The sequence below is a fragment of the Pseudomonas sp. MWU15-20650 genome, from assembly GCF_023242475.1.
Lineage (GTDB): Bacteria > Pseudomonadota > Gammaproteobacteria > Pseudomonadales > Pseudomonadaceae > Aquipseudomonas.
In genome coordinates, this window is the sequence record NZ_JALJFG010000046.1 from 1 (window position 1) to 41,109 (window position 41,109).

At 58.0% G+C, this 41,109-nt stretch carries 32 protein-coding genes, 4 tRNA genes, 2 pseudogenes and 1 riboswitch; of the genes and pseudogenes, 13 read left to right on the top strand and 25 right to left on the bottom strand.

Annotated features, from left to right (window positions below; genetic code table 11):
* Both M5B43_RS24875 and M5B43_RS24880 read left to right on the top strand, forming a co-directional pair.
* A pseudogene (locus M5B43_RS24875) lies at nt 1–293 on the top strand (hypothetical protein); the annotation flags it as partial.
* An 81-nt stretch (nt 294–374) separates the two neighbouring features.
* Nucleotides 375–798, top strand: a pseudogene (locus M5B43_RS24880) (recombinase family protein); the annotation flags it as partial.
* A gap of 521 nt (nt 799–1,319) precedes the next feature.
* Here the strand turns inward: M5B43_RS24880 and M5B43_RS24885 are convergent.
* Entirely contained in the window at nt 1,320–1,910 is a 591-nt protein-coding gene (locus M5B43_RS24885) for a TetR/AcrR family transcriptional regulator (RefSeq protein WP_248752554.1), read from the bottom strand.
* A 99-nt stretch (nt 1,911–2,009) separates the two neighbouring features.
* Here M5B43_RS24885 and M5B43_RS24890 point away from each other — a divergent pair, with 99 nt between their 5' ends.
* Nucleotides 2,010–2,777 carry an SDR family oxidoreductase gene (locus M5B43_RS24890; protein ID WP_248752555.1) on the top strand — a complete coding sequence of 256 codons (768 nt, stop codon included), beginning with the start codon at nt 2,010–2,012 and terminating at the stop codon, nt 2,775–2,777.
* A 123-nt stretch (nt 2,778–2,900) separates the two neighbouring features.
* Nucleotides 2,901–3,149, top strand: coding sequence for a hypothetical protein (locus tag M5B43_RS24895; protein WP_248752556.1), 249 nt, complete (start codon nt 2,901–2,903; stop codon nt 3,147–3,149).
* Nucleotides 3,150–3,219: 70 nt separating this feature from the next.
* On the opposite strand, the gene M5B43_RS24900 is transcribed toward M5B43_RS24895, so the two are convergent.
* Nucleotides 3,220–3,939 carry a hypothetical protein gene (locus M5B43_RS24900; protein ID WP_248752557.1) on the bottom strand — a complete coding sequence of 240 codons (720 nt, stop codon included), beginning with the start codon at nt 3,937–3,939 and terminating at the stop codon, nt 3,220–3,222.
* A 245-nt stretch (nt 3,940–4,184) separates the two neighbouring features.
* Here M5B43_RS24900 and M5B43_RS24905 point away from each other — a divergent pair, with 245 nt between their 5' ends.
* Together M5B43_RS24905 and M5B43_RS24910 are read left to right on the top strand one after the other, a co-directional pair.
* Nucleotides 4,185–4,802 carry a recombinase family protein gene (locus M5B43_RS24905; protein ID WP_248752558.1) on the top strand — a complete coding sequence of 206 codons (618 nt, stop codon included), beginning with the start codon at nt 4,185–4,187 and terminating at the stop codon, nt 4,800–4,802.
* 29 nt (nt 4,803–4,831) lie between these two features.
* Complete coding sequence (locus M5B43_RS24910; protein ID WP_248752559.1) at nt 4,832–5,476, top strand: HNH endonuclease; 645 nt, start codon at nt 4,832–4,834, stop codon at nt 5,474–5,476.
* Nucleotides 5,477–5,642: 166 nt separating this feature from the next.
* On the opposite strand, the gene M5B43_RS24915 is transcribed toward M5B43_RS24910, so the two are convergent.
* A tRNA-Arg gene (locus M5B43_RS24915) sits at nt 5,643–5,719 on the bottom strand.
* Between the two features lie 324 nt (nt 5,720–6,043).
* Here M5B43_RS24915 and M5B43_RS24920 point away from each other — a divergent pair.
* The 3 genes from M5B43_RS24920 (at nt 6,044) to M5B43_RS24930 (ending at nt 7,172) form a co-directional block, all read left to right on the top strand.
* Nucleotides 6,044–6,271, top strand: a complete 228-nt coding sequence (locus M5B43_RS24920; protein WP_248752560.1) for a hypothetical protein — start codon at nt 6,044–6,046, stop codon at nt 6,269–6,271.
* Nucleotides 6,272–6,282: 11 nt separating this feature from the next.
* The gene (locus M5B43_RS24925) at nt 6,283–6,462 is read left to right on the top strand and encodes a PA3371 family protein (RefSeq protein ID WP_248752561.1); all 180 of its coding nucleotides are present in this window, start codon (nt 6,283–6,285) and stop codon (nt 6,460–6,462) included.
* Between the two features lie 383 nt (nt 6,463–6,845).
* On the top strand, nt 6,846–7,172 hold the full coding sequence (locus tag M5B43_RS24930) for an Arc family DNA-binding protein (RefSeq protein WP_003193592.1): 327 nt from the start codon (nt 6,846–6,848) through the stop codon (nt 7,170–7,172).
* Nucleotides 7,173–7,276: 104 nt separating this feature from the next.
* Here the strand turns inward: M5B43_RS24930 and mgtE are convergent, their stop codons facing one another.
* From mgtE to ltaE, 8 genes are all read right to left on the bottom strand, one after another.
* The gene (gene mgtE / locus M5B43_RS24935; RefSeq protein WP_248752562.1) at nt 7,277–8,719 is read right to left on the bottom strand and encodes a magnesium transporter; all 1,443 of its coding nucleotides are present in this window, start codon (nt 8,717–8,719) and stop codon (nt 7,277–7,279) included.
* A 349-nt stretch (nt 8,720–9,068) separates the two neighbouring features.
* Nucleotides 9,069–9,145, bottom strand: a tRNA-Arg gene (locus M5B43_RS24940).
* 72 nt (nt 9,146–9,217) lie between these two features.
* Nucleotides 9,218–9,294: transfer RNA gene (locus M5B43_RS24945), tRNA-Arg, on the bottom strand.
* A gap of 108 nt (nt 9,295–9,402) precedes the next feature.
* Nucleotides 9,403–9,493: transfer RNA gene (locus M5B43_RS24950), tRNA-Ser, on the bottom strand.
* Nucleotides 9,494–9,555: 62 nt separating this feature from the next.
* Entirely contained in the window at nt 9,556–9,744 is a 189-nt protein-coding gene (gene csrA / locus M5B43_RS24955) for a carbon storage regulator CsrA (RefSeq protein WP_003175645.1), read from the bottom strand.
* Nucleotides 9,745–9,919: 175 nt separating this feature from the next.
* On the bottom strand, nt 9,920–11,161 hold the full coding sequence (locus M5B43_RS24960) for an aspartate kinase (RefSeq protein WP_248752563.1): 1,242 nt from the start codon (nt 11,159–11,161) through the stop codon (nt 9,920–9,922).
* A gap of 98 nt (nt 11,162–11,259) precedes the next feature.
* Nucleotides 11,260–13,878 carry an alanine--tRNA ligase gene (alaS, locus tag M5B43_RS24965; protein ID WP_248752564.1) on the bottom strand — a complete coding sequence of 873 codons (2,619 nt, stop codon included), beginning with the start codon at nt 13,876–13,878 and terminating at the stop codon, nt 11,260–11,262.
* A 146-nt stretch (nt 13,879–14,024) separates the two neighbouring features.
* A complete protein-coding gene (ltaE, locus tag M5B43_RS24970) occupies nt 14,025–15,029 on the bottom strand; it encodes a low-specificity L-threonine aldolase (RefSeq protein ID WP_248752565.1) in 1,005 nt (334 codons plus the stop codon).
* Between the two features lie 190 nt (nt 15,030–15,219).
* Nucleotides 15,220–15,389: riboswitch (FMN riboswitch) on the top strand.
* A 113-nt stretch (nt 15,390–15,502) separates the two neighbouring features.
* Between ltaE and M5B43_RS24975 the strand changes: the two genes are divergently transcribed.
* Both M5B43_RS24975 and M5B43_RS24980 read left to right on the top strand, forming a co-directional pair.
* A complete protein-coding gene (locus M5B43_RS24975) occupies nt 15,503–16,015 on the top strand; it encodes a 6,7-dimethyl-8-ribityllumazine synthase (protein WP_248752566.1) in 513 nt (170 codons plus the stop codon).
* Between the two features lie 205 nt (nt 16,016–16,220).
* Complete coding sequence (locus tag M5B43_RS24980) at nt 16,221–17,840, top strand: M91 family zinc metallopeptidase (RefSeq protein ID WP_248752567.1); 1,620 nt, start codon at nt 16,221–16,223, stop codon at nt 17,838–17,840.
* Here the strand turns inward: M5B43_RS24980 and astE are convergent, their stop codons facing one another.
* From astE to M5B43_RS25015, 7 genes are all read right to left on the bottom strand, one after another.
* The gene (gene astE, locus M5B43_RS24985) at nt 17,841–18,845 is read right to left on the bottom strand and encodes a succinylglutamate desuccinylase (protein ID WP_005790619.1); all 1,005 of its coding nucleotides are present in this window, start codon (nt 18,843–18,845) and stop codon (nt 17,841–17,843) included.
* 11 nt (nt 18,846–18,856) lie between these two features.
* Entirely contained in the window at nt 18,857–19,147 is a 291-nt protein-coding gene (locus M5B43_RS24990) for a hypothetical protein (protein ID WP_060757326.1), read from the bottom strand.
* A gap of 24 nt (nt 19,148–19,171) precedes the next feature.
* Complete coding sequence (astB, locus tag M5B43_RS24995) at nt 19,172–20,518, bottom strand: N-succinylarginine dihydrolase (RefSeq protein WP_248752568.1); 1,347 nt, start codon at nt 20,516–20,518, stop codon at nt 19,172–19,174.
* Between the two features lie 157 nt (nt 20,519–20,675).
* Nucleotides 20,676–22,142 carry a succinylglutamate-semialdehyde dehydrogenase gene (astD, locus tag M5B43_RS25000; RefSeq protein ID WP_248752569.1) on the bottom strand — a complete coding sequence of 489 codons (1,467 nt, stop codon included), beginning with the start codon at nt 22,140–22,142 and terminating at the stop codon, nt 20,676–20,678.
* Nucleotides 22,142–23,167, bottom strand: a complete 1,026-nt coding sequence (gene astA, locus M5B43_RS25005) for an arginine N-succinyltransferase (RefSeq protein ID WP_248752570.1) — start codon at nt 23,165–23,167, stop codon at nt 22,142–22,144. Before astA ends, astD begins: the two co-directional genes overlap by 1 nt.
* A gap of 51 nt (nt 23,168–23,218) precedes the next feature.
* Entirely contained in the window at nt 23,219–24,238 is a 1,020-nt protein-coding gene (gene aruF / locus M5B43_RS25010) for an arginine/ornithine succinyltransferase subunit alpha (protein ID WP_005790628.1), read from the bottom strand.
* 192 nt (nt 24,239–24,430) lie between these two features.
* A complete protein-coding gene (locus M5B43_RS25015; protein WP_248752571.1) occupies nt 24,431–25,651 on the bottom strand; it encodes an aspartate aminotransferase family protein in 1,221 nt (406 codons plus the stop codon).
* Between the two features lie 297 nt (nt 25,652–25,948).
* Here M5B43_RS25015 and M5B43_RS25020 point away from each other — a divergent pair, with 297 nt between their 5' ends.
* Nucleotides 25,949–31,837: a DUF6543 domain-containing protein gene (locus M5B43_RS25020; RefSeq protein WP_248752572.1), complete on the top strand. Its 5,889-nt coding sequence runs from the start codon at nt 25,949–25,951 to the stop codon at nt 31,835–31,837.
* Nucleotides 31,838–31,845: 8 nt separating this feature from the next.
* Here M5B43_RS25020 and argR read toward each other — a convergent pair whose 3' ends face one another.
* The 7 genes from argR to acs all read right to left on the bottom strand — a co-directional run bounded on the left by argR (nt 31,846) and on the right by acs (nt 39,797).
* The gene (gene argR / locus M5B43_RS25025) at nt 31,846–32,826 is read right to left on the bottom strand and encodes a transcriptional regulator ArgR (protein ID WP_248752573.1); all 981 of its coding nucleotides are present in this window, start codon (nt 32,824–32,826) and stop codon (nt 31,846–31,848) included.
* A gap of 205 nt (nt 32,827–33,031) precedes the next feature.
* The gene (locus M5B43_RS25030; protein WP_248752574.1) at nt 33,032–33,796 is read right to left on the bottom strand and encodes an ATP-binding cassette domain-containing protein; all 765 of its coding nucleotides are present in this window, start codon (nt 33,794–33,796) and stop codon (nt 33,032–33,034) included.
* Between the two features lie 27 nt (nt 33,797–33,823).
* On the bottom strand, nt 33,824–34,936 hold the full coding sequence (locus tag M5B43_RS25035; protein ID WP_248752575.1) for a succinylglutamate desuccinylase/aspartoacylase family protein: 1,113 nt from the start codon (nt 34,934–34,936) through the stop codon (nt 33,824–33,826).
* A gap of 1 nt (nt 34,937) precedes the next feature.
* The gene (locus M5B43_RS25040) at nt 34,938–35,636 is read right to left on the bottom strand and encodes an ABC transporter permease (protein ID WP_248752576.1); all 699 of its coding nucleotides are present in this window, start codon (nt 35,634–35,636) and stop codon (nt 34,938–34,940) included.
* Nucleotides 35,633–36,322: an ABC transporter permease gene (locus M5B43_RS25045; RefSeq protein WP_248752577.1), complete on the bottom strand. Its 690-nt coding sequence runs from the start codon at nt 36,320–36,322 to the stop codon at nt 35,633–35,635. Before M5B43_RS25045 ends, M5B43_RS25040 begins: the two co-directional genes overlap by 4 nt.
* Before the next feature lie 92 nt (nt 36,323–36,414).
* Nucleotides 36,415–37,200, bottom strand: coding sequence for an ABC transporter substrate-binding protein (locus M5B43_RS25050; protein ID WP_248752578.1), 786 nt, complete (start codon nt 37,198–37,200; stop codon nt 36,415–36,417).
* A 641-nt stretch (nt 37,201–37,841) separates the two neighbouring features.
* On the bottom strand, nt 37,842–39,797 hold the full coding sequence (gene acs, locus M5B43_RS25055; RefSeq protein ID WP_248752579.1) for an acetate--CoA ligase: 1,956 nt from the start codon (nt 39,795–39,797) through the stop codon (nt 37,842–37,844).
* 397 nt (nt 39,798–40,194) lie between these two features.
* On the opposite strand from acs, the gene M5B43_RS25060 reads away from it, so the two are divergent.
* The gene (locus M5B43_RS25060) at nt 40,195–40,464 is read left to right on the top strand and encodes a DUF2790 domain-containing protein (RefSeq protein ID WP_248752580.1); all 270 of its coding nucleotides are present in this window, start codon (nt 40,195–40,197) and stop codon (nt 40,462–40,464) included.
* The last annotated feature ends 645 nt before the right edge of the window (nt 40,465–41,109 follow it).

A 41,109-nucleotide genomic window follows, 5' to 3' on the forward strand; every position in this document is an offset into this window, starting at 1 on the left:
CAACTTGTGATGCTGATAATCTTGTTGACTATCAGTCTGACCCCACAAGCACCCACACGAATTGCTTGATTCAGTTGTTAAAGAGCGGTTGGTTAAGAACTTTCGTCTCAACCGAGGCGCGCATTCTACAGCAGCCTCATTTACTGTCAAGTGATTATTTTCAGAAGCTTTCGAAGAATTCTTCAACAACTTCAACCACTTGCGCCTCCGATCTCTCGTTAGCGGGAGGCGAATTCTACAGACATCCATGGGAGCGTCAAGCACTTAAATCAAAAAAAATGAAATTTCCATGAGAGCCTTCAGCCCTTCGGGATTTGCCCCCCTTCTCTTCTATATAGCAATAGCCAGAAAACATGAGCACACAGCCCCAGGCACTGCTGGTGGAATCCATAGACCGCCTCACACCTCCCGGTAGAAGACTGGCAAAAGCTCAAGGCCGCTATCGACTCCAAGGGCCTGCGCATCGTCGCGCTTGACCTTCCGACAAGCCACCAGGGGATGCAGGACACCAAGGGCGACGAGTTCACCGGCCGGATGCTGGGGGCGATCAACTCAATGCTGATGGAGATGATGGCAGCGATTGCCCGCAAGGATTATGAGCAGCGCCGCGACCGGCAGGCCCAGGGCATCGAGAAGGCCAAGGCCACCGGCAGGTACCAGGGGCGCCCGGTGGACGCCGATCTGCACAAGCGTGTGACCAAGCTGCTCGGCGCCGGCCTTGGCATTCGCGCTACAGCTAGACACGCCAACTGCTCCACCACCACGGAGCTGAGGATCAGGGACTTGGCCACGGCCTGAATGGAGAATTAAAAAAGCCCCGCCCGAGCACTGCACGGCGGGGCTTTCTTTAAGTCTGGCAGAGCAGGTGGCAAGCCCACTTTAATGTTCGCCCACCAGAATTTTGATCAGTAGGTTTCGTAAAGATGGCTCACGCAAGTCCCGCATACCTTCCGGTCAAGTTTTGCGCTTTCCAGGCGGGTATCACCCTCGCTCAAACAAGCTTTAACTTGATTGGAGGTGTCAGCCTTGGCCATTTTCCTACAAATTGAATTCTGTCGAGATACGCAGCCCGTATCAGTCGAGCTGGCCAGAAAAATGTGAATTTCGTTCGTGTCGGCCTTCTTGCGAAGAGAGTAGAGGACTGTCACAAGGCTTATCTTGCGCGATGGCTGTTTCTATATAAGACGCCCGCCGCGCAGGGTGAATCGCGGCTTATAGGTTGGGGCGCCTACTCAAGCTTAAGCCGCTCTAAACAACATCGACTATTTGCCGATGCGCTCCGTTTCCTGTTCTCGCCGACGCTTGTCCTGATTTTGATGCTAAGCACTATTCTTTTTCAGGCTTTCGGGGCTGCCAGCGCACAGACCATCCATCACCAAATTCATCAACCTGGCGAGGCGAGAGCGCCATTCGCTCTGGGCATCCATTTGCCATATTCCCGCGATGGCTAGAAAAAAGTCGTCGTTTGTAATCCCGCTACGAATCGTTCCTGCCTTTTCATTTGCCCTCAAAAGCAACTCGGCAGCTCCTTGGACAGGAGCGTATCCCGACTTCCCTGGGAACTCGTAAACGGAAGCAGCTTGTTGGATCGCAGCAGCGAGTCCGGCCTTTGTCATTGCATATTCAGCGAGGCAGTCCATCCACTCTCGGAGGGCCTCCTTAGGTGGTTTGGTCGCCAGCAGCTCCTCTGCCAACGCGGCCACCTGCTGCATTTCGAACTGATAAACCTCGAATACCAGCTTCTCTCTGTTAGGGAAGTGGCGATAGAACGTGCCCTGCCCTACCCCTGCCTTCTTCGCAATCGTGCTCAAGGGAACCGCAGGATCGCTAGTCAGCTCTACCACCGCGACCTCCAGTATCCGTTCCCGGTTTTTTTTGGCGTCAGAACGCATCACCAACTCGTCAGTCATGAACAAAAATTTCCTTCACTGCATTGCTAAACGGACAATTGTCCGGTACGGTTTTAAAGTGGACACTTGTCCGCTTAGGCATCGTTTCTGGAGTTTACTATGAACAGCACTGGCAACACGATTCTGGTTACTGGCGGCACCTCAGGCATCGGCCTCGGTCTGGCGCTAAGACTTCACAAGGCGGGTAACAAAGTCATCATCGCTGGACGTCGCAAGGCTCTGCTCGAAAAGATCGTGTCGGAACACCCTGGTATTGAATCAGTATTGCTGGACGTCTCCGACGCCCAATCCATCCAGCGCAACAGCGAAGCGCTTGCGATCAGCCACCCTAATCTGAACGTTCTAATCAACAACGCTGGGATCATGCATTGGGAGGATCTGACTGATCCGGAAAGCCTGAGCACAGCCGAAGATATCGTGACGACGAACTTACTTGGCACGATTCGCATGGTGTACGCATTTACTCCCCACCTGATCAAGCAACCCAGTGCAACGATAGTGAATGTCAGCTCGGCGTTGGCCTTTGTACCGTTGCCAGCTACACCGACCTACAGCGCAACCAAAGCGGCAGTTCACTCATTCACTCAAAGTCTTCGAGTGCAACTTGAGGATTCGTCCGTCGAAGTGATCGAGCTTGCGCCGCCAGGGGTACGTACCGCATTGCTTGGATTGCTTGGACAGGAAAACGACGAAAACGCTATGCCCTTGGAGGAGTTTTTGGATGAAGTCTTCGAACTGCTCAAGATTTCTCCGACCCCGCCTGAACTCGTCGTCGAACGCGCGAAGCCTTTACGATTTGCAGAAGCGAGCGGATCACATGGTGATGTCTTGAAAATGCTCGCCGGATACAAACCGCCAGCAGAGTAACGTTTACCTTGTGGGCACAAGCGCGTGCCTGCCGATCGGGTCTATGCCTACCAGGCCGCCGTTCCGGGCGGCGCTACGTTGGTTGTAAGCCGGGATAACGGATTTTGGGCTTCGGGTGGCTGTATGGCGACCGTGCTCATTGACGGGAAAAAGGTCGCCCGCATCAACACTGGCGAAGTGGTGAAATTCCAGGTCAGGCCGGGCCGTCATATTGTCGGCATCGCTGGCGACGATGAGGGCAACGGCCTTTGCGCGATGCAGATCGGCCAGCCAGTCAAGGAGACGGCATCAGAGGTGGGCGCGGGCGAGGTTCAGAAGTACCGAATCTCTGGCACGCAGAACGGCACGGATATTCGCCCCAGTTCGCTTTGACCCGCCACAGTGTCGAAAACAACACGGTGTGTTGAAACCTACACACTGTGGCGTTATCTGAGCGCACATTTCATTGAGGTAACTCTTTCAAAATCATCCGCGCGAGATAATGAATTCGAGTCAATTTACCGTCCCTGCTCAGAACGCCATCAAAAAAAGTTGCATAAGCAGCTATGTACATATCGACCATATCATTCCTCACCTTGATCACAGGTGCACCACCGCCGTTAGCTCCACGCTCGATCACCATCAAATAGCAGCAAAGTACCGCTCGAAAGACAAGCGTATTAGGTAATTCTTTGAAAGTAGGAAGATTTACTGGGCCCGGCAATGATCTGTAAACTTGGGCGGAAATTTCCAAAACAGCGCCTATGATCTTGTTGATCAACTCCTGGCTGCCTATAGTCGAATTTCGAATTTCTGCTTTATTTTCATCTGAGAAATCTCTAACGAGAGGAGCAATCACGGCGGTGATTTCGGCAGCAGTGGTGAGCATATTTTCCATGTGCGCGGTGGCCGCCTTGCCGTTGTCCAGTATCTGCCGCTGAATTTCCAAATCCCCCCGCTGAGCAACCTTCAAAAATCTTGCAAATGTGGCAAACCCACGCGTTTGATGCTCGTCTATCATTCTGCTCTGTAAGCCCGCCAGTCGTCCGCTGAGTACACTTACGTCTCTTGTCCCCTTAAGTACAATGACTTGACCAGGGTAGTCGCTCACGATTTCCATCGATTCCGTTATCGTAATCAAGGCATTGCCCTTGTATGCCTCCATAGCTACGTAGTCAGTCATTACGGCAAAGCTTTGTCTCGATGCCTTGAGATACCTTCTCAAGCTTTCTGACCTAAGTTGGTTGCTATCTATTACTTTCCGCTGCATCGAAGGGCTCCCGGAGACATCTGCAAATTGATGTCAATTTAGACTCATGCCTATCCAGATACAGGCTTATTTTGCCTTTTTCGGGCTTTCCGCTTAATAAGTAACACCTAAAGTGCAACAGTATTAGTAGAACGCCCTAACTGATACAGGCACCCATCATGCTCATCCGCGCATACCTCCGAGCATCCACCGAAGAGCAAGACGCCGGCCGCGCCCGCGCCTCGCTCGAGCAGTTCGCCAGCGACCATAACAAGGTCATCGCCAGCGTATACCTGGAGAACGCCAGCGGCGCCACCGCCGACCGGCCGGAGCTGCTGCGCCTGCTGAAAGATGCGCGCAAGGGTGACGTGCTGCTGGTGGAGTCGATAGATCGCCTATCCCGCCTCCCGGTGGAGGAATGGCAAAAGCTCAAGACGGCTATCGACTCCAAGGGCCTGCGCATTGTCACGCTCGACTTGCCGACCAGCCACCAGGGAATGCAGGACACCAAGGGCGACGAGTTCACCGGCCGAATGCTGGGCGCCATCAACTCAATGCTGGTGGAAATGATGGCAACTATCGCCCGCAAGGATTACGAACAGCGCCGTGACCGGCAGGCCCAAGGCATCGAGAAGGCCAAGGCAGCCGGAAAGTACCAGGGGCGACCTGTAGACACGGATCTCCACAAGCGAGTGAGGGAACTGTTGGCCGCCGGCCTGGGCATCCGCGCGACAGCCCGGCACGCCGACTGCTCCACTACAACCGTTTTGCGTATCCGAGACACGCCAACGTGTTGAATGCCTCAATTTAACGGAAGGAACCAGAAATGAAGTTATGCGCAATTTGCGGCATCAGACCGGGAAAGACCTCAGATCACATTCCGCCTAAGGGGCTATACACGAAACCCTATCCTAAAAATATGCATACGGTTCCAGCCTGCGCGAAATGCAATCAAGGCGGCTCCACGGCAGATGAGATTGTAAAAATTATGATCGGCCTCAGCACTGGAGAGGCGAGGAAGGATTCTCCACTGGTGATCGAATCGATGCGCCGGACCTTAGGCGGGAACAAAAAGCTTTTTCGTAAGGTTTTGAAATCAGCCCAGCACACCTTTCACCCAATGGATGGAAGCGTCCTGCGCCCAGCCATAGCTGTGCGCTTTGACGGGAAGCCATACCGTGAAGTTGTGACGAGGATCGTTAGGGCGCTGTACTGGGTCGAAAAAGGGTCAGCTCTCGGGCTGGATGCAAACGTAACCGTGGAGGCATTCGACCAGATAAAAGACCCTGGACGGATAGCTTTGATACAAACCTTGATGGATAGCTTAGAACCTCGACATCTGAATGAATCAACATTCATCTACAAGGCTGCGTTCGATAAGTCCGGTAGCTCGGTTTGGGGTCTCATGTTTTTCGGAGCCCACCTCGCAATAGCCATGGCTGAGGCGCCAGCGGATTCTGTAGTTGCGTAAAAATAGGCCTGGGACCTGCCAAGGAATAATCAGGGCACATGAATTTAATACGAAAAAGCCCCGCCGGAGCATTGCCTGGCGGGGCTTTTCGTTGGCTTGCTGCTGTCACCCTGCTGTCACGTGAAAGTAAGCTAGCAGCGGATCGGCGCGAGAGGCCCTATTTATATGGTGTCCCAGGGCCGGTTCGAACGGCCAACCTTCCCCTTAGGAGGGGGATGCTCTATCCAATTGAGCTACTGGGACAAATGACAACCATCAGGCCCCGAGGGCAACGACGGACGGCGTGCATGTTAACGGCCGAGGCTGGTTTTGTCATGTCGTCCGTAGGCTTTTTGATTGTAGGCAGATCCCCACAAAGACATACAGCGCGCCAGCCGGCAGTCCTGGCGGTTTACGCGATCGTGCAAATTGCACTACCCCAAAATGCCACCGTTGCAAATTGCAACTCAAAAAGTCGCTTATTGCATCTTAATATATTGATTTTATTGACATAATTGGTTGGCACGGCATCTGCAACACTTCCCTGACAAAACCAATTGAACCAAGGTTCCCCTGGAGAAGATGACCATGAACAGCGCCCTTCTGATAGCCCTCAATACTGTGGCACTGGCCGTACTGGTAATGCTTCATTTTCAGTCGACCTATACCGAAGACGCTGCGCAGATCACCCAAGCGGCTCCTCATCACCTGCGACAACGCCCGCAATTGGCAGTGATGACCGCTAATCCGAAATCTGCTATCCGTCAGGCCCAAGACACCCAGCCGACCCCAGCGTCCGAGCACTGGATTTTCTAAGAGAACCTCTGATGTCCAAGACTGCCTGGTTATTTCTTTGCCTGACGCTCGTGGCGGCCCTGCTGGGCCTGAGTACAACCTCTCAAGATGAGCAAACCACAGCATTCATCGCCAGCGCCGTGTTTGGAAGCCTGCTGATGCTGGCACTCATTGCGGGGCGCCGAATCAAATTCGACCCCGTCCTTCGCTGAATTTCTCCCTCCTACCTTATGTCGCCTGACGCTAGTAAATTGGCAAACTGCCACTAGTCTTAAGATTGAGGGCAAATGGCCATATTGCTATAGGATGTGCGCCCTTCAACCAGGTTGCGGCCTTGGCATGCACGTAGATCAGAGCACATTAGATCCTGCGCATGAAGTTTTCCAACCAGTCCGCAAAAACGCAAATCAGTGCTGGCATAAAGCCTTTAGGCAGTTCAATATTTGTCACAGAATTGACGCCAAGGAACTGTCAAATCTGAGGCATGATGCGGCCTCTTTGCAATTCGGGTTGAACTTTGGTCGTGAGCCTTGTCTTAACACTCATCTTGCGGCCAATTCCAGAAACCGCTCCCCTGAACTAACCGGTTAAATATATGCGCCCATTGAAACAGGCAATTTATTCCAGCCGTACGGCTGACAAGTTCGTCGTACGTCTGCCAGACGGAATGCGGGAACGCATTGCCGAGGTGGCTCGCAATCATCACCGCAGCATGAACTCCGAAATCATCGCGCGCTTGGAACAGAGCCTTATTCAGGAAGGTGCGTTGGGCGAAGAGTTGAGCATGCGTCTGGACAGCCCAGAGCTGTCACTGCACGAACGCGAACTGCTGCAGCGTTTTCGTCAGCTCTCCCACCGCCAGCAAAATGCTCTCGTCTCGCTTATTGCGCACGACGTTGAGGCGGCCGCAGAAGCCAATTGATCCACACCTGAAAGCCGAAGCCAGCCATGTGCTGGCTTTTTTTTGTCTATGATTTGAGAGGAAGAGGCTGCAAGCGGGGGCAGAGTTGCCCCCGGGACGATAGGTTAAAGCAAGAAGATCGTTGCCAACCCCAGGAAGATAAAGAAACCACCGCTGTCGGTCATAGCGGTGATCATCACGCTGGCGCCCATGGCGGGGTCGCGCCCAAGGCGTGCGAGGGTCATCGGGATCAGCACTCCCATCAGAGCGGCCAGCAGCAGGTTAAGGGTCATGGCAGCCGTCATCACGACGCCCAGCGACCAACTGCCATACAGCAAGTAGGCCACCACCCCGATCACGCCCCCCCACACAAGACCATTGATCAAGCCCACAGCCAACTCTTTGCGCAACAGGCGCGAGGAGTTGGCTGTACTGACCTGGTCCAGCGCCATCGCGCGAACGATCATGGTGATGGTCTGGTTACCGGAGTTACCACCAATACCGGCCACAATCGGCATCAACGCTGCCAGAGCCACCAGTTTCTCGATGGAGCCCTCGAACAGCCCGATCACACGCGAAGCGATAAAGGCCGTGATCAGGTTGATCGCCAGCCAGGCCCAACGGTTATGCAGGGAACGCCAGACCGACGCGAAAATATCTTCCTCTTCACGCAAACCCGCCATGTTGAGGACTTCGGTTTCACTCTCTTCACGAATCAGGTCAACCATTTCATCGATGGTCAAACGGCCAATCAGCTTACCGTTTTTATCGACCACGGGCGCCGAGATCAAGTCGTAGCGCTCAAACGCCTGGGCCGCCTCATAGGCGTCTTCGTCCGGGTGAAAGCTCACCGTATCGCTGGCCATCAGATCCGCAACCTTCTTGTCCGGATCATTCACCAGCAGCCGCTTGATCGGCAGCACCCCCTTGAGAATACCCTCGTAGTCGACCACAAATAGTTTGTCGGTGTGGCCAGGCAACTCCTTGAGACGCCGCAAATAACGCAGCACGACCTCCAGGCTGACGTCTTCACGGATGGTGACCATCTCGAAGTCCATCAACGCGCCGACCTGATCCTCATCATAGGACAACGCGGAGCGCACACGCTCACGCTGCTGCCCATCGAGAGCCTCCATCAGCTCATGAACTACGTCGCGCGGCAACTCAGGGGCCAGGTCAGCAAGTTCATCCGCATCCATCTCCCTGGCCGCAGCCAGGAGCTCATGATCGTCCATGTCGGCGATCAGCGTTTCACGGACCGAGTCAGATACTTCGAGAAGGATGTCGCCGTCGCGATCGGCCTTGACCAACTGCCAGAGGGTCAGTCGATCATCCAGGGGCAAGGCTTCGAGGATGTAAGCAACGTCGGCAGAGTGCAGATCATCGAGCTTGCGTTGTAACTCGACGAGGTTTTGCCGATGGACCAGGTTTTCAACGCGGTCGTGGTTCGGACCTTCCTGGCGATGCGTAAGGTCTTCGACCACGCGTTGGCGCTGCAGCAGCTCGATAACTTGAGCCAGGCGATCCTGCAGGCTTTCCTGTGTTTTCTTTACTTCTACTTCTGTCATAGGCGAACTCCACTCCCAGCAGCGGGGCACGCCGGAAGGATCAATCAGTCAATTCATGATTGGTAAAGCGGGGTACTAAGTAACTACTGGGTAAGTCCATGGAGGTATTCCACAAGCCCCGGCGGGGCTGACGGGCGCATGATACACCGCCCAGACGCTTTAAACGTTAAAAAACTGGAAAGAACAAGCGCTTGCGAGCCAAAGCTCAGTATCGTCCGCACCTATGAAACTGCGACGACATAGCCAGAAAGGAAAACACATCAGAAGGAGAAAAAGATGAGGTTCAGGATAAAACCTACACAAACCCCAGACGGCAAAAAGCCCGCACTAGGCGGGCTTTTTGTTTGTATGGTGCACTCGACAGGATTCGAACCTGTGACCGCTCGGTTCGTAGCCGAGTACTCTATCCAGCTGAGCTACGAGTGCAGATTGTGTTTTTAGACCAGATCACAACTGGTTGGAGCCAAGCTACCTGCATTGCTGCAACTAACTCTTAAATGGTGCACTCGACAGGATTCGAACCTGTGACCGCTCGGTTCGTAGCCGAGTACTCTATCCAGCTGAGCTACGAGTGCATTTGTTGCCGCGCATTATAGGCCGTTCAATCTCTATGTAAAGCTATTTTTTCGAGTATTTTCAACAACTTACCGAAAAAACCAGATTGCAACGTACTAAGCAAATAATGGCGGAGAACGGGGGATTCGAACCCCCGACACCCTTTTGAGGTGTACTCCCTTAGCAGGGGAGCGCCTTCGGCCACTCGGCCAGCTCTCCGCAACACGGGGCGTATATTAACCACGTTCATCCCCGTTTGCAAACATAAAAAACGATAAAAATTAAAGGCTTGGTTCTTCGTCCTTCTCTTTCTTGATCCGCAGGTAGATTTCCTCGCGATGGACCGCTACCTCTTTCGGAGCGTTAACCCCGATACGCACTTGATTGCCTTTGACGCCGAGCACGGTCACGGTGATTTCGCCATCACCGATAATCAGGCTTTCTGCGCAACGACGAGTCAGAATTAGCATACCTTTCACCTCACGCATTTCAGTTCAGGAACAACAGTCTGCAAAAAAAAGGCATTCGACCTACAACCAAAAGGTCGTAGCCCTACCCGCCTAAGTATTGTCGAGCCCATGCAAAAGAACATGCGCCCCACAAAAAAATGAAAGGCGCGGTAAACCGCGCCCTCCTGGCATCGCATCACTCGCCCTGTCGGGCCGGAGCGTCCAGCTCAAAAGCGGTATGCAGTGCGCGCACAGCCAGTTCCAGGTACTTCTCTTCGATCACCACCGAGACCTTGATTTCCGAAGTGGAGATCATCTGGATGTTGATGCTTTCCTTGGCCAGCGCCTCGAACATACGGCTGGCAACACCCGCGTGGGAGCGCATACCCACACCCACGATCGACACCTTGGCGATTTTGGTATCACCGATCACTTCACGAGCGCCGATCTCACTTGCGGTGTTCTGCAGGATACGCTCTGCCGCATCGTACTCGTTGCGGTGCACAGTGAAGGTGAAATCGGTGGTGTTATCGTGCGAAACGTTCTGCACGATCATGTCGACTTCGATGTTGGCGCCGCTGATAGGGCCCAGGATCTTGAAGGCCACGCCTGGGGTATCTGGCACGCCACGGATCGTCAGCTTGGCTTCATCGCGATTGAAAGCGATGCCGGAAATGATCGGCTGTTCCATGGATTCCTCTTCATCAATAGTAATGAGGGTGCCCGGACCCTCTTTGAAGCTGTGCAATACGCGCAGCGGAACGTTGTACTTGCCGGCGAACTCCACCGCGCGAATCTGCAGCACCTTGGAACCGAGGCTGGCCATTTCCAGCATCTCTTCAAAGGTGATCTTGTCCAGGCGCTGGGCCACGGACACAACACGCGGGTCAGTGGTGTAGACGCCATCCACATCGGTATAGATCTGGCATTCGTCAGCCTTGAGGGCCGCCGCCAGCGCCACACCAGTGGTGTCCGAACCGCCACGCCCCAGGGTCGTGATATTGCCCAGCTCGTCCACGCCCTGAAAACCCGCTACAACTACCACGCGCCCTGCTTTCAGGTCAGTGCGAATTTTCTGATCATCGATCTGCAGGATGCGCGCCTTGGTGTGCGCACTGTCGGTGAGAATGCGCACCTGGCTACCAGTGTAGGACACTGCCGGAACACCGCGCTTGTTCAACGCCATGGCCAACAGCGCAATAGTCACCTGCTCACCGGTAGACACGATTACATCCAACTCGCGCGGCAGCGGCTGTTGATCACCACTGATGGCCTTGGCCAGGTCGATCAGGCGATTGGTCTCGCCGCTCATGGCCGACAGCACCACCACCAGGTCATCGCCGGCGTCGCGGAACTTCTTAACCTTGTCGGCGACCTGCTCGATTCTTTCGACAGAGCCGACCGAGGTGCCTCCAAATTTCTGTACGATCAAAGCCATTTCTAAGCCGCCTCAGCCCGTAAAGGGGCGCCCAATAAACAAATCTTTCAGCACCTAAGCGAGCCCAATGACTAGACCATGGGCTCATTAAAAGCGCCTTAAATACCTGCCTCGACAAACGGCACGGTCAGGGCCAAGGCCGCGTCCAGGGCACCGGCGTCTACACCACCACCTTGCGCCATGTCCGGACGACCACCGCCCTTCCCGCCCACTGCCGCAGCGGCCTGCTTCATCAAATCACCGGCCTTGAGTTGGCCAGTCAGGTCCTTGGTTACACCAGCAACCAGAACGACCTTATCCTCATGGACACTGCCGAGCAGGATCACTGCGCGGCCGAGCTTGTTCTTCAACTGATCAACCAAGGCCAACAACGCCTTGCCATCCTGACCGTCCAGGCGTGCAGCCAGGACTTTCACGTCCTTGACGTCAACGGCCGAGGCCGACAGATCGTCGCCCGCCGCACTGGCTGCCTTGGCTTGCAACTGCTCCAGCTGTTTCTCCAGCGCACGGTTGCGCTCCAGGACGGCCGACAGCTTGTCGATCAGGTTGTCGCGGCTACCCTTGACCAGGTTGGCCGCTTCCTTGAGTTGTTCTTCGGCCGCATTGAGGTAAGCCAGGGCCGCAGCACCGGTCACCGCTTCAATACGACGCACACCAGACGCCACACCGCCTTCGCTGATGATTTTCAGCAGGCCGATGTCGCCGGTGCGGTTGGCGTGGATACCGCCGCACAGTTCCACCGAAAAATTGCCGCCCATGCTCAGTACGCGCACGTTATCGCCGTACTTCTCACCGAACAGCGCCATGGCGCCCTTGGCCTTGGCGGTCTCGATATCGGTTTCCTCGGTTTCCACCGCAGTGTTCTGGCGCACTTGGGCGTTGACGATGTCTTCCAGAGCCTTGATCTGCTCAGGCTTGATCGCTTCAAAGTGGCTGAAGTCAAAACGCAGGCGCTGGCTATCGACCAACGAACCCTTTTGCTGAACGTGCTCGCCCAATACCTGGCGCAGGGCAGCGTGCAGCAAGTGAGTGGCCGAGTGATTCAGCGCGGTGGCATGACGCACGTCGGCATCGACCTGGGTGTCCACCGGCGCACCGACTGTCAGGTTGCCCAGCACCAACACACCGTGATGCAGGAATGCACCGCCGGTCTTGGTGGTGTCGCGCACCTCAAAACGACCGGACGTCGAGCTCAGGAAACCACAATCACCGATCTGGCCACCAGACTCAGCGTAGAACGGGGTCTGGTCCAGGACCACAACACCGGCGTCGCCTTCATTCAACACGTCGACCGACTGGCCGTCTTTGTACAGAGCAACCACCTTGGCCGAACCGTTGGTGGCCTTGTAACCGGTGAACTCGGTGGCCACGTCAACCTTGACCAGGCTGTTGTAGTCCATGCCGAAGGAGCTGGCGGAACGCGCACGTACACGCTGAGCTTCCATCTCGCGCTCGAAACCTTCCTCGTCGAGGGTCAGGTTGCGCTCACGGGCGATGTCGCCGGTCAGGTCCATCGGGAAGCCGTAGGTGTCGTAGAGTTTGAACACCACGTCACCCGGCACCACAGTGCCTTGCAGGTTGGCGAGGTCTTGTTCGAGGATCTTCAGGCCTTGTTCCAGGGTCTTGGCGAACTGCTCTTCTTCAGCCTTGAGCACACGCTCGATGTGCGCCTGGTTCTGCTTGAGTTCCGGGAAGGCTTCGCCCATCTCGGCGACCAGGGCCGCAACGATCTTGTAGAAGAAGCTGCCGTTGGCGCCCAGCTTGTTGCCGTGACGGCAGGCGCGACGAATGATGCGACGCAGCACGTAGCCACGACCTTCGTTGGACGGCAACACACCATCGGCGATCAGGAAGCCGCAAGAACGAATATGGTCAGCCACCACTTTCAGTGACGCCTGGTCTTCGTTGGTGCAGCCAATGGCCTGGGCCGCCGCGGCCAGCAGGCTCTGGAACAGGTCGATTTCGTAGTTGGAATGCACGTGCTGCATCACCGCACTGATCCGCTCCAGGCCCATGCCGGTATCTACCGACGGTGCTGGCAACGGATGCAACACGCCATCGGCGGTGCGGTTGAACTGCATGAACACGTTGTTCCAGATCTCGATGTAACGGTCGCCGTCTTCTTCCGGCGAGCCCGGAGGGCCACCCCAGATATCGGCACCGTGGTCATAGAAGATCTCGGTGCAAGGGCCGCAAGGGCCGGTATCGCCCATGGTCCAGAAGTTGTCAGAGGCGTACGGCGCGCCTTTGTTGTCGCCGATACGCACCATACGCTCAGCCGGCACGCCGACTTGCTTGGTCCAGATGTCGTAGGCTTCGTCATCGCTGGCATAGACGGTCACCCAGAGCTTGTCCTTCGGCAGTTTCAGCACGCCGGTGAGGAAGGTCCAGGCGAAGTTGATCGCGTCCTGCTTGAAATAATCGCCAAAGCTGAAGTTGCCGAGCATTTCGAAAAAGGTGTGGTGACGGGCGGTGTAACCCACGTTTTCCAGGTCGTTGTGCTTACCACCGGCGCGCACGCATTTCTGGCTACTGACCGCGCGGGTGTAGGCGCGCTTTTCCTGGCCCAGGAAGCAGTCTTTGAACTGGTTCATCCCCGCGTTGGTGAACAGCAGGGTTGGGTCATTGCCTGGGATCAAGGAGCTGGAGGCTACACGGGTGTGACCTTGCTCTTCGAAGAAGCGAAGGAAGGCTTCACGGATTTCTGCGCTTTTCATTAGGTTCTTCCACGGAGGCTGCGGCCAAAGGCCAGTGCGCAACATCATCAGACGGAGCGACGGCAAAGGGCCGCATTATATCGGCCCTTCGCCGGTGGTACAGCGTGTTTATGTGATAGAAACAGTCAATTAGACGGTCTGCACTGTCATTTCTGCGAAAATGCGACGAATGTCTGCACGACTTGCTCGATCTGTGCCCGGCTGACATCCAGATGCGTGACCATACGCAGGCGCGGCGCGGCACTCAACTTGATCCCGCGCTCTGCGGCAAAGGCTTTCAACGCCTGCGCCTGCTCGCCAATTTGCACATAGACCATGTTGGTCTGCACCGGCTCCACCGTGTAACCGACCTTGCGCAGTTCATCCCCCAGCCACTGCGCGTTGGCGTGGTCCTCGGCCAGGCGCTGTACCTGATGATCCAGGGCATACAGCCCCGCTGCCGCCAACGAACCAGCCTGGCGCATTGCGCCACCGACCATCTTGCGCAGGCGCCGGGCCTTGGCGATCAACGCCGTGGAACCGCACAGCACCGAGCCGACCGGTGCGCCAAGGCCCTTGGACAGGCACACCGACACCGAATCGAAATGCTTGGCGATGTCACGCGCATCCACCCCCAGCTTGACCGCTGCGTTGTAGATCCGCGCCCCGTCCAGGTGCAAGGCCAGGCCATGCTCACGGGTAAACGCACGCGCCTTGGCCAGGTACTCCATCGGCAGGACCTTGCCTTGCATGGTGTTTTCCAGCGCCAGCAAGCGCGTGCGGGCAAAGTGGAAATCGTCAGGCTTGATCGCCGCCAGCACGTGGTCAAGGTCCAGGGAACCGTCCGCTTGCACTTCCAGCGGCTGCGGCTGGATCGAACCCAGCACGGCCGCCCCGCCACCTTCGTATTTGTAGGTATGGGCCTGCTGGCCGACGATATATTCCTCGCCGCGCTCACAGTGGGCCATCAATGCCAGCAAATTGCTCATGGTGCCAGTGGGCACGAACAGCGCGGCGGCGAAGCCCAGACGCTGGGCCAGTTCTGCCTCCAGCTTGTTGACGCTGGGGTCTTCGCCATAGACGTCATCACCGCTGACGGCGCCGGCCATCGCGTCGAGCATACCGGGGGTGGGTTGGGTCACGGTGTCGCTGCGCAGGTCAATCACGGTCATGAAGGGGGCCTCTAACGGAATGGATAAGTCCTTTCGTGTGTGATTACTGCGGGCAAAGCCACGCAATATCAAGCCCCCACTGCATTCAATCGAATACCAACCAAACAAACCGATATAGGTTATCGATACGGCAACCGTGCAGTTTCTGAAAAACCATGTTAAAAACTGTCCGCCGCCAGGGTTCTGGTGGCAACGTTCTCAGGGCGGGGTGTAATTCCCCACCGGCGGTAATTGCACGCAATGTGCATAGCCCGCGAGCGCTTGGCGCCTCGAACCGCTCACGCGGGACGGCGACAAGGTCAGCAGACCCGGTGTGATCCCGGGGCCGACGGTCATAGTCCGGATGAAGAGAGAACGGGATTGGCACCTAAGGGCCGCACGCCGAGCGCATGTTTGCATGACGAGGCTGTCCGCACCCTTAAATCCCATTCGATTCATAACGCCCTGTTTTTTTCTTAAACAGGAGTCAGAACATGCAACCCACCGCAATTGACAGCAAAAGCAAAAACCACCACGGCGAGCGCGTCGCGTTTATCCAAGCCTGCTGGCACAAGGATATTGTCGACCAATCCCGTAAAGGCTTCCTTGCCGAAATGATCGCCCAGGGCTACCAGGAATCGGACATCGATTTCTTTGAGGTCGGCGGCGCCTTTGAAATGCCCCTGCACGCCAAGCTGCTGGCCAAGACCGGCCGTTACGCCGGCATCGTCGCCGCCGCGCTGGTGGTGGATGGCGGTATCTACCGTCACGAATTCGTCGCCCAATCGGTGGTCAGCGGCCTGATGCAGGTTCAGCTGGAAACCGAAGTGCCGGTGTTCTCGGTGTCCCTGACGCCGCATCACTTCCACGCCGGCAGCGAGCACACCACGTTCTTCTATGAGCACTTTGTGCACAAGGGTCAGGAAGCTGCGCGCACCTGCGCCGATACTCTGCATAAAGTACGGGCGATCCGTCGCAGTGAAGAGCAGCACAAACGAGCCGTTTAAGCGCAAGAAAATCTGCCCCGCCCATTTTCGATTGGCGGGGCATTTTTTTGCCTGAACAGATAGCATTTCAACATGTGAAAAAGCCTGCCCAAGGCGTCCTACTCCCTCCGTGCATATCTACCGTTTTGGCAACACGCGTATCTGGTTTAGTTAAAGCGCAGACCTCATTGGGTCTCTCTTAACCTAAACGATCAGGTATTGAATCATGACCAAAACGATAGAGAGTGAAGGCACTTCGGCCTCCACATTCCCGCGACCACGCTCACCCGACCTGGAGGCCAGTTCACAGGCATGGGATGCACAAGTTCACAAAGGCGTCGACGGCGAGCGACACTCGCAACATGTGCGCCAAGTCCCCTATGACAACCCCGCCGGTGACGGCGTAATCGAAATCCATCCGATCTTCAAGGACGAAAACGTCGTTATCGAACGGCAGATCTTTAGCCCCAGCCAACTCGATCAATTGTGGTTCACCACTTCCGACAAGCCTGACACTATCAGAATCAGGTCGCTCGCACATCTGCATAGCGCGTTGCATTCATCAGTGAACCAGCCGACGATTTTAAAACCTCGTCGACCTATCGAACTTCCGCGCTTACCGTCCCTGGCCATGCGTATCAACGAGACGGTTTACTTGATCCGTCTTGCCCCACTCCAGACACTGATGTTGATCACTCAGGGTGGCGATGACCGCATTCACATCGATGATGACGTGACAACCCATATCACTGTCCGCAGCGGTGATGGCAAGGATCGAATCCTCAGCGCAGGTCATTTCACACGCATAGATACCGGCCCAGGGGACGATTTAGTCACTATTCTCGACGGCAACAGTCATGTTGAGGCCGGCGATGGCGATGACGAGGTGCATGTTCACAAACGCAGTTACACCTTCATTTACGGAGGGCCTGGCAACGACATACTCAGTGGTGATGGCGATACGTTTATCGACGGTGGAGACGGCCAGGACCATATTATCGGCGGCGAAGGGCACAACATTCTCAGTGGTGCCGAGGACGGCGACCGAATTGAGGCAGGCCGCGGAACAAACGTTATCTATACCGGCCGCGGGCTTGACGACGTCACTCGGCTAAAGGCTAAAGACACCACTTACTACAGCCAGAACACCACACTCACCGCTGACTGTGCGGTGATGACGCACGCCGACACACCGCAAATACCCGCCGCTAATGAATTCGCCTCCCACATTGTCCACAGTGAGCCTGGCGGCTTGTTGCATACCGGAGTTGAGGTACAGGGTAGCCCTTCATTTATCAGCCGGGTGAATGACGATCTACGCCTGCTGCTCTGTTCGCCTACCGGCAAGCGACTCCTGGCTGAACTCACCCGCGCAGAGCGCAAAAGCGGGCGACCGATCATCATCCATGAGCTGATTGATCGTAACAACAGCGAGTTCATTCCAGACCCAGACACCGCCCCAGACGCCTTGATGAAGGGGGACAAACCGGGCACACCCTCTTACGGTGGAGATATCTGGTACAACACAGGCGTTCTATTTAAAGCAACCCCGAGCATCATTAGCCTGTTTCACGAGTTGTGCCACGCCTACTACTACGTTACTGGCATGGTGGAAAGCGGGCTCAGCGAAGAAAATTATCCACGCAGCCGCAATCGAAAAGTGTCCAATGCGGAGGTGCAAGCCACAGGCTTACCCATCGTGCCTGTAGCGACAACGTCTGCCGATGCGGATGACAATTCAGCGCCCTCGGCCCCGCCTGCGCCCTTCGAACCCCCGCTGTTCAGTGAAAACAGGTTACGCCAGGAGCTAGGATTTCCACTGCGCCAGCATTACAACCTGATGTAACTAGACCAGCTCCTTACCATCGCTCGGCACGACCAATATGCCTGCGCGCAATCCGTTCTTCACTTTCGGGTTGGGAAAGATAATGCGCGCCCCCTCTTCTTCGATCACCCAGCGTGTCTTGGCCACGTCTTCGGCAAGCAGGTACCCCTTGGGCAACGACGAGAAGTTTTCCACGTCCGCCGGCAGGTGCATCACGAAGGCGTCGCTGTGCTTGATCACTTCGCGTGCAACGGCGAAGAGTTGCAGGCCGTCCAGGCTGCCGGTCTCAGGCTCGTTGCCCTCGATGATCTGCTTCAAACGCGCTTCCAGGCGCGACACATCCACGCCCTCGTTCTGCCCGAACGGGCGCGCCTTGCCCAACTCCAGGGTGAAAGCCTCGGCGCCGAGTTGCTCGTAGGTGAACGCGGTGAAGGTAATCGAGGTTTTGTTCTGCAGAAGTACCGCCTGCATGCCGGCAGCGTTCAGGCGCTCCAGCTCTCGGCGTGAATGCTGTCGGTCTTCCTTCCACGGGTACAACGCAAACTGCTCGATTTTCGAACCACGAATCGCGGTATGCAGGTCGTAATGCAGGCGCGAGCGGCCAGGCAGGCTGAAAAAGCTGCGGGCCAATTGCTCAAGCTCGGCGGCGCGCATGGCCTCGGGGCCGATGTTTTGTTCATGCCGGCCGTTGAACAGCCGGTTGATGTCCAGTTCGAGATAACGCTCGCCGCGGCGCATGGCCTCGGGATTGCCGAACAGAAACAGAATACGGGAGCGGGGTTTGATTTCCCCACGGGCGATGCAATGCAACAGGCGGTCGAGCAGTTCGATCGGCGCGGTTTCGTTGCCATGGATGCCGGACGACAGCAGCAAGTCACTGCCGTTGTCCAAAGCTTCAGGAGGACGTACTTCAAGCGCGCCCTCGCTGAGCCAGCGCATCTGCACGCCGTCGACAGTCAGTTGAATTTTTTGCGCCGGTTCGCGACCGGCGAGGGTCAGTTCAAGCAGTTTGCCGAGGGCGAGCATAAGCAGCTTCCTTAGTGGTTGCAGCCTGGGCCATGGACGTGATCGTCGTCATCACCGTCTACGTCGGCCGGTTCCATTTCCAGTTGCAGGCTCATCAGGTTGGTGGCCAGTGGGCGCATCAGCAGGTTGGCGTACTCGGCGTCGCCTTCCTCCACATCCACACCGATCAGCAGTTGGCCACGGCCATCGTGCTGAATCCAGATCTCCTTGCCCTGCCAGACCACGGCGACGCGGGTGCAGGAGGTTTCCAGCTGGGTGCCGTCGGTGTCTTCAAGGATCAGTTTCAAGGTGTCGGTGGTCATAAAATAGTTCTCAGCCGTGCGGCGTTAATTGATCTGGAAAGGATAAACCGAGCCCAGTTTAAGGATTTGCGTCAGTTCATCCAGTGCCGTCCGGCACTCAAGCAACAATTGCGGGTCAGCCAGGTCGGTTTCACGCAGGCTGTCGCGGTAGTGCTTGCCAACCCATTGGGTCAGGGTTTCGTACAGCGGCGCGGTCATGATAACGCCTGGATTCACCGCCGCCAGTTCGGTTTCGTTCAAGGCAACGCGCAAACGCAGGCACGCCGGGCCGCCACCGTTCTGCATACTTTGCTTGAGGTCGAACACTTTCACTTCGCGGATCAGCCCACCGGAGCTGGTCAGGCCCTGCAGGTAGTGCCACACACGCTCGTTGGCACGGCATTCTTCCGGCACGATCAGCAGCATCGAGCCATCAGCGCGGGTCAGTAACTGACTGTTGAACAGGTAGGAACGCACCGCGTCTTCGACACTGACCTGGGCACGGGGCACACAGACGGACTGGAAGTTAGCGCCCAGCTTGCGCAACTTGCCGTGCAGTTCAGCGAGCATCTGTTCGGTATTGAGGAATGCATCCTCGTGATAGAACAGCACTTCACCGTTGCCCACTGCAATCACATCGTTGTGGAACACGCCTGCGTCGATCACCGCCGGGTTCTGCTGGGCGTAGACCACGCCGTCATCTTTCAAACCGTGCAGGCGCGCAACGGCCTGGGAGGCTTCGAGGGTCTGGCGTGCCGGGTACTTCTGCGGGGCTGGGTAACGGGGGTCGAAGGCACTGCGGCCAAACACGAAAAACTCGACGCCCGCCTCACCGTACTCACGGCAGAAACGCGTGTGGTTGGCCGCGCCTTCATCACCAAATTGCGCCACCGCCGGCAACGCGGCGTGGTGGGCGAAGTGCTTTGCATCGGCGAACATCGCGCCCAGCACGCGGCTGGTGGTGGGGTGTTCGATGCTGCGATGGTACTTGCAGTTGAGGTTGGCGGCGGTGAAATGCACGCGGCCGTCTGCGGTGTCGGCGCTTGGGCTGACAGTGGCCGCGTTGGCTACCCACATGCTGGAAGCCGAGCAACTCGCTACCAGCAACGGCATGGCCTGCTTGGCCGCCTGCTGGATCACCTGGGCATCGGTGCCGTTGAAACCCAAGTTGCGCAAAGCGGCCACATCCGGGCGCTCCTGGGGCGCCAATACACCTTGCACAAAGCCCATGTCCATCAGGGCTTTCATTTTCTGCAGGCCCTGCAACGCCGCTTCCTTCGGGTTGGAAGACTGCTGGCTGTTGCTTTGGGAGGCGACGTTGCCAAAGGACAAACCGCCGTAGTTATGGGTCGGCCCCACTAGACCGTCAAAATTGACTTCACAGGATTTCATCGGCGAGGCTCCACGAACATCTGTTTTTATAGGCATCAAATTACTTGAACACACCACAGTTCAAATGTGGGAGGGGGGCTTGCTCCCGATAGCAGGGTGTCAGTTGACTAATTAGGTGACTGACACACCGCCATCGGGAGCAAGCCCCCTCCCACATTCAGATCAGCGTTATGCCAGGGGTCAACGTGGCTGGCACCACCAGACTCGGCGTTTCCAGCGACGCCACCGGATACGCACAATAATCGGCCGCGTAATACGCACTGGCCCGATGGTTACCCGAGGCCCCTACCCCGCCAAACGGTGCGGTACTGGCGGCGCCGGTCAACTGCTTGTTCCAGTTGACGATACCGGCACGGCTTTCCAGCCAGAACTGCTGGTAACGCGCTTCGCTATCCGACAACAGGCCAGCGGCCAGGCCGTATTGGGTGTTGTTGGCCTCTGCGATTGCCTCGGCGAAATCCGCGTAGCGAATCACCTGCAACAGCGGGCCGAACAGTTCTTCGTCTTCGCGCTCGGTTACGCCGGTCACGTCGATGATGCCTGGGGTCAGCAATGCGGCCTGATCCTGTGGCTGGGTCATTTCCAGCAGCGCTACGGCGCCATTGGCCAACATCAATTCCTGGGCGTCCATCAAGGCTTTCGCCGCGCCAAGGGAGATTACCGAGCCCATGAACGGCGCCGGTTGCTGGTCGAACGCACCGACTTCAATCGTTGCGCTCACCGCCACCAGCCGCGCCAGCAATGCATCGCCCCAGGCGCCTTCCGGTACCAGCAAGCGACGGGCGCAGGTGCAACGCTGACCAGCCGAGATAAACGCAGACTGGATGATGGTGTAGACCGCCGCATCCACATCGGCCACTTCATCCACGACCAGCGGGTTGTTGCCGCCCATTTCCAGAGCGAGGATTTTGTCCGGGCGCCCCGAAAACTGCTGATGCAGATGATTGCCGGTGCGGCTGGAGCCGGTGAAGAACAAGCCGTCTATGCCGGGGTTGGCGGCCAGGGCGATGCCGGTTTCCCGCGCGCCTTGCAGCAGGTTCAACACGCCCGCCGGCAGGCCGGCTTCGATCCAGCATTGCACGGTCAGCTCGGCAACTTTCGGGGTCAGCTCGCTGGGTTTGAACAGCACGGTATTACCCGCCAGCAAGGCCGGGACGATATGGCCGTTGGGCAAATGCCCGGGGAAGTTGTACGGGCCGAACACCGCCACCACGCCGTGAGGCTTGTGACGCAATACCGCGGTGGCGTCACCCAATGGGCCGCTCTTTTCGCCAGTGCGCTCACGATAACTCTGCACCGAAATGGCGATCTTGTTGGCCATGCTGGTGACTTCGGTAGCCGATTCCCACAAGGGTTTACCGGTTTCCTCACCAATGCAGCGGGCGATTTCATCGGCACGGCTTTTCAGGGTGTTGGCAAAGGCTTCCAGCACGCTGATGCGTTCTTCCAACGGCAGACGAGCCCACGCAGGGAATGCCTGGCGTGCCGCCTGCACGGCGGACTCGACCTGCTCGGCGGTGGCGCCATTGCCGGCCCACAATACCTGCTGGGTCACCGGGTTGCGCGATTCGAACAACTCACCCTGGCCAGCCAGCCAGCTACCTGCGATATACAGCGAATTCATTACTTGGACTCCCGAGCAGCGGACAACGGTACGGCACGCACTTGATCACCCACCACCAGCTGCAGGCGCTTGGCGGTCTGCGGATCGACCACCAGGGTACCTGCCGCCAGCCGGGCCGGAGCAGCAGTGATACGGCACTCATCGCGCTTGCGGTTATGGATCAGGAACGGCGTGGCGTCGTCCCCCGGCGTGCCGATGGCCAACACCAGCGACTGGCTGTCGCGCACCGCACGGATTTTGCTGGTCTCACACTCCACCGCTGGGCCCGCATCGAAGATATCGACATAGCCCTGATAGCTGAACCCTTCGCTCTTGAGCATGCTCAGGGCCGGCTCGGTGTCCGGATGGACCTTGCCGATCACGTTGCGCGCATCCTCGGACAGGAAGCAGCTGTACAGCGGAAACTTCGGCATCAGCTCGGCGATAAACGCCTTGTTGCCCACACCGGTAAGGTAGTCGGCCTGGCTGAACTCCATTTTGAAGAAGTGTCGACCCAGGCTTTCCCAGAACGGCGAACGCCCGGCGTCGTTGGATACGCCGCGCATCTCGGCAATGATCTTGTTGCCGAACAATTGCGGGAACTCCGCGATAAACAACATGCGCGCCTTGGCCAACATGCGGCCGTTAAGACCGTTGCGATAATCGGCATGCAAAAACAACGAGCACAATTCGGAATTGCCGGTGAGGTCGTTGGCCAGAAACAGCGTCGGAATCTCGCGGTAGATATTCAGCTCCTGAGAGGCGCTGACGGTCAGCCCGACCCGGAAGTTGTACCAGGGCTCACGCAGGCCCACGGCACCGGCAATGGCAGAAATGCCGACCACGCGGCCTTCGTCGTTTTCCAGCACAAACAGGTAGTCGGCATCGCCGCGCCCGGCTTCGCCGCGAAAGGTTTTTTCCGCCCAGCCAACCCGGTGGGTCAGGCGCTCTTCGTTGGCCGGCAAGGTGGTCAGGCCGGTGCCGGTGCTGCGCGCCAGATCAATCAGGGCCGGTAAATCGCTGCTGCGTACGGGACGAACGATCATGCTATCTCCTCGAACGGGCCGCTGTTGTCAGCCACCCGCGAAACTCTGTTTTTATACCGCGACCAAACGCACGCTCGCGCCTTCGCCAACGCCCAGGGCTTCGGCGGCCGCCAGGTCCAGGGTTACTGGCTTGCCTGGCGCATAGTCCAGCTCCAGCATCACCGCGCGGTAATCCTGCAACTGCGCGTTACTCACCAGGTACTGGCGACCGACGCCCTTGACCATCTCGCCGATCTTCACCGGTACCACGCGGCTCTGGGCGATCGAGCGAATACCCGAAACCCGTGCGTGCAGCGTCGGGCCACCGTCGAAGATGTCGATGTAGTGGTCGGTCTCGAAACCTTCGCGCATCAGGATGTCGAAGGTGATCTGCGCACGCGGGTGCACCTGGCCCATGGCTTCCTGGGCCTCGTCCGGCAACAGCGGCACGTAGATCGGGTAATGCGGCATCAACTCGGCGAGGAAGGTGCGGCTTTTCAGCCCGCACAGGCGCTCGGCGGCGGCATAGTTGAGATCGAAGAAGTTGCGACCGATGGCGTCCCAGAACGGCGAATCACCGTTTTCGTCGCTGTAGCCGACAATCTCGGTTACCACCGAATCGGCAAAGCGCTCGGGGTGGCTGGCAACGAACAGCAGGCGGCCACGGGAGTTGAGTTCCGACCAGGGCGATCCGACCAATTCCGGCACCACGTAGAAACTGGTGAGCAGGCTGTTACCGGTCAGGTCATGGCACTGGGAAAGCACGTGGATCTTGTTATGGATCTTCAGCTCTCGGGAGGCGTGCACGAAGGTTTCGTTACGGAAACTGTAGAACGGTTCGGAGTAGCCGGCTGAAGCAACGATGGCCGAGCAACCGGCGAGCTTGCCGGTATCGGTGTCTTCGAGCACGAAGAAATAGCTTTCTTCACCGTTGAAACTCACCTCGGCCGCGAAGGAGGCTTCGCTGGCGGCGATCTTGTCGCTCAGGCGTTCCACATCATCCGGCAAGGAGGTGACACCAATCGGGCTGTCCGCAGCCAGACGCTGTACCTCGCCCAGATCAGCCATTTGCGCGGGGCGCATCACCAGCATGGTGTCACTCCTTAACTCGAAAAACTCATAAAGGGAAAAATGCCGGACAGGTCAGGAACAACACTGCTCCTAATGTGGGAGGGGGCTTGCTCCCGATGGCGGTGTACCAGTCACCAAATGTATCAACTGACAGACTGCTATCGGGGGCAAGCCCCCTCCCACATTGGATCCGGTCCGGCAGATAGATTTGTATCAGGCTTGCGTCAGCGTCTTCACAGCACGCTCAAAACGGTCCAGGCCTTCCTGGATGTCCGCCTCTTCCACCACCAGGCTCGGGGCGAAACGCACCACGTCGGGGCCGGCTTGCAGGATCATCAGGTTTTCTTTCTCGGCCGCGTTGAATACGTCCTTGGCCTTGCCTTTGAAGGCGTCGCTCAGTACGCAACCGAGCAGCAGGCCCATGCCGCGCACTTCGGTGAAAATGCCGTACTGCTTGCCGATCTGCTCCAGGCGCACCTTGAACAGGTCGTGCTTGGCGTTGACGCCCGCCAGTACCTCTGGCGTGTTGATCACGTCGATGACCGCCTCGGCCACCGCGCACGCCAGCGGGTTGCCGCCGTAGGTGGTGCCGTGGGTGCCGACCACCAAGTGCTTGGCCAGGTCTTCACGGGTGAGCATCGCGGCAATCGGGAAACCACCGCCCAGGCTCTTGGCGCTGGTGAGGATATCCGGCACAACGCCGTAGTGCTGGTAAGCGAACAGGTGCCCGCTGCGGCCCATGCCGGTTTGCACTTCGTCGAACACCAGCAGTGCATTGTTGGCGTCGCACAGTTCGCGGGCGACTTGCAGGTAAGCGAGTTCGGCCGGCAGCACGCCACCTTCGCCCTGGATCGGCTCCAGCACCACGGCGCAGGTCTTGTCGGACACGGCGGCTTTCAGTGCGGCCAGGTCGTTATAAGGCACATGGGTGATACCGGTGATTTTAGGCCCGAAACCGTCGGAGTACTTCGACTGGCCACCGACGTTAACGGTAAACAGGGTACGGCCGTGGAAGCTGTTCAGCGCGGCGATGATCTCGTACTTCTCGCTGCCGAAACGGTCGAACGCGACGCGACGGGCCAGCTTGAAGGCGGCCTCGTTGGCCTCGGCGCCGGAGTTGCAGAAGAACACACGCTCGGCAAAGGTGGCGTCGATCAGTTTATGGGCCAGGCGCAGGGCCGGCTCATTGGTGAAGACGTTGGAGACATGCCACAGCTTGTTGGCCTGTTCGGTCAGCGCGCCGACCAGCGCTGGATGGGCGTGGCCCAATACGTTAACCGCGATGCCGCCGGCAAAGTCGATCAGCTCTCGACCCGCCTGGTCCCATACGCGCGAACCTGCGCCACGCACGGGGATAAATGCGGCAGGTGCATAGTTGGGAACCATCACCTGGTCGAAATCGGCACGTTGCACCGGGGCTTGCTCAACGGACATCGGAGTCTCCTGAAGAGGAACGCCTGCCTGAAACTGGCGGGCGATGCAGAGATTGTAAGGACAGTTTTCAGTGCAGCCTTGTCGCCAAGCGACAACTTCTTATAGCGCCAACCCGCGATTTTCGTGGGTTTACGCCAATGCGACAAATAGCGTCGCAATGGCGCAGTTTAAACGCTGCGCCGCTTTCGCGTCAGGGTCATCAGGTGAAAGGAATGCGCCCCCCCTAATTATCTAAAGTCGCCTACCCGCGGCCGGCTGGTTTACTTCGAACCTTCATAACGTACCCGGACCCGCTCCATGACAAACATCGACCTCTCCGACACTCGCCTGCCCGACACCCACTATCAACTGCTGACCAACGCCCTGCCCTCCTGGCTGGGTAATGCCAGCGGCGACAAACGTCAAGCGCTGGCCAGGACCTCGCCGCAACCGCTGCTGCTGGGCAGCGCCGAGCAGCGGGCCGCACTCAAGCGCCTGACGGGCGCCCACTGGAATGCGCAAAATACGGTAGACCAGGCATTACAAAGCCTGCAGGACGTCAAGGCGTTCGCCACGCCTCTGCTTGAACAGGCCCTGAAAGCCAACTTCGGCCTGGAGCTGGATGTCGAGGCCACCTATGTGCGCCTGTACATCCCCCTCAACATCCCGTGGTTCCCGACACGTTCGGGCGCCACACGAACCTGGACGGTCTCGCTGCTTGACGCCGCCTTGCATAACTTCGAACACAAAGAAACGCTGGCCGACGCCTACGAGCCAACTTCGACCTTTATCACTCGCCCCTCGCCCAACGGGCAATTTGACACCTTGCCGCAAATCAAGCGTGTACTGTCAATCCCGGCGTTCACCGGTCTGTGCCGAGACTTGGATATCGGAGCCCGCTACGCCCGTTACCTCAACGATCAACTGGGAATGTCCAACCCGGTTGCCGCCGCGGTCTTACGCCTGAAGGTCGAGGCCAGCCATAAGGCCGCACTGCGCACAGCGCTGCAGTTGGCACGCATCCAGGGAGATATCAACGATGATTTCGCGGCCTTGATCGAAGGGCTGATCGAAGGTACCCCCCACCTCAGGCTCGATGGCCAACCTTTGCGCTGTCAGGATTTGAACCTGATGGACGTTCCGCTCACAGGCATCCACTTGTTTGCCCCAAACCTGGAAACCCCTCGGTCAGCCCAACGCCTGGTGGCGTACGTTCCAGATGATCCACAGCATCCACTTAAGGAATATGCCTCGCCGCTGGCCTTCAAGCAGGAACTGGTACGCCAACTGCGGGATCCCGACTACCAGACCTTCTTCAGCCGCTTTGTGCCCCACGTCCATCGCGGGGCGTTTTTTTCCGGCCTGGACCAGCGCCTGGCACGCATCACCTGGCATCCACCGGTCAAAGGCAGCAGCGAGGCTCCCTGGCGCAGGACACCTACGGATGACCCCAAATTGCAGTTTGATGCGCGGCCGATCTTGGGCGATCCCTGGTTACATCAGTACCAGAGCAAACTCGACAAAATTCTCAACGATGCCCGTACCCTTGCCGTCTCCACCGCCAGTGTCGATCGCGAGGCGCGCTGGCGGCTTTGGGACTCCTTCGTCAATGTTGCTTCCTCGATCCTCAATGCGGCATTGATGGTGGTGGCCCCGTTTGTCCCGGGGCTGGGCGAGCTGATGCTTGGCTACATGGCCTATCAACTGCTCGATGACGTATTCGAAGGGATTGTCGATTGGGCCGAAGGCCAGGGCAAGGAAGCCTTCGGTCATCTTATGAGCGTGCTGGAATCCCTGGTGCAATTGGGTGCATTTGCCGCGGGCAGCCAGATTGGCGCGCCGGAGTTACGCAAGGTACTGCCCAAGGAAGTTCTCGCCTATGTGGACAGATTCAACCCCGTCAGCCTGGCCAATGGTGCCAAGCGTTACTGGAAACCGGATCTGACGCCGTACGAATACCCATCATCGCTGCACCCGCGTATCGGTATAAACGAACTGGGCCTGCACGAGCTACGCACGGAAAAAGTCCTGCCGCTGGAAGACAAGCTGTACGCCGTGGAAAAAGCCCAAGACAGCGAGCTTTATTACATCAAGCACCCGACCCGTCCTGACGCCTATCGTCCGATTATGCGGCACAACGGCGCCGGCGCGTGGCACACCGAACTCGAACACCCCTTGCAATGGGACAAACACACCTTGTTGCGCAGGCTGGGCCACAGCGTGAAGGATTTGAGCGAGGCGGACCGGGAACTGGCCCTGCAGATCAGCGGCGTGAATGAAGATGTCGTGCGCAAAATGCACGTCACCAGTGAACGTCCGGCAGCGCTGCTGGACGACACCTTGAGTCGTCTGCGCATCGACCGCAGCATCCAGCGGCTGATCGATCAGCTACGCAGCGACGACCCGGCGGTGTACCACCTGATTGACCCACAAGACACCTTGCAAGTGTTGACCACCCACGGCTCGTGGCCGCCCACCAAAGCCTTGCGCATCGTCAACGACAAGGGGCAAACAGCCTGGGAGTTCGGTGATGAGCGCATGCCAGTGATTCAGGTATTTGAGGCCCAACTGGAGAACGGCGACTTGCTGAAAACCGTCCTGCGTGGGATGAGCACCGAAGAAATCCGTGCGCAGTTCGGTGAGCGCGCCAGCGATCCCGAACTCAGCCTGGATCGCCGCGCCCAGCTGCTACGTCATAAGCTGGCGGACATTGCCGATAGCCAGCGCAGCGCGTTGTTCGACTCGCGTTATGGGACGTTGCAAGCCACCACCGAACCGCTTACCCAGCAATTGCTCACCACCACGCCTGAACTGCCTATAAGCGTTGCGAAAACACTTGTGAGCGAGGCCAGCGGTGCAGAACTTGAAGCACTGCATGAACGAAACACGCCCCCGCGCCTGGCCGAACTGGCACGCACCGCGTTGAATGAAGTACGGATCAACCGTGCCTATGAGGGTCAGCACCTGAATGCGCCGCCCTCCCTGGACACTGATCGCCTGGCACTGAACTCCCTGCGCACACTGCCAGGCTGGTCTGGCGAGGTACAGCTAGAGGCTCGTCACCACTCGCTGACCGGGCCGACTTGGCTGCGGATCGGTCCAGATGACGCCCCGATCCAACGCACGTTGGTGCGTACTGAAGCCGGCCGCTACCAGCCCCACAATGAACAGGGAGCCCTCTCCAGCGAGACCGACCTGTACTCAGCCGTTTTAAGTGCCCTACCCGATAAGCAGCGTGACCAGCTCGGCCTTGGCATCCACGACGGCGCACAACTCAAGCAGCGCCTGCGGCAAGCGCCGCTGCCACGCAGTGAACTGCGCACACTACTCACCCCTGAAAGCAAGCCGGAAAGTGTCACTGAAACCCTGCGCCTGTTGGGCAGCGACAACGGCTATCGTGCCCAGGCGCCCGCGCCGTTAAGACCGGTGAACTTGCTTCAACGCGCGCACGACCTGTACCCCAGACTTCGCGAACGCCAATTGACTACCCTGGTGAACCACTTGCACTCACAGCCTGGCGGTGCACTCGCGGGCCTGGAGGCGCTGCGCATCGAATACAACCGACTGGAACATGACCTGAATGCCTGGCAACGCGACATTCCGCTTCGCACCCCCGGAAACGGCGCCCTACTCAGCGCACACCAGCGTCTGTACGAGCAACGCAATCGCAAACTCATTGCCCGCGAACTCAAACGCTGCTGGCGCAGGGAGTTGACCGTCGACGATTACTTTGAAGACCCGACGCGCGACGGCTACCGACTGAACTTGCACTACCATATTCGTGGCGAACTGCCGCGACTGTCTGCCAACTTCGATCACGTATCAATGCTGACGCTGTCAGGCAGCAACCACACGCAAGGAGCCGCCGCATTCCTGGGCTACTTTCCCCGACTGCGTCACTTGGCCGTTGACAGTATTCCCTTAGGCAACCTGCCCCCAGCTGTACTTCAGATGCGCAGCTTGAACGTATTGAGCCTGAGCGACTGCGCAATTACCCTGACGCCGCACAGCCAAACCCAGCTCGCCTCGATGACCCAATTGCAAACCCTGGACCTGCATAAAAACCCTTTGGGTCGGGTGCCCAGTGTGGAAGCGATGACCGAGCTGAACACACTGGACCTGTCCGAAACCGGCATCGATCGCCTCCCTCCTGGCTTGCTCACCCGCAACGACCTTAGCGCGGCCTTTCTCAGCGGCAACCAGATCAGGGAATTACCGCAGGCACTGTTCGACCTACCGTCGCACGCCAGCGTTGCCTTCGACCTGTCTGACAACCCACTGACATCGGTCACCCTTGAGCGCGTTAAAGCCTATTACCAGCAGCACGGCACCTACTGGGAGGTCAATGCTCCGGCAGTGGATGTGCGCGACGCAAAAATGCTGTATCCCTCACTGGACACCCACCAGATCAACCAGTTTATCTACAGCCTCCCAGGCGACCTGGAAGCGGGTAAGCGCGAGCTGGCAAGGTTGGCCGGTGAGCTGGACACGCTGCAGTCCGAGCTCAACCACTGGGCACAACAACCGCAGCTGCCGCCACCGGAAGCCACCCGGCGGAGCGAGCTCAACGCCTTGCTTGAGCGGAGCTGGCGCAGGGAAACACCCCAGGACACTCAATTCGTCCATACGCTGGAAATCCCTGCAACGCTCGCGGGCGAGCTGCCCACACTGAGCGCGCGCTTCAAACATGTGGGCTCACTGACCATCAAAGGCAATGGTAGCCCGATGGCGTCAACCGCCTTTATCGACAGCTTCCCGGCCCTGAGTATCCTGGACATCAAAAACGTGGCGCTCGGCGACATCCCTGCTCCAGTGTTCAACCAGCAGGCACTCTCCATCCTGGGGCTGTCGCGCTGTTCAATAGAACTTAGCCCCACCAGCGTAGCGGGGTTGCAAGGCATGACCCGCCTCGAATACTTGAACCTGGACCACAACCCGCTGGCCCGCACTCCGGATTTCAGTCACCTGCCCAATCTGAGCACAATCTCGCTGAAAGACACCGGATTGACGCAGGTACCCCCTAGCCTACTGGGCGACCCGCCACGCCAGTCGGTCAACTTGAGCAAAAATGCCATCGAGCAACTGCCCGAGGCTCTTTTTTCCATGCCGGCCTCAACCACCAGTGGCCTGGACCTTTCCGCAAACCCCTTGACACCCCAAACCCTGGAGTCGATCAAACGCTACTGCCAGCGCACCGGGGAGAGTTTCGCCGCCCAGGCATCCGAATCACAACGCATGCGCACGCAGCGGCTATACCCCTCGTTTCTGGATAACGAGGCAGACCGTTTCATCTTCCGCCTGCCCGGCGACATGGCGGCAATCGAACCTACGTTGGCGCGCCTGGAAGCTGAATACGAGCGACTGAACAACGACCTGCAGGTGTGGGTGCAGGCTGTACCGGATCGGCACCCCATCCTGGATGTGCCTATTGACGAACAAACCCGCGCCCAGGACCAACTGAGGCGGCGCAACCTCAAGACACTGCTGGAGCAGGCGTGGCGACGAGAAGCCCCCGAGGATGAAGAAAGCCTGGACGATGAGTTGACCCACCAGGTCTTACTCGACACACCAGTGCTAGGCGACTTGCCGGAATTGAACGCCAACTTCGACCACGTGACCTCGTTCCAACTGGACGGCAACGGCACCACGACTGGTGTCGACGGTACGTTGCGCAGCTTCAGCCATTTGCAAACCCTCAAACTGAGCAAGTGCTCCCTGGGCACCCTGCCTGAGGCGATCCAGCACATGCCCAAACTGTCCACATTGGATATAACGGAATGCGCAATCCGGCTGACACCCGAAACCCGAGGCGTGCTGACGGGGTTGACCGAACTTGAGTTTGTTAATTTGAGCAACAACCCCCTGGGTCACGCCCCTGACGTCGGCTCGCTGAACCAACTGGTTGCGCTGTACCTGAGCAACGCGGCACTGAGCGAAGTTCCGCAGGGCGTATTTGGCCTGGATCAACTGCAAACGCTGGACCTAAGCAATAACGCGATCCGGGAGATACCGGCGGACCTGCTGGAGACGTCAGCCGCCTTCAATGGCGACAGCGACTTGAGCGGCAACCCACTGTCGGCGCAAAGCCTGGAGCGCTTGCGTCAGTACTACCAACGCACGGGCGTCGACTTCCAGGTTGCGGCCGCCACCGTGGACTCCCAAGGTGGGCCGCTGGTGGTGGCTCTGCCTGCACCAGAAGAGGACTAACGGTTTAATCAACCGCGCTCAGAGGGTACCGACGACAACTCGAACGGGCTGCTGCTGCGCCGCTGGTTGCGGTCTTCACGCGGGGTAGCGCCGAAGAAATTGCGGTAGGCGCTGGAGAAGTGCGGCCCCGAGGAGAAGCCGCAGGACAGGCCGATCTGGATGATCGACTTGCTGGTTTGCATGAGCATCTGGCGGGCCTTGTTCAGGCGCAGTTCCAGGTAGTACTGGCTGGGGACACGATTGAGGTATTGCTTGAAGATCCGTTCCAGCTGTCGTCGCGATACGCAGACATGCTGGGCGATTTCGTCGGTGGTCAACGGCTCTTCGATATTGGCCTCCATCAACAGCACCGCCTGGGTCAGCTTGGGATGACTGGAGCCCAGGCGGTTTTGCAACGGAATGCGTTGACGCTCGCCGCCTTCGCGGATGCGTTCCACCACCAGCTCTTCGGACACGGCACCGGCCAGCTCGGCGCCGTGGTCACGGGCCAACACCGCCAGCAACAGGTCAAGCACCGACATGCCACCGCAGGCGGTCAGGCGATCGCGGTCCCAGTCAAACAGATGGCTGGTGGCGATGACCTTGGGGAAGCGCTCGGCAAAGTCATCCTGCCAGCGCCAGTGCACGGCGGCGCGGTAGCCGTCGAGCAAGCCCAATTGCGCAAGCGGGTATACACCGGCCGACAACCCGCCGATGACACACCCCGCGCGCACCAGTTGCTTGAGCGCGGAGCTCAACTGGGAGGCGATAACGGTGGGAGGCTCATCCGCCAGCAAGAACAGTTTCTGGAAGCCTTCAAGCTTGCCGGCCCACGGCTCCCCCGGCAGTTGCCAGGCACCATCAGTGGCCGGCTCTGCAAGGAGGAAGGACAACTCGTAGACCACATCCGGGTGCACTCGCTGAGCAACGCGCAAAGCCTCCTCAGCCAGCGCAAGCGTGAGTGCTTTTGTGCTGGGCCAAATCAGGAAACCAATTCGATGGGCGGTCATGGAGGGCTATCCGAAGCGAGTAACAGTAATGAAGACAAGGGCCAATGCTAGCCCGTAAGTGAATAGAAATCTCAAAAACGATGCGGACCACAGTGGGAGGGGGCTTGCCCCCGATAGCGGTGTATCAGCCAATACATGTGTAGCTGATGCACCTCAATCGGGAGCAAGCCCCCTCCCACCTAAAGCAGCTCCAACCGCAGGGGGGCTATTTCAAGCTGCCGGAGAGGAACTGCTGAAGGCGCTCGGACTGGGGATTGACCAGCACTTCGCGCGGGTTGCCACGCTCCTCGACGATGCCTTTGTGCAAGAACACCAGTTGGTTGGACACTTCACGGGCAAAGCCCATTTCGTGGGTGACCACCACCATGGTGCGGCCTTCCAGGGCCAGGTCTTGCATCACCTTGAGCACTTCGCCGACCAGCTCGGGGTCGAGGGCCGAGGTAGGCTCATCGAACAGCATCACCTCCGGCTCCATCGCCAGGGCACGGGCGATTGCCACGCGCTGCTGCTCACCACCGGACATATGGCCGGGGAACGCATCCTTGCGATGGCCTACGCCGACTTTGGCCAGGTAGTGCTCGGCCTTTTCACGGGCCTCTTTTTTTGACATGCCCAGCACATGCACCGGGGCTTCCATCACGTTTTCAAGCGCGGTCATGTGCGACCACAGGTTGAAATGCTGGAACACCATGGACAGGCGCGAACGCATGCGCTGCAGCTGTTTCGGATCGGCCGCCTTCATGGCGCCGTCCTTGTTGGCCACCAGTTTCAGCTCTTCATTATTGAGCAGAATCTTGCCGGCGTGGGGTTGCTCCAGCAGGTTGATGCAGCGCAAAAAGGTACTTTTGCCCGAGCCACTGGAGCCGATGATGCTGATCACATCACCGGCTGCGGCAGCCAGGGACACACCTTTGAGCACTTCATGACTGCCATAGCGTTTATGCAGGTCTTGGACTTCAAGCTTATACATGCGGTCGGTTCTCACAAAAACAGGTGGTCAGTCGTTGAGCAAGCGCCCGTGACGCAGCGCTTCGCGCCCCGCCACCTTGGCCAGCCAGAAACCCGCTTGGGCATAACGTAGCCGTTCAACGGCAAACAACACCCCGGACGTGCCCGCACAGACAATGCTGACGCGGTCGGTCAGAGGGTCAATCACTTCAAAAATCGGTTCGCCGGTCTCGACCCAGTCACCGGCTTTACGCAGGTAACTGATCACCCCGGCATGGGGTGCAAACAGCAGCTCGGTGCCTTCGAAGGGCACACCCTCGCAGGGTTCGTGTTGCGGTGCCGGCCATTCGCCTTTGATCAGGCCCTGTTCGGCGAGGAACGCAAGGATGCCTTCGGCGTGGAAGATTGCTTCATGGCGGCCCGTATCGGCCTGGCCACCCAATTCCAGGGTTGTCGCCAGGCACGCCAGCGGAATCTGCGCAGCCGGAAATGCTCGGGACAGACGCAACCACGGCAGCGAGCACGCTTCGTCAAACGAACTGCCGCCGGAGTCTTCCGCCAACAGGCCGACTTTTACATTCAAATGCGCCGACAACGAACGCCACTGCGGCCAGTGCTGGGGCAGCGCGTACATGTGCAGCGCGGCTTCGGCGTCGCAGTGCAGGTCGAGGACGATATCGGCGGTGCAGGCGTGGCTGAGCAACACGCGTTGCATGCCCTGCAGCTGGCTGCTGGGCTCGGGCAACGCATTGAGCGCATCGGTCATCGCCTGGCGAATCATGCGCACATTGGCATGCGGGTCATCACCCAGCTGGCCTTGAAGCAACTGGGCAACCGGCTCACTCAACTCGAAAAAATCGCGGTTGAAATTCTTGCCGCTGCCGATCTCGAAACGGCCCTGATGGCTGCCTTGCAACAACTGGCCGAGGCCCATCGGATTCGCCACCGGCACCAGCTCGATCACGCCGTTGAGGGCACCTTGCTGCTCCAGTTCAGTGAGGCGCTTTTTCAGCTCCCAGGCGGCACGCATGCCCGGCAACTCATCGGCGTGCAGGCTGGCCTGGATATAGGCTTTGCGCTCGCCGCTGCCGAAACGAAAGACGCTCAGTTGGCGCTCGCACCCCAGGTGGCCCCAGGGCAACAGGTGATCGATACGTTCCATATCAATGCTTCCGTGGAGCCAGGTAGCTCAGCCAGCGGCGCTCGGCCAACTTGAACAGGCGCACCAGGATAAAGGTCAGGCACAGGTAGAACGCGCCAGCGGTGATATAGGCTTCGAACGGCAGGTAGAACTGGGCGTTCACCGTACGTGCGGCACCGGTGATGTCGATCAAGGTCACGATGGACGCCAGGCTGGTGGTCTGCAGCATCATGATCACTTCGTTGCTGTACTGCGGCAGTGCACGGCGCAGGGCAGAGGGCAGCAGGATGCGGCGATACAGTTTGTAGCGCGACATGCCCATGGCCTTGGCCGCTTCGATCTCGCCATTCGGCGTGGCCTTGAGGCTACCGGCGATGATCTCGGCAGTATAGGCACTGGTGTTGATCGCAAAGGCCAGGCAGGCGCAGAAGGTCGCACTGGACAACATCGGCCACAGGAAACTCTCGCGCACCGCTTCGAATTGCGCCAGGCCGTAGTAGATCAGGAACAACTGCACCAGCATCGGCGTACCGCGGATCACATAGGTGTAAAGCCAGGCCACACCGTTGACGACCGGCTGCTTGGACACGCGCATCAAGCCCAGGGGCAAGGCGGCGAGCAAGCCGAAGAACAGCGAGATGGCGAGCAGTTTCAGGGTGGTCAGCAGGCCGCCAAGGTACAGCGGCATGGCCCCCCAGATGACGTTGTAGTCGAAGATCATAGATCAGCCGCCCTTACGCCTACCGAGTAGCGCTTCTCAAGATGACGCAGGGCCAGCAACGATACGCTGGTAATCACCAGGTACATCGCCGCCACTGCGAGGAAGAAGGTAAAAGGCTCGCGGGTGGCGTCTGCCGCCTGCTTGGCCTTGAACATCATGTCTTGCAGGCCCACCACCGAAATCAGCGCGGTGGCCTTGGTCAGTACCAGCCAGTTGTTGGTAAAACCAGGGATCGCCAGCCGAATCATTTGCGGCACCATCACCCGGAAAAACACCTGGAAAGGACTCATGCCATAGGCTAGGCCGGCTTCGGCCTGGCCCTTGGGAATGGCCATGAACGCGCCACGGAAGGTTTCCGAAAGGTAGGCGCCAAAGATGAAGCCCAGGGTGCCGATACCGGCGGCCAAGGGGTTCAAGTCGATATAGTCGTCGAAGCCCAGCATGGGCGCGACGCGGTTAAGCAAGTCCTGACCGCCGTAGAAAATCAGCAGGATCAGCACCAGGTCGGGAATCCCACGGATCACCGTGGAGTACAAGTCACCCAGCCAAGCCAACCAGCGCACCGGCGACAGGCGTAACGCGACCCCGATCAGACCCAGAACAATGGCCAAGGCCATGGACGACAAGGCGAGCTGAAGCGTCAACCATGCGCCATCGAGGATGACGGCCCCGTAGCCTTTCAACATGATTCAGGTCCTCGAAAAGGGGGATGAAAAAATGGCGCAAACTTCAGAATCTTCTGTTGCTTGCGCCATTCTGGACAGACAGCTGCGAATACTTACTTGGCTTCTGGGCCGTAAATATCGAAGTTGAAATACTTTTTCTCGATTTCTTTGTACTTGCCGTTGGCACGGATCGCAGCGATGGCAGCGTTGATGCGGTCCAGGTTTTCCTTGTCGCCCTTGCGCACGGCGATACCGACGCCGTCGCCGAAGTACTTGACGTCGGTGAAGGATGGGCCAACGAACGCATAGCCTTTGCCGGCGTCGGTTTTCAGGAAACCGTCTTCCAGCAGGGTGGCGTCGGCCACGGTACCGTCGAGACGACCGGCCTCCACGTCCAGGTAGATTTCGTTCTGAGTGCCATAAGGAACGATGGTGGCGCCTTTTGGAGCAAACACTTCCTTGGCGAAACGATCGTGGATCGAACCACGCTGCACGCCGATCTTCTTGCCTTTCAATTCATCCAGGCTGTCGCTGACGGCAGTGCCTTCCTTCATCACCAGGCGCGCCGGGGTCAGGTAGTAGCGAGTGGTGAAGTCCACGGACTTCTTGCGGTCGTCAGTGATGGACATGGACGACAGGATCGCATCGATCTTGCGCACTTTCAGCGCTGGGATCAGGCCGTCGAATTCCTGCTCGACCCAGGTGCACTTGACCTTCATCTCTTCGCACAGTGCGTTGCCGATGTCGTAGTCAAAACCAACGATGCTGCCATCCGGCGCCTTCGAGGCAAACGGAGGGTAAGCCGCTTCGATACCAATTTTCAGAGGCTTGCCTTCGGCGAAAGCCTGCATGGACAGCACGGACAGCGCCAGGGCGCCCAACAGCACGAGTTTCTTCATCTTGGGACTCCATCGGTATAGGGCAAAAAGCAGTATGAGCCGTGGCCCACGATGCGACTTAAGTGAAACCGAATAGCGGTGCTGCGTCCTACGAAGGTAGACACCTGCGACGACGAGCGAGTGATCGGCATTCTAACGACAGGCCAGAAGCCGATATTTCCTCAATGCGACAACAATTTACAGAAGCACCGAGAAAGCGGTTCCAGCACATTGACAGCCTCTGAATTTTATGCAGAGACAAAAGATATTAAACCTGTTGATGCTGCAAATTGCGGGCCTATTATTCGCAAACCCTTCTAGCACGGCAAGTCTGGCGTTTAATCTTATTGCCAGGGGTGTCTAAAACGCGGTTTTTCGGGGCATGAACGTAGCCCTTTGCCTCAGGTTTGGGCAGAGGGTTACACATTTAGGTCGCACGGTAACATTCAGATACGTCTTACAACGGAAATCGATATTTATTGGCTTGGTGGTTATCCAGATCTGTCAGACCACCTCCGCCACCTCCGATGCTCGTCATGAAATGCAATCAAAATGTGGGTGGGGGCTTGCCCCCTCCTACATTGAATTTTCGGTGGTTTGAGCCGCCACAAAAAAGCCCCACCCGGCTCACACCGAATGGGGCTTTGTCTGACCAGCCCGCCTTATGCGACGTTCATGGTCTTGTGCGTTTCAATCAAGTGCGCCACCACACCCGGGTCTGCCAGGGTGGAAATATCCCCCAACCCGTCGTACTCGGCCGTCGCAATCTTGCGCAGAATCCGACGCATGATTTTCCCCGAGCGCGTCTTCGGCAACCCCGGCGCCCACTGGATCACATCCGGCGAAGCAATCGGCCCGATCTCTTTGCGCACCCAGTTCTTCAGCTCCAGGCGCAGCGCTTCGCTCGGCTCTTCACCATTTTTCAGGGTGACGTACACATAGATGCCCTGCCCCTTGATGTCATGCGGTACACCCACCACCGCCGCTTCGGCGACTTTGGGGTGAGCAACCATCGCACTTTCAATCTCGGCGGTGCCCATGCGGTGGCCGGACACGTTCAACACGTCATCCACACGGCCAGTGATCCACCAGTAGCCGTCCTCATCGCGACGGGCACCGTCACCGGTGAAGTACATGCCCCGGAAGGTCTTGAAGTAGGTGTCGACAAAACGGTCATGGTCGCCGTACAGCGTACGCGCCTGGCCTGGCCACGAATCGAGAATCACCAGGTTGCCTTCGGCAGCGCCCTCGATGATATTGCCCAGGTTGTCCACCAACGCAGGTACCACCCCAAAGAACGGCCGTGCCGCAGAACCCGGCTTGAGTGCGTGGGCCCCCGGCAGCGGGCTCATCAGCGTCGCACCGGTTTCGGTCTGCCACCAGGTGTCGACGATCGGGCAACGGGATTGGCCGACGTTCTTGTAGTACCAGTCCCACGCTTCCGGGTTAATCGGCTCACCCACCGAGCCCAACAGGCGCAGGCTGCTGCCGTCAGCGCCTTCGCAGGCGGCGGTGCCGGAGGCCATCATCGCGCGGATCGCGGTCGGCGCCGTGTAGAGGATATTGACCTTGTGCTTGTCGACGATTTTCGCCACCCGCGTGATATCCGGGTAGTTCGGCACGCCTTCAAACAGCAAGGTGGTCGCGCCATTGGCCAGTGGGCCATAAACGATATAGGTGTGGCCGGTGACCCAACCGACGTCGGCGGTGCACCAGAAAATCTCGCCCGGGCGGTAGTCGAACACGCGCTCATGGGTCAGGGCCGCATACAGCAGGTAGCCGCCGGTGGTGTGCTGCACGCCTTTAGGCTTACCGGTGGAGCCGGAGGTGTAGAGGATGAACAGTGCTTCTTCGGCGCCCATCTCTTTGGGCGCACACACGGTGCCCGCCACTTTCATCAGGTCTTCGTACCAGATGTCGCGGTGTTGGTTCCACTTGATCTGGCCATTGGTGCGCTTGCACACGATGACCTTCTGGATGCTGCTGGTTTCCGGGTTGGTCAGGGCGTCGTCGACGTTGGCCTTCAGCGGAATTTTCTTACCTGCACGAATGCCTTCATCGGCAGTGATCACCACCTTCGACTTACAGTCGATGATACGACCGGCCAGGGCCTCCGGCGAGAAGCCACCGAATACCACCGAATGGATCGCACCGATGCGGGTGCACGCCAGCATGGCAACCACGGCTTCGGGAATCATCGGCATATAGATGGTCACCACATCGCCGCGATGCACATCCTGGCCACGCAAGGCGTTGGCGAACTTGCAGACTTCTTCATGCAGCTCGCGGTAGGTGATGGTGCGGCTTTCGGAAGGGTCATCGCCCTCCCAGATGATCGCCGCCTGGTCGCCACGCTCAGCGAGGTGACGGTCCAGGCAGTTATAGGAAACGTTCAGGGTGCCATCGGCGAACCATTTGATATCGACATGGTGGTCGTCGAAAGAGGTCTGCTTCACCGCGGTGAAAGGCTTGACCCAGTCAAGGCGCTTGGCTTGCTCGCGCCAGAAACCGTCGGGGTTGACCACCGACTGCTGGTACATGGCCTTGTAGGTCGCCTCGTCGGTCAGCGTATGGGCTGCTACTTCGGGGCGAACGGGGTACAGGGAAGCCGCACTCATCTTTCTTACCTCGGTGACAATAGTTGTTTTTGTATACCCCGTTGTAGCCGGGGCGCCCCCATAGAACCATTCGACGATGGTAGTAACAAGCCCCTACAAATTGCCCTGCTATCCCCGTTTGCCGCTCTGGCCCGCAGCCAGCGGCGCTTTGCGTGTGTGTGAAAAAAGCTTTACCACGGGATTGTTACAAAATCCGCCAATAGTGTTTATCAAAAGCACGGGTATATGAATGAAACCTGCACGCCTAAAATCAACTCCGCCAACAAGGCACTGTGATTAACAACGCAACAGCCCCCACGAAGGCAACGTTAATCCGAACTTCCCAACTCTTAAGTTACACACGTGGCCTCACAAGGGCCCCGTGACCCCTTTCGCCCTGAAGAAGGTAAATAGAGAAATGAAAGCTTTAGTAGTGATGGCCCTCAGCAGCCTGTGCGCAACCGCCGTCCTGGCCGATGAAGCCCCGAGCGAGCTGGCTGGCCAGAACGCTCCGATTGTTGAGGAGTACACCTACAGCACACACCTGGACGTTGCCAAAGTAGTGTCCATGAGCAACATCCCAGAAGTTTGCCACGTTGTACCGGTACAAATGGAATATGAAGACTCGCAAGGTCAACGGCATATTCTAAAGTATCAAGTCATGGGCAATGGTTGCTCTAACGGATAACAACTTATTATAAAGGTGTTAATCCTGATCTTATTCGCCGCAAGAAATCGCTCTTGCGGCAAAGAGCCAGCTGACACACCTCGGTCCAAATGTGGGAGCGGGCTTGCTCGCGAAGGCGATACCCGCCACACCCCTCCTCAAAACTCTGCACCGTCCCGGCATTTTTACTCCCCAGAAGCCCACTTCCCCCGCCCTACAAAAAACATCCCACCGCCCGTCAAAAAAATCCTAGCCCAGCAAAGCCTTGCAAACACTCGCCTTGGCCGAAAACCACACCATTTTGGCGCTCTGTCGTGACCATCCGCCGCAACACAAACTCAAATTTTTCCCTATAATGCGCGGGTAAATCGGGCCTGCAATATCCCTTTACACGGGGATGAAGAGCCAGACCTGAGGCTGCGCTGGAGCATGCACCTGTCGCTCCGCCCCTCAAGCCTCACGCAGATACCCGTTCACCTAATTTGCGTTTAATGCCTGCGCTAGCGGTTGCAACAAACGATTCCTTAAGATCCACCGCGGCCCTAGGCCGTGTGAACACCCAACCATCCGGTTTCACACGGGCACCTTTGAGCCCTCACGCAGGAGACGACACGTCATGCTGAGCTGGGACGAATTCGACAAAGAAGAAGAAGGCGAAGTCGCCGC

Bases quoted from the DNA above. Each gene is read 5' to 3' on its own strand.
- astE (WP_005790619.1), bottom strand. From the start codon at position 18,845: ATGCTCGCCCTCGGCAAACTGCTTGAACTGACCCTCGCCGGTCGCGAA.
- mgtE (WP_248752562.1), bottom strand. From the start codon at position 8,719: ATGACAGAAGTAGAAGTAAAGAAAACACAGGAAAGCCTGCAGGATCGC.
- M5B43_RS24920 (WP_248752560.1), top strand. From the start codon at position 6,044: ATGAACAGCGCCCTTCTGATAGCCCTCAATACTGTGGCACTGGCCGTA.
- alaS (WP_248752564.1), bottom strand. From the start codon at position 13,878: ATGAAAAGCGCAGAAATCCGTGAAGCCTTCCTTCGCTTCTTCGAAGAG.
- M5B43_RS24910 (WP_248752559.1), top strand. From the start codon at position 4,832: ATGAAGTTATGCGCAATTTGCGGCATCAGACCGGGAAAGACCTCAGAT.
- astD (WP_248752569.1), bottom strand. From the start codon at position 22,142: ATGAATTCGCTGTATATCGCAGGTAGCTGGCTGGCTGGCCAGGGTGAG.
- M5B43_RS25050 (WP_248752578.1), bottom strand. From the start codon at position 37,200: ATGAAGAAACTCGTGCTGTTGGGCGCCCTGGCGCTGTCCGTGCTGTCC.
- argR (WP_248752573.1), bottom strand. From the start codon at position 32,826: ATGACCGCCCATCGAATTGGTTTCCTGATTTGGCCCAGCACAAAAGCA.
- astB (WP_248752568.1), bottom strand. From the start codon at position 20,518: ATGAAATCCTGTGAAGTCAATTTTGACGGTCTAGTGGGGCCGACCCAT.
- M5B43_RS24900 (WP_248752557.1), bottom strand. From the start codon at position 3,939: ATGACTGACTACGTAGCTATGGAGGCATACAAGGGCAATGCCTTGATT.
- M5B43_RS25020 (WP_248752572.1), top strand. From the start codon at position 25,949: ATGACAAACATCGACCTCTCCGACACTCGCCTGCCCGACACCCACTAT.
- M5B43_RS25035 (WP_248752575.1), bottom strand. From the start codon at position 34,936: ATGGAACGTATCGATCACCTGTTGCCCTGGGGCCACCTGGGGTGCGAG.
- M5B43_RS24930 (WP_003193592.1), top strand. From the start codon at position 6,846: ATGCGCCCATTGAAACAGGCAATTTATTCCAGCCGTACGGCTGACAAG.
- M5B43_RS24980 (WP_248752567.1), top strand. From the start codon at position 16,221: ATGACCAAAACGATAGAGAGTGAAGGCACTTCGGCCTCCACATTCCCG.
- M5B43_RS25045 (WP_248752577.1), bottom strand. From the start codon at position 36,322: ATGTTGAAAGGCTACGGGGCCGTCATCCTCGATGGCGCATGGTTGACG.
- ltaE (WP_248752565.1), bottom strand. From the start codon at position 15,029: ATGACCGTGATTGACCTGCGCAGCGACACCGTGACCCAACCCACCCCC.
- M5B43_RS24925 (WP_248752561.1), top strand. From the start codon at position 6,283: ATGTCCAAGACTGCCTGGTTATTTCTTTGCCTGACGCTCGTGGCGGCC.
- M5B43_RS24990 (WP_060757326.1), bottom strand. From the start codon at position 19,147: ATGACCACCGACACCTTGAAACTGATCCTTGAAGACACCGACGGCACC.
- M5B43_RS24890 (WP_248752555.1), top strand. From the start codon at position 2,010: ATGAACAGCACTGGCAACACGATTCTGGTTACTGGCGGCACCTCAGGC.
- aruF (WP_005790628.1), bottom strand. From the start codon at position 24,238: ATGCTGGTGATGCGCCCCGCGCAAATGGCTGATCTGGGCGAGGTACAG.
- csrA (WP_003175645.1), bottom strand. From the start codon at position 9,744: ATGCTAATTCTGACTCGTCGTTGCGCAGAAAGCCTGATTATCGGTGAT.
- M5B43_RS24975 (WP_248752566.1), top strand. From the start codon at position 15,503: ATGCAACCCACCGCAATTGACAGCAAAAGCAAAAACCACCACGGCGAG.
- M5B43_RS24885 (WP_248752554.1), bottom strand. From the start codon at position 1,910: ATGACTGACGAGTTGGTGATGCGTTCTGACGCCAAAAAAAACCGGGAA.
- M5B43_RS24895 (WP_248752556.1), top strand. From the start codon at position 2,901: ATGGCGACCGTGCTCATTGACGGGAAAAAGGTCGCCCGCATCAACACT.
- M5B43_RS24960 (WP_248752563.1), bottom strand. From the start codon at position 11,161: ATGGCTTTGATCGTACAGAAATTTGGAGGCACCTCGGTCGGCTCTGTC.
- M5B43_RS25015 (WP_248752571.1), bottom strand. From the start codon at position 25,651: ATGTCCGTTGAGCAAGCCCCGGTGCAACGTGCCGATTTCGACCAGGTG.
- acs (WP_248752579.1), bottom strand. From the start codon at position 39,797: ATGAGTGCGGCTTCCCTGTACCCCGTTCGCCCCGAAGTAGCAGCCCAT.
- astA (WP_248752570.1), bottom strand. From the start codon at position 23,167: ATGATCGTTCGTCCCGTACGCAGCAGCGATTTACCGGCCCTGATTGAT.
- M5B43_RS24905 (WP_248752558.1), top strand. From the start codon at position 4,185: ATGCTCATCCGCGCATACCTCCGAGCATCCACCGAAGAGCAAGACGCC.
- M5B43_RS25040 (WP_248752576.1), bottom strand. From the start codon at position 35,636: ATGATCTTCGACTACAACGTCATCTGGGGGGCCATGCCGCTGTACCTT.
- M5B43_RS25060 (WP_248752580.1), top strand. From the start codon at position 40,195: ATGAAAGCTTTAGTAGTGATGGCCCTCAGCAGCCTGTGCGCAACCGCC.
- M5B43_RS25030 (WP_248752574.1), bottom strand. From the start codon at position 33,796: ATGTATAAGCTTGAAGTCCAAGACCTGCATAAACGCTATGGCAGTCAT.